This window comes from Pseudoalteromonas ostreae (assembly GCF_018069805.1).
Taxonomy (GTDB): domain Bacteria; phylum Pseudomonadota; class Gammaproteobacteria; order Enterobacterales; family Alteromonadaceae; genus Pseudoalteromonas; species Pseudoalteromonas ostreae.
In genome coordinates this window covers 115,344-173,014 of sequence record NZ_JAGPYN010000010.1, presented here as the reverse complement: position 1 = coordinate 173,014, position 57,671 = coordinate 115,344, and the positions used below count along the sequence as shown (strand labels likewise).

Genomic DNA, 57,671 nt, shown 5'->3' with positions numbered 1-57,671 from the left:
GAAGACTTCTTCGGTAAAGAAGCATTCCTTACGGTATCAGGTCAGTTAAATGGTGAGACTTATGCCTCAGCGATGTCAAAAATTTATACTTTTGGCCCGACTTTCCGTGCAGAGAATTCAAATACCTCACGCCACTTGGCAGAGTTTTGGATGGTCGAACCAGAAGTTGCTTTTGCTGATTTAGAAGATATCGCCAAATTGGCTGAAAACATGCTTAAGTATGTGTTCAAAGCGGTACTTGAAGAACGTCGTGATGATATGGAATTTTTTGCGCAACGTGTTGAGAAAACAGCTATCACGCGCCTAGAAGAATTTGTTGAAAAAGATTTTGCACAAGTTGATTACACTGATGCAGTAGAAATTCTTAAAAGCTGCGGCAAGAAATTTGAATACGCCGTTGAATGGGGTGTTGACTTACAATCTGAGCACGAGCGTTACTTAGCAGAAGAGCACTTTAAAGCACCAGTGGTTATTAAAAACTACCCACGTGATATTAAAGCATTCTACATGCGCCAAAATGAAGACGGTAAAACCGTTGCTGCAATGGACGTTGTAGCACCAGGTATTGGCGAGATCATTGGTGGTTCACAACGTGAAGAACGCCTTGATGTACTTGATGCACGTTTAGAAGAAATGGGCTTAAACAAAGAAGACTACAGCTGGTATCGCGACCTACGTAAATACGGCACTGTACCGCACTCAGGTTTTGGCCTAGGTTTTGAACGTTTAGTTGCCTATGTAACTGGTATGGGCAACGTACGTGACGTAATCGCCTTCCCACGTACAAAAGGCAGTGCAACTTACTAAAATGAGTTGCTGCTCATTACTGCAATAGATTACTGCAAAAAGCCAACCTTAGGGTTGGCTTTTTTAATGGTAAATTTGTGCCCATATAAGACCTTTTAATAATTGATTTAGATACCGATGAAATTTTACATGACCTATCAGTACCATTTATGTAAATGGCAAACACTGGAGCGGTTTTAGAATTGGTTTTAAAAGTAGTTGAAATTAAGCCGTAAGTAATCAGCTGTAAACGATAAGTCATTATTAACCGCCGTTTTAAGGCAAAATAACAAGCCTTAAATTTTAGCTATTTTAATTACTTGTTTACAAAAGTAATTATTGGTGGAATTATCAGAGTATGTAATATATGTCATTTTGGTGTTATAAACCACCAAAATGGGGTTCAATGAGCTGTTAGGCGTAAATGGAGGAAACATGGAAAATCAGGGAAAGCTGTTCTTCTTCTGTGGCAAGATGGGAGCAGGCAAATCGACTAAATCTAAGGTTGTCGCTACTAAAAACAAAGCAGTCCTAATTTCAGAAGACGATTGGTTGTCAGCTCATTATCCTTCTCAAATTCAAACATTTGACGACTATATTAAGTACTCAAATCTCATTAAACCTTTCATTAAAAGCCATGTTCAAAGTTTATTGAATATCGGGGTTAACGTTGTCATGGATTTTCCCGCTAATACTGTTAAGCAAAGAGCTTGGTTCGTATCACTGTGCGTCGAAGTAGGTAGTGAGCATGAGCTTTGGTATTTAGACTTAACAGATGAGCAATGTTTATCCCAAATTGCTAAACGCCGAGTTGAACAACCTGAAAGAGCTATGTTTGACACAGAGGCTGTATTTCATCATGTTACTCAGTATTTTGAAGCTCCAGCAGCGAGTGAAAAGCTCAGTTTGGTACGTGTGGGAGAATACGCATAATCGGGTAGCCGTAGGTCTATAACCTCCAGCCCCCACACCACCCATCATGCACATTTTATTAACAGGAAGTGCGATGGGCGGGTCATCTCCCGTAATGAATATGTATCCAATTATCTCTCAATGACACTAAACCTTGTGAAGCTAGTCATTGCCTAGCGCAATGTTAATTTATTTGAGCCCTTTCCAACTCACATAAGCCACTCAAAAGTACAGTAACCCCTGCGAAACGCCAATTAAAGCAACAGCAAATCCTTTTTTATATTTTACGTACCATCAAAGTAACTGATTGAATCAAAATAGGAACTCAGCTATGGTTCATGCATAAATAAAAATAAATTAAAAAACGAGTAATTCTACAGGCTCGTTTGGCCTTTAGGAGTTACTAGTTATGGATAACACTAAGTTATTAGCTTTGGGAGCACTCATTGTTGTATTGCACACTTTGGTGAACGCGCATATATCTAAAGAAATTCATCAATGGGTGCCTTCATCGCAAAAGCGTTTAGCCTTGTTACTTTGTGTTTGGTTTATACCTTTTCTTGGGATCGCTATTGCTTACAAAACTCTTAATTTGGATTGGTTCAGGCAAAAGAGTAAAAAACCTTCATCAGGGCAAAGTACAATGGGTGGTGCTTTTCTCGAGGTAGATGCTATTTTCAATCCTGGGAAAAAATATATGATTGAAGCGCAACAAAAAGAAACTATCGAAAAAAGAGAAGACGGCGACATGTATAAAAAAGACAAACCATACTTAAATAAATTCAAATGATAGCATGTAACGCTCGGCTCACAGATCAAATTTCCCCCCAGTGTAGCCGCTTGATATAATAAACTATGTTCACCATTTTGAGTAATCAGTGTGTATGAACGAAGGGACTACATTAGCCGCCATTTTGACAAGTTTTTCACCGCAATATGGACAAAATGAAACATTTACCGCTATATGCTCAATAGTTTGCCCAACCTCTTCTAAGTAATGATTGTCTTCTAAATCTTGTTCGGTTGCGATATGATTTATATTTAATAGCCACTCATCTTGATTGTTTTGTATCCAAACCTCTTCGGTATTCATACTTTTGCATTTATGAACTTCAGCCAATGAATGCTCCTTTATTTCTAATAACGCGCAGCCCACAGCGGCGAGCGTAGCAGCTCAGGCTTTTTGATAGCGCTGCTCAATCATAAAACGCCAGATTAAATGCTTTGTTATATTTGTAACTTATTGAGTAATTTGCGGCTAATTAAACTTGCCGCTACACTGTAAAACGCACAAATCGCATACTTTTGATTGAGTAATGGTTGAGCACTTGGTAACACCATTGATCGGCTAATACCCGCTTGCATATATTTCGCCGCTTGAGTTTTGATAAACGTATTTAACTCTTGCTCATCACAATCAAATGAGTTGCGATCATGCTTCGATTTACTCAGTTCAATAGTGCCTAAATCGCTTTACTAACATTGGCACTAAACAATGACTGAGGCGAAAGCTAAGAACCTTAATTAACCATAAATAATGCTTAATGTAGTTATGATAAATTGTTTAAAAAATCAATAACGTCCTCTTGTAAGTCACAATACTCATCATCATTCAAATGCAGTACATCTAATACTTTTGATTCTATTATACCCCACTGTGGTATAGGTGAGCCTCGTCTGACCATCGTCACTAAGTTTTCAGACATTTTCAAAATAGCAAAGCAGATTTGTTCATCCGTATCTGTCACCTCAGCAAGAATAGCTACGTCGTGGTGATTAAGAATTAATTGACATATCTCTTTTGGTAAATGCCAACTATTAGCAAGATAATAGCCAATTACTGCATGGTTTGTTTTATATAAACGTTCTTCAATCTCAATAATTGTTTCTTTATCTGTTTGATTAGCGCAGTGCAAAGCGGTTAGGTAATTATCATATTTTATTGCCATAGGTGGAACACCACAATCATGAAAAAGACCTAGCGTATACAAAGATTCTATTGCTATTTGTTTTTTAAAGCGTTGACCTATAATCATGTTTACATTAGCAATTTCGGTTGATGTATCCCAAAATCTTTCTAAGCTAATACAGCTGTTCTCAGTTGCAAACATTTCTTTTAATTTCAACCCCTGTACAAGCGCATTGACTCCGTCCCAGCCAAGAAACATCACTGCTTGCTTTATATCAGCCACAGTACGAGACAAGCCATAAGCAGGAGAATTTATTATTTTTAGTATTGCTGATGAAATCGCTAAATCCTTTACCACTAACTTAGCTGCATCGGCAAGAGGCGCATCGCCAGTTGCTGTTAAATTTTGTAACTCAGTTAATATTTCAGGTTTGGGAGGAATAATAAAATTTCTATTTATATCCTTCAATATCTGTTCATTTATCTCAATCATATATGTTTGATCCCAGAAGCTGCTTATCGTTATAAGAACAAATAGATAATTAATAGTAGAAGTTCATCGCAACTATGACAACTAAAACAGGAAGCGCTAGATGAATTACAGCTCAATTCGTTAAGCTATTACTGATAAATAAAAAACACTGTATATGCATACAGCCCCATTTAAAATGCTACTTTATTAATCAATTAAGCTAGAAAACAAAAACGGCAAGCCGAGGCTTGCCGTTTTATTACACTTAAAAAAGGTTTACTTACAAACGAATACCGCCGTCAATCTCAACCACGCGACCGGTGAAGAAGTCGTTTTCGATAATGTACTGCGCTGTGTGCGCAATTTCATCCGCTTCACCAAAACGCCCTACGGGTGTTACTGCTAGCATACGCTGTTTGGCTTCTGGTTTCATAGCGTCAGTCATATTGGTACGAATAACGCCCGGTGCAATGGCACCTACACGAATACCAAAACGGCCAAGCTCTTTTGCCCAACCAGTGGTCATCGCTACCACACCCGCTTTTGACGCAGCGTAGTTAGTTTGACCAATGTTACCCGCACGAGCAACACTCGACATATTAACTATCACGCCGCCTTTACCCGATTCAATCATATGGCACGCAGCTTCACGCCCCGCTAAAAATACGCCGGTTAAGTTTACATCAATCACTGACTTAAATTGATCAAGCGCCATTTTAGCAACCACTTTGCCTTCTTTGGCTTTGATAAACATACCATCGCGTAAAATACCGGCATTATTTATCAAAACACCAATATGACCAAAATCTGTATTGATGGTATTAAAGGTATTTACTACAGCATCTTCATCAGTCACATTAGCAACATAGGCTTTTACAGTTACACCATGTTGGCTAAGCTCAGCAACTGCATCATCTAGCAGCGCTTGTTGCATATCAATTAACGCAATATTAGCACCAAGCTCAGCCAATTTATGCGCCATTGCAAATCCTAAGCCTTGCGCGCCACCGGTGATCACCACGGTATTATTTTTAATTTCCACCTGTTACTCCTTCGAGAATAATTTAAATATGGCGCTAAAGTCTTCGCTGCCCGCACCTTGGTGTTGCAACATGGTGTAAAGGTTTTTAGCCATTGACCCCATCGGGGTTACTGAATTACTTTGCTGCGCGGCTTCCATCGCAAGACCTAGGTCTTTAGCCATTAAATCAACCATAAAGCCTGGTTTATAATCATTACTAGCCGGGGCTGTGGGCATCACACCTGGGCAAGGATTGTAAAGCTCAAGGGTCCAGTTACGACCAGAGCTGGCGGTCATAATGTCGCTCAGCACGTTTGCGTCGAGGCCATTATTTATACCCATTTGAATTGCTTCACTGGTTCCCGCCATTAAAATACTCAATAGCATGTTATTACAAATTTTTGCGACTTGTCCTGCGCCAATATCACCTGCATGAAAGATATTTTTACCCATATCAGCAAGCACCGGTTGGGCCTTAGCAAATTGCTCATCGCCACCACCGACGATAAAGGTCAGTGTACCTGCCGTTGCACCGGCAACACCACCGGATACCGGCGCGTCAACAAAGTCGATACCATGTTCACTAAGCTCAGCGCCTACGTCGCGTGCTGATGTAGCATCAATCGTTGAACAATCAATTACTAACGTTGACTTTGCTAAAATATGTACAAGTCCGGTATCACCTAAATAAAGTGACTTAACGTGCTTACTGGCCGGTAGCATGCTGATCAATACATCAACATCCGTTGCGCAATGTTTAGCATCATTCGCGGCGATCGCGCCATTATCAGCAAGTAGATTTACGACCGATCGGTTTAAATCAAATACTTTAACCTGATGACCCGCTTTAACTAAGTTGGCAGCCATTGGGCCACCCATGTTACCTAAACCAATAAAACCAATAGAAAGTGACATAACATTATCCTTGTGTAAGTTGTTTTAGTGGATGTGAGTCGTGATCCCAACGTTGAACAAAAAAACTCTCGACTAATTCATCTGGGATCTGTTCAAGCGTTTTAAACTGCCAATTAGGCGCGCCGTCTTTATCAATCAGTAACGCACGAATACCTTCTTGAAACTCGCCGACTTCACCACAGCGAACCGACATACCCAGTTCCATTTGAAAACATTCGCCTAAACTTTTACCTTTTGAACTGGCAAGTTGACGCTCAACTAAGGCGCAACTGAGCGGGCAACCGTGCTTTAATGCTTTTTGCGCTCGGGTAAGCCACGTAGCGTCAGTTTCTAGATTTAAGATATAATTTACTTTATCGCGTAGTTCAGTAAATTCACCCAATTTTTGAATGGTGGCTAAATGCGCCTTTACATTGCCTTTTGGCATTCGCCCAGAGACATTATCAAGTTCGGTAAGTAAACTGGTCAGCTTCTCGTGATTCAATGAAGCCGTTTTACCCCACTTAATGCTGCACAATTGCTCAATCAGAGTGTCGTATTTATCCGCCTTAAGGTAGTGATCAGCCAATGCCACATACATTGCATCGTCACAATTAATAGACGCTGCAGTTAACCCCAAAAATAAGCCCACATGTTCAGGCATTTTATGTAGAAAATAACTGCCGCCTACATCTGGGTATAAACCAATTGTTAGCTCAGGCATAGCAATACGTGAGTTCTCAGTTACCACACGATGACTTGCTCCGGCCATTAAGCCTAAACCGCCGCCCATCACAATGCCATTACCCCAAACAAGGATCGGTTTATCATAACAATGAATGAGGTGGTCAAGGCGATACTCGTGAGCAAAGTAATCTTCTATTAGATTTGCCGGTTCACCGCTGTTCATAGCATTATGCAGGCTGACTACATCACCACCGGCACAAAATGCTTTATCCCCTGCCCCTTTAAGTATCACCATCGCAACATTACTGTCAGCCGCCCATGCGTTAAGTTGCGGCGCTAATAATTTGATCATCTCAAAATTAAGTGCATTTAACGATTTAGGGGAGTTGAGCGTGGCAAAACCAATGAGTGAGCCGTTTACAGCGCTCGCAGTTTCAAACACCACCGGCGCATCTGGCGGATTTAATTGCGTTAACTCAATCATTAGCCATTCACCCAATTTGCTTTGCGTTTTTCTAGGAAAGCATTTACCCCTTCTTGTTGATCTTGTGTATCAAACAAACCAACAAATAACTCACGCTCAAGCGGTAATACATGCGCCATTGGCTGAGTGCGGCCCTTTTGGATCAGGGTTTTACAGGCACTAACAGCAACAGGACTTTGATCTGCCACTTGAGTAGCTAATTTAAGTGCCACAGCAAGGCTGTCACCTTGCGGGACCACTTCTTCAACTAAGCCGATTTGCAGGGCTTTATCGGCTTTTAAGCGCTCGCCGCATAAAATCATTCGTTTTGCCCAACCTTCACCAACTAACCAAGCCAGATTTTGCGTGCCACCCGCACACGGTAGTAAACCTACTTTGGCTTCTGGTAGTGCCATTTGTGCTTGCTCTTCTGCAATGCGAATATCACATGCTAACGCCACTTCTAGACCACCACCCATGGCATAGCCATTGATCGCGGCAATGGATACACCTCTAAATGCAGTTAATGCTTCAAATGCGTCACCAAATACTTGCGACATAGTCGCTGCTACGCCTTTATCACCACCAGCAAATACATTTAAATCAGCACCAGCACTGAAGAACTTTTCACCTTCACCGGTGATCACTAAAGAGTAAACATTTTTATTGTCATTTAGCTCATTTACCATATTTTTTAAGGCAATCAACGTGTCTTTAGTCCAGGTATTCGCTGGCGGATTAGACATGGTTAAAATCGCTACATGACCTTCAATGGTTAATTCAATATTTGGGTTTGACATTTCGCGCTCCTTATAGAATATCGGCTGCTGATTCAGCTAAAATACGGCGTGCAATAATCACCCGCATGATCTCGTTAGTACCTTCAAGAATTTGATGAACGCGCACATCACGTACGTGGCGCTCCAGTGGGTATTCTTTGATATAACCATAACCACCATGAATTTGTAGTGCGTCATTACACACAGTAAAACCTACATCAGTGGCAAAACGCTTTGCCATGGCGCAATAAGTGGTTTTTTCGCTGTCATTATTATCAAGTTTAAAAGCCGCTAAACGCACCATTTGACGTGCCGCAACAAGTTCGGTGTTCATATCGGCAATTTTAAATTGCAGCGCTTGAAAAGCAGCCAACGGTTTACCAAATTGTGTGCGTTCTTTTAAGTATTCACGGGCTGTTTCAAGTGCCGCTTGGGCAGTGCCAATTGAACAAGTTGCAATATTAATACGTCCGCCATCAAGGCCTTGCATTGCAAACTTAAAGCCTTCACCTTCTTGACCTAATAAATTATGAGCAGGTATGCGTACATCTTCAAAACTAATTAGTCGTGTTGGCTGCGCATTCCAGCCCATTTTTTCTTCTGCTTTACCGTATGCAACGCCTTTGGCATCAGCTGGTACTACAAACGCAGAAATACCCGCCGCACCTTCGCCGCCAGTACGCGCCATAACCACTAACACGTCGGTTTCACCAGCACCTGAAATAAACATTTTTGAGCCGTTGATCACGTACTCATCACCGTCAAGCACAGCTTTGGTTTTTAGTGATGCAGCATCAGATCCTGAGCCTGGCTCTGTCAAACAATAAGAAGCGAGTAGCTCACCCATTACAAGTTGATCACAATATTGAGCTTTTGTTTGCTCAGTGCCAAAACTTGCAATCATCCAAGTAGCCATATTGTGAATGGTCAACATTGCGGTAGTCGCTGTACAGCCCATCGCCAGTTGTTCAAAAATAATGCTCGAATCAAGACGAGATAAACCCAAACCACCGGCTTCCTCTGGAGTGTATAAACCGCAAAAGCCAAGCTCGCCGGCGGCTTTTATTGTGTCTTTTGGAAAGATATGTTCGCGGTCCCACTTGGCTGCATGGGGTGCAAGCTCTGACTGCGCAAATTGGCGCGCCGTATCAGCAAATGCTTGTTGATCTTCAGTTAAGTTAAAGTCCATTGGCGACCTCTTTAAAAATGTGTGTTGTCAAAATCAAGATGAGTGAAGGGTAACGAAGACTCAATAAAATAGAGTGCCTTCGTTACCCTTCTTTTTTATTATGATAAACGTGTTATTTAAGATTTATGCTCATGTTTGGACCAGAGGCAATCTCGTCTTCAAACCAACGTGAAGTAATTGTTTTGGTCTCAGTATAAAAACGAATACCCTGCTTACCATATGTGTGAGTGTCGCCGTAGAATGACCCTTTCCAACCGGTGAACGAAAAGAATGGCAATGGCACAGGAATTGGTACGTTAATACCCACTTGACCGACTTCAATCTCATGTTGGAACTTACGCGCAACCGCACCGCTTGAGGTAAATAATGACGTACCATTACCAAATGGTGATTCATTAATAAGGGCAATTGCTTCATCAAGCGAATCAACAAACATACACGCCAGTACTGGGCCAAAAATTTCTTCTTTGTATAAATCCATCTCAGTGGTGACGTCAGTAAATAAGGTAGGTCCTACCCAGTTACCTTTTTCATGGCCTTCGACAGTAAAATCAGAGCCATCAATTAAACACGTTGCACCTTGCTCTTTACCTTGTGCAATCAGTGACAAAATACGCGCTTTGGCTGCGGTCGATGTTTGCGGACCATAGGCTGCATCTTTGTCATCCCACACACCCGGGCGCACATTGGCAAAACCGGCTTTGATGTCTTCAACCCAGTCTTTCGCTTGGCCAACAAACACCGCCACTGAAATACCCATACAACGCTGACCCGCAGCACCAACAGAGGCACCAACAAGGTTATTAACTACATGTGAGCGACTTGCATCAGGCATGATCACCATGTGGTTTTTAGCACCGACACAGGCTTGTACACGTTTTAAATTAGCCGTGCCTTTAGAATAAATGTATTCACCTACGCCACACGAGCCAACAAACGAAATGGCGCGTACTGCGGGATCTTCTAATAAGCGGTCAACTTGTACTTTAGTGCCATGAACAACTTGTAATACACCTGCTGGTGCGCCGGCTTCAATGAACAGTTCAGCGAGTCGCATTGGCGTCAGCGGATCTTGCTCAGAGGGTTTTAAAATAAAGGTGTTACCGCACACAATCGCAAGTGGGAACATCCATAGTGGGATCATCGCTGGGAAGTTAAACGGCGTAATACCCGCGCACACACCCAGTGGTTGCATGTATGAGTAAGTATCGATTTTACGGGCCACGTTTTCCATGGTTTCGCCCATCATTAAAGATGGCGCATTAGCTGCTTGCTCAACCACTTCAATACCACGCCAAACATCGCCTTTGGCATCTTCAAAGGTTTTGCCTAATTCATGGCAAATAATGGTGGCTAGTTCATCGTGGTGCTCTTTTAAAAGTGCTGCATACTTCATCATAATGCGCGCACGTTCAGTAATTGGCACATCTTTCCAGCTTTTAAAGGTGTCTTTGGCTGATGCGATAGCCGCATCCATTTCAGCGTCGGTAGCACACGGTACTTGTGCTAACACTTCTTGGTTTGCTGGATTAATAACGTCAATCAGTTGATCTGATGTTGATTGAACAAATTCGCCGTTGATCAGTAATGGTACTTGGTGCATAACGCACTCCTCCCCAGAGGGTAATAAATTAAGCCGCAGTAGTTATTGTTAAAAGAGCCTACGGCTGTAAGAGTTTAAATTTAACTAATTTATAGTGCTTCAACTGCCAGTGCGACCGCCTCGCCACCGCCAATACATAAAGACGCTACGCCTTTTTTCAGGCCACGATTTTTAAGAGCATGAATAAGTGTTACTAAAATACGTGCGCCGCTAGCACCAATTGGGTGGCCAAGTGCACAAGCACCACCATTAACATTCACTTTGCTGGCATCAAGTTTTAATTCATTAATCGCCAACATTGTTACCATGGCGAATGCTTCGTTAATTTCCCATAAGTCAACGTCGTCAGTTGTCCAGCCTGCTTTTGCGAGCAAAGTATTCATTGCGCCAACGGGAGCAAGAGTAAACTCACTTGGTTTTTGAGAATGGGTACTGTGCGCAACAATACGACACAGTGGCGTAAGCCCTTGTGCTTTGGCGTGGGATTCACTCATTAAAATAAGGGCTGCGCCACCGTCTGAAATTGACGATGAATTAGCAGCAGTGATGGTGCCGTCTTTTTTAAACGCAGCACGCAAACCGGGAATTTTTTCTGGGCGCGCATTACCTGGTTGCTCGTCAATGCTGATGATTACATCGCCCTTGCGAGAGCTAATAGTGTGCGGCGCAATTTCATTTACAAAATCGCCATTTGCAATCGCTGCATTTGCTTTGGTCAATGAATTAAGTGCAAATTCATCCATTTGCTCGCGGCCAATACCGTATTCATCAGCCGTATCTTGAGCAAAACAGCCCATCGCTTTATTATCGTATGCGTCTTCTAGGCCATCACTCATCATGTGATCTTTAATTTCGCCATGGCCCATACGCATACCGCCACGCGCTTTAGGAATAAAATATGGCGAGTTGGTCATGCTTTCCATGCCACCTGCAACCGCGCTGTTAATTGAACCGGCTTTAATTAAATCATGTGCAAGCATGGCGGCCTTTAAACCTGAACCACATACTTTGTTGATAGTCGTAGCGCCAGTACTGCGCGCAAGACCTGCTTTTAACATTGCTTGACGTGCTGGCGCTTGACCTAAACCTGCCGGTAATACACAGCCCATGATCACTTCATCAATAGCTGTATCGCTTAATCCGGTGTCAGCAAGCGCACTGGCAATGGCTGTTGCACCTAACTCAGTGGCGGCTGCATCACTAAGGGCTCCCATAAAACCACCCATTGGGGTGCGTTTTGCTGCTACAATAACAACGGCTTCGGTAGTCATAAAAAAGGCTCCATTTTATAATTGGCTATATTCATATGCAGAGATTAGCCAAACACTGTAATTTATAATCTGCTTATGAGCATACATAATATTTACGTTTACGCCAACGTAAATCTAAAATCAAGGTTTTTGCGCCCAACGAAAGTGTAAACATATCTTTATTTTGCTGTAGCCTAATACAAACAGCGCCCCTGCAAGCTGCATTAATACAGGTTACACCTGCTATTTATGGCTTTAGGTTATTAGTCTAAAGTATAAGTTCTACAATCCACTTTACCTTTACGTAAACTTCACTTATATTGGGGTTATTCGAATGAGGTAAAAACACTATGAATCAAGATAATCAAACAAACTTTGCAAGTTCAGCCGCCGAACCGGCAAGCAATGAACAAACCTTTAGTATCAGTGAACTGGCTAAAGAGTTTGATATAACCACCCGCTCAATTCGCTTTTACGAAGATCAGGGCTTAATTTCACCTGAGCGTAATGGTCAAACCCGTATTTATTCAAAACGCGATAAAGTGCGTTTAAAACTTATTTTACGTGGCAAGCGGTTAGGTTTTACCTTAGCTGAAACAGGCCGTTTGTTTGAACTTTATGATGCCGATAAATCCAGCGCTAAACAGTTAGTGACGATGCTTGACTTAATTTCAGATAAAAAAGCGGATCTAAGCCAACAAATGGATGACATTAAAGTTGTCTTGATGGAATTAGTAACCGCAGAGCGTCGTTGTCGCGACACCTTAAATCAATTAGATGAATAACTAGTTTTAAACAATAACGATTAAATGACTATTCATTAACAGTCTCTCACACAGGAATGAATCATGAGCACTATTTCACTATATAAAGAAATGAACTTTGGCCTTGGCGAAACCGCAGATATGATCCGCGATCATGTAAACAGTTTTGCTAGCCAAGAAATTGCCCCTTTAGCTGAAAAAACCGATCTTGATAATGCGTTTCCTAATCAGCTTTGGCCACAACTTGGCGAAATGGGCTTGCTAGGTATGACCGTACCCGAAGAGCTCGGTGGTGCCGGTCTTGGTTACCTTGAACACGTAATCGCAATGGAAGAAATTAGCCGAGCGAGTGCCTCTATCGGTCTAAGTTACGGTGCTCATTCTAACCTGTGTGTTAATCAAATTAATCGTAATGGCACGCAAGCACAAAAAGAAAAATACTTACCTAAATTAATTAGTGGTGAGCACATTGGCGCCCTTGCCATGAGTGAGCCAAACGCAGGTTCTGACGTTGTATCAATGAAACTTAAAGCCGAGAAAAAAGGCGATAAGTACATTTTAAACGGTAATAAAATGTGGATCACCAATGGTCCAGATGCGCATACTTTAGTGATCTATGCTAAAACTGATTTAACCGCTGGCGCTAAAGGCATCACCGCATTTATTGTTGAGAGTAATTTCCCTGGTTTTTCTACCGCCCAAAAACTCGACAAACTCGGGATGCGCGGCTCAAATACCTGTGAATTAGTGTTCGAAAACTGTGAAGTACCAGAAGAGAATATTCTTGGCAATTTAAACGAAGGCGTTAAGGTACTAATGAGTGGCCTTGATTATGAACGTGTTGTGCTAGCGGCAGGCCCGCTGGGTATCATGCAAGCCTGTATGGATATTGTTGTACCGTATATTCATGAACGTAAGCAGTTTGATACACCGATTGGTCAATTTCAGCTGATACAAGGCAAAGTAGCCGACATGTATACACAAATGAATGCAGCCCGCTCTTATGTATACACTGTTGCGCGTTCATGTGATCGCGGTGAAACGACCCGTAAAGATGCAGCAGGCGCAATTCTATATGCGGCAGAGCTGGCAACTAAAATGGCACTTGATGCTATTCAAATTCTCGGTGGCAACGGTTATATCAACGAATACGCCACTGGCCGCCTACTGCGTGACGCTAAGCTTTATGAAATTGGTGCCGGCACCTCGGAAATTCGCCGTATGCTCATTGGTCGCGAATTATTTACTGAAAGCCGTTAAGGATAAGCGCTATGACTATTTTAAAATCAAGCGTCAACCCTCATGACCCGCAGTTTTTACAAAATCATAAAAATATGGCAGCACTGGTTGATGACTTACACGATAAAGTAAGCGAGATCAGCCAAGGTGGTGGTGCAGCGTTAATAGAACGCCATGAAAGCCGTGGTAAAATGTTCGTGCGTGAACGCATTAGTACCTTACTTGACGAAGGTTCGCCGTTTTTAGAAATTTCGCAATTTGCTGCGTATGGCGTGTACGAACAAGCAATTCCATGCGCCGGTGTGGTTGCTGGTATTGGTCGTGTCAAAGGCGTTGAATGTATGATCATCGCCAATGATGCGACAGTTAAGGGCGGCACCTATTTTCCGCTAACCGTTAAAAAACATTTACGCGCACAAGATATTGCCGAGCGGTGTCATTTACCGTGTATATATTTGGTTGATTCAGGTGGTGCCAACCTACCTGAGCAAGATGATGTGTTTCCTGACAAACTGCACTTTGGTCGTATTTTTTATAACCAAGCGCGTATGTCAGGTAAAGGGATTCCACAAATTGCTGTTGTTATGGGTTTATGTACCGCAGGTGGCGCATACGTGCCTGCAATGGCCGACGAAAGCATCATTGTAAAAGAGCAAGGCACAATCTTTTTAGCTGGCCCACCGCTGGTAAAAGCGGCTACAGGTGAAGAGGTAACCGCAGAAGAACTTGGCGGCGCTGATGTCCACTGTAAAACATCAGGGGTTGCCGATCATTACGCTGAAAATGACGCTCATGCGTTATCAATTGCTCGCCAATGTATTGAACGAATTAATTATCAACGCCCTACTTCGCCAATATTAGAGCAAGTAAAAGCACCGCGTTATGACATTAACGAATTATACGGCATTGTTGGCACCGATCTTAAAAAACCGTTTGATGTGCGTGAAGTAATAGCACGTACCGTGGATGACTCTTCGTTTGATGAGTTTAAACGTTACTTTGGCGATACCTTAGTGACTGGGTTTGCAAAAATCTATGATCACCCAGTTGGGATTGTTGCTAACAATGGCATTTTGTTTAGTGAGTCAGCTCAAAAAGGCGCGCACTTTATACAGCTGTGCGCACAACGAAATATTCCACTGGTGTTTTTACAAAATATTACCGGCTTTATGGTAGGTAAAAAATACGAAGCCGAAGGCATTGCTAAACACGGCGCTAAAATGGTGATGGCTGTTTCGTGCGCTGATGTTCCAAAATTTACCGTATTAATTGGCGGCTCTTATGGCGCAGGTAACTATGGCATGTGTGGTCGTGCGTTTGAACCGACTATGATGTGGATGTGGCCTAATGCGCGTATTTCTGTGATGGGCGGCGAACAAGCAGCAGGCGTTATGGCGCAAGTTAAGCAAGATGGTTTAGCCCGTAAAGGCCAAAGCATGACTGATGAGCAAATCAGCGAATTTAAAAAGCCAATCATTGATCAATACGAGCAACAAGGTCATCCATACTATGCCAGCGCCCGTTTATGGGATGACGGCATAATCGACCCTGCTGATACCCGTAATGTACTTGGTTTGGCATTAAGCGCAGCAGCAAACGCACCAAAACAAGATTCACAATTCGGTGTATTTAGAATGTAAGGACGTGAGTATGTCAGTAACACTACAAATAACTAAATCAAATGTGGCTGTACTCGTTTTAAGTCGCCCAGAAAAGCGTAATGCTTTTAACGAGCAAGTAATTCAAGAGCTTATTCAATGTATTGAACATGCCAATACGCTTGATGTTCGCGCATTGGTATTAAAAACCGAAGGCGAACATTTCTCAGCGGGTGCTGACCTTAATTGGATGAAATCGATGGCGGGCAATGATTTTAGCGAAAACCTCGCTGATTCAAAGCAACTTGCCAAGCTGATGCATGTATTAGCCACGAGCCCATTACCTACAATTTGTGCAGTACAAGGTGCCGCATTTGGCGGCGCACTGGGCTTAATTGCCTGTTGTGACATAGCCATATGCCAAGACAACGCACAATTTTGTTTAAGCGAGGTCAAACTCGGCCTCATTCCTGCGGTGATCAGCCCGTATGTGATCAAAGCAATTGGCGAACGGGCCGCACGTCGTTATTTTTTAACCGCTGAGATTTTTGATGCTCACACCGCCAAGCAATTAGGCTTAATTCATCAAATAACTGGGAAACTGGACTGCGCACTTGATCAACTACTTGAAACACTGATCAACAACGGCCCTGTCGCGGTTCGCGCAGCAAAACAATTGATCAACGATGTGGCAGGTCATGATATTAATGGTCAAATCATTAATTTAACCGCTGAGCGGATTGCAGAAATTCGCGTATCAAAAGAAGGCCAAGAAGGCTTAACTGCATTTTTTGAAAAGCGCCCACCAAATTGGCAAAAATAGGGATCACCATGAGCACACAATCATTACAAAAAATTCTTATTGCTAATCGCGGCGAAATTGCCTGTCGGGTAATGCGTACCGCAAAGCAAATGGGCTTAACCACTGTGGCGGTTTACTCTGATGCAGATAAAAATTCACAACATGTAAAACTCGCCGATGAAGCCTACCATATTGGCGCAGCGCCGAGTAAAGACTCCTATTTGGTGGCTGATAAAATTATCCAAGTAGCCCTGGATGCAGGTGCTGATTGCATTCACCCAGGTTACGGCTTTTTATCTGAGAACAGTGAATTTGCAAAGGCGTGTGAAGCCAATAATATTGCGTTTATAGGCCCACCAGCGAGCAGTATCGAAGCCATGGGCTCAAAAACCCGCGCCAAAGAAATAATGGCAGCCGCGAATGTACCATTAGTACCTGGTTATTATGGTGACAAACAAGATCCTGCGTTTTTACAAGCTGAAGCGGAAAAAATTGGTTACCCAGTACTTATCAAAGCAGCCTTTGGTGGCGGTGGTAAAGGCATGCGCGTGGTTGAACATGCAAAAGACTTTATCAGTGCTCTACAAGGTGCACAGCGTGAGGCAATCGCCGGTTTTGGTAACGACTTAGTACTACTTGAGCGCTATGTTAATAAACCACGCCATGTTGAAGTGCAAGTGTTTGCTGATAATCACGGTAACTGTGTGTACTTAGGTGATCGTGATTGTTCATTACAACGCCGCCATCAAAAGGTGATTGAAGAAGCCCCCGCGCCTGGTTTATCTGACCAACTACGTAAAGAAATGGGCGAAGCCGCAGTACGCTGCGCACTTGCGATCAATTACCGAGGTGCAGGCACGGTGGAGTTTTTACTGTGTGGCGATGAATTCTTCTTTATGGAAATGAACACCCGGCTGCAAGTTGAGCACCCTGTTACTGAAATGGTGACTGGTGTCGATTTAGTTAATTGGCAAATTAACGTCGCCGCAGGTAACCCATTACCCATGCAACAAAGTGATATCCAATTACAGGGCCACAGCTTTGAAGCGCGTATTTACGCCGAAGATCCAAGCAATGACTTTATTCCTTGCTCTGGTACCATCAATGGCTTGTATATACCAGTTCAATCTGAGTATGTACGCATTGATACTGGGATCATGCAAGGGGATGAGATCAGTCCATTTTACGATCCTATGATCGCTAAATTGATCGTTCATGATGACTCGCGCGAGCAAGCTTTAGCGCGCTTAAGCACAGCCCTTGAGCAGTTTCATTTAGCGGGCTTTAGTTGCAATGTGAGTTTTTTACACACCCTTGCTAACCATGCAACCTTTAAGCAAGGCGCGCCTGATACTCACTTTATTGAAGAGCAAGGTGAAGCCTTACTAAACGAGGATCAAAAACACCATGGTATTAGTCAAATTATTGCCGCATTTAGCTATTTAACCAGCCTAAATCAACAGAGTAAATGCTCGCCTTGGGATAATTTAGCCGGTTTTAAACTCAACAGTGCAACTACCATTACAGTCCCATTTGTTGAACAGCAGATCACGGCAACAGCAACAACTGATGGTTATATTATTCACGTGAATGAAGTTGACTATACAACCTCTGGCAGCATTGATAATACCCACTGTAGTGTCTTTATTAATGGTGATAAACACAGCGCACATATAGATACTGATGATAACACCATCACAGTGATGTATAAGGCACTTCAAAGCCGCTATGAGATTGTTGATAAGCATTATGTAAGCGAGCATGAAAGCGATGCGCTCCCGCTTGCAGCTCCGCTCAATGGTACGGTTGTTAAACATTTAGTGAATGTGGGTAGTAAAATCACTAAAGGTGATGAAGTCGTCATTATCGAAGCGATGAAAATGGAATATACGCTCACCGCCCCCCATGATGGTGTATTGCAAAGCTATTGTTTTGCAGAAGGCGCACTGGTGAGTCATGGTGCCCTATTAGCCATTGTCAGCGATGAGAGCGCAGCAGATGAATAGTACACTACCAAGTCATGTTCGCATTGTTGAAGTGGGCGCCCGTGATGGCTTACAAAACGAGCGCGCAGTAACTACCCGGGATAAAGTAACCTTAATTGAGTCCCTTGCTGGTGCAGGTATTAAAGACATTGAAGCAGGTGCATTTGTATCACCGAAATGGGTGCCGCAAATGGCCGATTCAAGCAATGTGATCAGAGCGCTTGATTTACCTACCACTAATTTAATGGCACTTACGCCTAACTTAAAAGGTGCAGAAGCAGCGCATGCTGTAGGTATTAAAGAATTTGCTATTTTTACCGCTGCCAGTGAAGCCTTTTGTCAAAAGAATATTAACTGCTCAATTGACCAAAGCATAGCCCGCTTTACTGATGTAATGGCCTTTGCTAAATCACATAATATTCGTGTTCGTGGTTATGTTAGTTGTGTGCTTGGCTGCCCATACGAAGGCGATATCGATCCGCAGCGCGTACTACAAGTATGTCAAAAGTTATTAGACCTTGGTTGTTACGAAGTAAGCCTTGGCGACACTATTGGCGTAGGTACCGCAAAAAAGGTCGATGAGCTGTTGGACGTGCTACTAGCTGAAATTGATAAGTCATTGTTAGCTGTTCATTTTCACGACACTTATGGTCAAGCGCTCACAAATATTTACACTGCCCTAAAACGAGGTATAGCAACGGTTGACAGTGCGGTTGCAGGCCTTGGTGGCTGCCCTTATGCAAAGGGTGCGTCAGGAAATGTTGCCACTGAAGATGTAGTTTACTTACTACAAGGACTTGGCATAGAGCATGGAATTGATTTAGAAAGACTGGCTAAAGCTGGTTGGGCAATTTGCACGGCATTAAATAAACAACCTGTGAGCAAGGTATCCTTGGCACTTAAAAATCAAACTACTGAGCAATAGTCTATATTTAGCCTTGAGTTAGTAGTCATATAATTATAAATAAGGAGTGGGCCCATGGCCGGTTTCGATAAAGTGGTTTCAAGTTATGAAGCTGCAATGGAAGGCTTAAAAGACGGCGATACTATTATCGCTGGTGGTTTTGGTTTATGTGGTATCCCTGAAGGATTGATCAGCGAAATCAAACGTAAACAAACCAAAGAACTTACTGTGGTCTCGAATAACTGCGGTGTGGATGATTTTGGCTTAGGTATTTTATTGCACGACAAGCAAATTAAAAAAATCATTGCCTCCTACGTGGGTGAAAATGCCCTATTCGAACAGCAATTGTTGAGCGGCGAAATTGACGTAGAGCTTACTCCGCAAGGTACGCTGGCTGAAAAAATGCGTGCCGGTGGTGCTGGCATCCCTGCTTTTTATACAGCGACAGGTTACGGTACGCCTGTGGCAGAAGGTAAAGATGTAAAAGAATTTAACGGTCGTCCTTATATCTTAGAAGAATCAATCACTGGTGAGTTTGCCATTGTAAAAGCATGGAAAGCGGACCGTTATGGTAATTTAGTATTTCGCCATACCGCCATGAACTTTAATCCAATGGCCGCAACAGCTGGTAAAATTACCGTTGCTGAAGTAGAAGAAATTGTTGAACCGGGTGAATTAGAACCAAGCCAAATTCACACCCCTGGTATTTTTGTTAATCGCGTGATCAAAGGTAACTTTGAAAAACGCATTGAACGTGTAACCACTCGCGATTAAGGAGCAATAATTATGGCATTATCACGTGAACAAGTCGCAATGCGCGTTGCACAAGAACTACAAGACGGCTATTACGTTAACCTCGGTATCGGTATTCCTACATTAGTGGCAAACTACGTGCCTGATAACATTGAGGTGATGTTACAGTCTGAAAATGGCTTACTAGGCATGGGGCAATACCCTACCAAAGCAGAACTTGATGCTGATATGATCAACGCGGGTAAAGAAACCGTGACAGCAGCCACAGGTGCAGCCATATTTAATAGCGCAGATAGTTTTGCAATGATCCGTGGAGGTCATGTAGACTTAACTGTTCTAGGTGCATTTGAAGTTGACCAAAACGGTAGTATCGCATCGTGGATGATCCCTAAAAAGCTTATAAAAGGCATGGGCGGCGCGATGGACCTTGTCGCTGGCGCAAAAAATATTATCGTTACTATGACCCATGCAAGTAAACATGGTGATTCGAAACTGCTAGAAAGTTGCTCTTTACCGTTAACTGGTGTTAATTGTGTAAAGAAAATAGTAACGGATTTAGCCGTGTTAGAAGTCAAAGACGGCGCATTTCATCTGCTAGAGCGCGCACCGGGCGTGTCTGTTGATGAAATTATTAGTAAGACAGCAGGTAAATTACTTGTTGATGGTGAAATTCCTGAGATGGTGTTTTAATTTAACGCTCAGATCCACCTGTACCGACCTCATTCCCAGTGCCAATGGCGCTGAGTTACCCAAAATCCCTCGCAAGAGGGATTTTTTTATGTGCACCAATTTATCACATAAATAGCGTATAATGCCTCAAGATTGTGAAACTTTTAAGATCGCTTAAACATATAGTTTATTAAATGGCAGGGATAATTAAATAAACCAGCCATTTTTAGTAGATTAAACAATAAAAAAGTCTATTTATTCTGTATTTTAGCAAATATTACCTCTCCTCATATTTTAACAGAGTTTTTTTGCAAACTGGGATAATTATTGCTCTACTAACGTTATTGGTAATTACTAACTTCGATTATGCAAACACCTATTAGAGGATTACGTTCATTTTGTTTTGCGGCAAGAACGTTAAGCTTTAAAAAAGCCGCTAATCTACTTTATCTCACGCCTTCTGCTGTTAGTCATCAAATCAAGCAACTAGAAGAGCAGTTAGGTATTGAGCTATTCGAACGTCAAACACGCTCGATCAATTTAACGGCTGCTGGCAAAAACTTTTATGACTCGGTGTCACCGCTGATCAAGGCGCTTGAAAAGACCATCACTGAATTTAGCCAGTTACAAGAAAATGTCACTATCAGTATTACTTTACCTGAGTTTTTTGCCAGTGAATTATTGATGCCAAAACTCAGTGAGTGGACCACAGAGCACCCGAAAACCAATTTACAACTTAATACCATGAAAACCCGTAAAGAATCAGCTATAAACAGCGACTTATCAATTGTGTTGTCGTCGTCAAAACTTATCGAAGGGGTCGTACATGAGCTGTTCTCCTTACAATATTCACCGGCGTGTAATAAAGAAAACTGGCAACAATGGCACAATAAGCCACTTGAAGCCTTACAACAAGTTCCACTGATTTTACATAAAGCACGTCCTTGGGCTTGGCATCAATGGGCAGAACATGCAGGCCTTGATGACTTTTCACCAAAACAAATCATTCAGATAGACAGTATGTTTGGTGTCGCCCGCGCAGCCCAACAGGGCATGGGGATAGCACTAATTCCCCTCCCTATTAGTCAAACTTGGTTTGATGAAGGTTGGCTATTTAACTTTACTGAGGAGCCGTTAGTGACTAAAGACAAATATTATTTAGTCCAACACGAGCCAAGCGAAACCAACGCCTCACTTGAACTATTTATAAAGTGGTTACTCGATACCTTTAAACATCTTAAGTAATACTTACAAAGTAAAACCCAGTGCCTAGCTGGGTTTTACTTTAGATAAACTAGCCATACGTTAGCTTTGTTTGCGAGCGACAAACTCTAACACAGTTGCATTTATACAATACCGATCTTGTCCTTTAGGGCCTTCACCGGGAAACAAATGTCCTAAATGAATACCAGAAGATTTTGATTTTATTTCAATACGCTGCATGCCATAACTGTCATCGTCATGTAGTGTTACTGTGTCTTTGACAGGATGTGTGAATGACAACCAGCCAGTGCCCGATTTAAACCTGTCACGAGTATCAAATAACGCCACTCCACTGAGTTTATCTATAAAAATGCCATCGGGAGTATTTTTGAATATATCGTATTGCTTACAGAATGGACTATCAGTACGGGCATTAAATGCTACCGAATACGCCTCACTATCTCCTAATTTAAAAGCACCCAGTGCTTTATAAAATTCAGTTGCTGGGACATAACCTTGGCGACCATACACCTCTTTGCCATCTTCTAAAAACAAGATGGTGGGTGTTGCCCATGTTGGCGTTTTAATTGTTAAGCCATCAAGTTGATCAGCCTTTCGATACGTTAATGCAATACTGCCTTTGTAGTCATTACTGACATCTTTTTTAAACTTTTCACAGTACGGGCAATAACCACGCGAATCAATTACGACTATTTGCTTCCCTGCTAATAATGCCGTGTTGTCTACTGAACCTTCACTGACTTTTTCAAATACCACGCCGGTTGAGTGATCGGGGCAATAGCCATTTGGATTTTTAACTAAATAGTCTTGATGGTATTCCTCCGCCGGAAAAAACTCAGTGAGCGGTTTTACGGTCGTTTTGATAGCCCCAAACCCAGCAGCGGTAAGTTTACTTTGATATTGCGTTCGTAACTGTGCAGCCACCTGACCTTGCTCGGCCGTTGTAGTTAAAATAATTGAACGATACTGAGTACCAATATCATTACCTTGGCGATTCTTTTGGGTTGGATCATGACTTTCAAAGTAATTTTTCAGTAATGTTTTGGCGCTTATGATATTACTATTGTAAGTAACTTGTACGACTTCAGCATAATTGTTCTCATCGAAGCGGCGTGATTGCTTAGTAATACTGCGATAAGTAGCTTTGAACCCTTTGCCATCAGCATAACCTGATTCAGCATCGAGCACACCATCTAATGCTTCATAGCGTTTTTCAGCGCCCCAAAAGCAGCCAGAGCCGAGCACAATAGTTTCTAAATGCATTGTGGCTTGCACATCATCGCCTTTTTCATTTTCAATCGACAGCGCATGACTTGCCGCACTAAACAAAACGCTACAAGAGGCTAATTTAAGCCAACTCTTTGATGTCATCATTCATTCTTCCTCCACACTCTATTAATTGCTACATTTTAGTAGACCTTATCGCTGACACTATTATTTCATTTGTTTCTTTATTTTATCGCGCTATATCGCAGCTTTAAAATGACACACCTATTTCGCTCGTCGGTAAAGGAAAGATGAAATATCAGCCAGCAGCACTGGTTATGGCGTTCGTCTATTAAGTGGTGAGTTGCTGTTAAGCAACTAAGCTGCATCATTACGCATAAGCAAGTACCTCTTTGTGCTTATGCGTAGCCACCAACAATGTACAAACAATACTTCCTTATTAAATTCCATAAATCTAATCGTATTGCTGTAAACATTTAATACTGAGTGTGCTAATTTGGAAAGATTAAGAATTAATAAAAAATCATCCATGAACTCACAAGCAACCGTATCTGTTGTAATACTCAGTAGCAACAGCGTATTTTTAGATGCGACACACTTGGGCGAAGACAGCTTAACTACCCAAAAAAAGATCTGGGCATTGGTGAAGCAATGCAAAGAGAGTAACGCCTTTATTGATATCGTACCGGCAATGAACTCACTCACCGTTTATTTGCTCAACACTGAAGAGCTCAGCAAATGGCAAACCACCTTAGTAAGCTGGTGGGACGAAGTAGACGCACAACAACATCAAGGTGCGCACCATAAAATACTCACTCACTATGGCGGTGAATACGGTCCTGATCTAGATTTTGTCGCTGATGCACATGCTCTCTCACCAAAACAAGTGATTGAATTACATAGTGGTGCACATTACCAAGTACTGTTTCTAGGATTTCAACCTGGCTTTGTCTACCTGCATGGTTTAACTGCACAATTACATACGCCCCGCAGAGCAACCCCACGTACGCACGTTGCCAAAGGCTCTGTTGCTATCGGTGCAGATCAAACCGGTATCTACCCTGCTGATTCTCCTGGCGGTTGGCATATTATTGGCCACACTGATTTCACTTTATTTAACTGTCACGCAAATCCACCCAGTGTTATTCAACCTGGTGATACACTGCAATTTGTTTGTCTGGAGTCTGCATCATGATCACCGTCCTAAAACCCGGCTTATTAATGACTATACAAGATAAAGGCCGGACTGGCTTTCGTCATTTAGGGGTTGCTCAATCAGGGGCAATTGATAGCTACGCCATGACCATAGCAAACCGCTTGCTCGATAACGATGATAACGACGCCGTTATTGAAATAACATTAGGGCTGGCACAACTGCAATTTAATTGCGACACACTCATTGCCCTTATTGGCACAGACATGAAAGCTAAATTGGATGACACGCCAGTTTATCCCGGTTGGACATACACAGTTAAACAAGGCCAAACTCTTACATTTGCTGCAGCTAGAAATGGCTTTAGAGCCTATTTAGCTGTTAAAGGTGGCATTAATTGTGAGCGCGTTATGAATTCACGGGCGACCGATTTAACCGCCGGATTTGGTGGTACAACTGGCGCAGCGCTAAAAGAAAACGATACCATCCCAATTACACCCAGCTCACAAAACTGGCCAAAACTGGGGGCACTATCGCCACCTAAACGACGCCTAATTCGTATACATCCTAGTATTCATACGCAGCTGCTAGGCCAATCTACGCTTGATGATTTTTGTGCCAAAACCTGGCAAGTTACCCCTCAAAGTAACCGCATGGGGGTCAGACTACAAACATCGAGTAATCAATTAGCACATTCTCATTCATTGCCCTCGTTAGCTGTGATCCCAGGCTCGATTCAATTACCACCTAGCGGTGAACCAATTGTTTTGCTTAATGATGGCCAAACGACCGGTGGCTACCCATTACTTGGTGGCATAATTAGTGCCGACCTTTATCATTTTGCGCAGCTAAAGCCAGGTGACAGTATTAACTTTAGCTATGTTGATTTAGCAGCGGCGAATGCAGCACAAGCTAAGCTAGATGCTCATTTGCAACAACTTACTATTGCACTTAGAAATAAGCATTGATGGATATATTGTAACTTAAATAACCATAATTTATTTTAAACTGCATTTACAATGTTATAAAGGGTCAAGTGCAACCACCTTCATCCTGTTGGCGGTTGATTGTATTTTAATCTACATGGTGATTTTTAATGACTAAACTGACATCAAGCATGCCCTGCGTATTGATAACTGGGTTTGCACCATTTGGCGGCGAATCGCTCAATCCGTCGTGGCAAGCGGTAAGTAAACTCGACGAACATTTAATCGCTAAGCACCGAGTAATAGCCCTTGAGCTACCGTGTGAGTTTAATACCTCATTAGAGGTGCTTTATAAAGCCATAGAGCAGCATCATCCGGTTCTAGTATTATGTATCGGCCAAGCCGGTGGCCGCAGTGAAATAAGCATAGAGCGTATCGCAATTAATATTGATGATGCCCGAATTAAAGACAACGCAGGTAAGCAACCCATTGATCACCCCGTCGTCAAAAATGCTCCTGCCGCTTATTTTGCACAATTACCTATCAAACGCATGTTATTAGCACTGCAACAAAGTGAGATCCCAGCCGCCATTTCTAATACAGCGGGTACATATGTGTGTAATCACGTTATGTATGGTCTATTACATCATATCAATGAGCATGAACCACACATCAAAGGGGGCTTTGTGCATATCCCTTATTTACCAAGCCAAGCTGTGCACCATAATGGCGCAGCGAGTATGAGCGAAGAAACCGTGCTAAGCGCGTTAAAAGTAATGATCAACGAAGCTATTGTTGCAAAACAAGATGTAAAAGTCGCAGCTGGCACCACCCACTGACCAATTTGGTGCATTTGTAGCCATGCTGGTGCATAAATTATTCTGGAAATAGTGTAAAAGCTATGTGACTTAATTAAATATTTCTGTTAAAACAAACCTGAATGGTTAGGTATTATGGCCTAACTAACGCACATGATAGGAATGAGGAGTTACTATGTGTTCAATTTTTGGTGTATTAGATATAAAGTCTGATCCCGCTCCATTGCGTACGCAAGCAATTGAAATGTCAAAATTATTACGTCACCGCGGGCCTGATTGGTCTGGTGTATATTCATCTGAGAAAGCGATTTTAGTGCATGAACGTTTAGCCATTGTTGGTGTATCTAGCGGTGCACAGCCTTTATATAATCCTGAGAAAACTCATATTCTAGCGGTTAATGGCGAAATTTATAATCACAAAGAACTTGCCGCTAACCTTAAAACCAATTTCACTTTTCAAACTCAATCAGATTGTGAAGTTATCTTAGCGTTATACAAACAGAAAGGGCCTGAATTTTTAGATGATCTGAACGGTATTTTTGCTTTTTGTTTATATGACGAAGAACAAGACGCTTATTTAATTGGCCGTGATCATATTGGTATCATTCCACTTTATACTGGCCACGATGAGCACGGTAACTTTTATGTTGCCTCAGAGCTAAAAGCACTTTCACCCATCTGTAAGCATATTGAAGAATTTCCTCCTGGACATTTTTTATGGAGTAAAGATGGTCAATTACGCCCATATTATGCCCGTGATTGGCAAAGCTTCGATGCAGTTAAAGATAACAGCGCAAAAGCCGAAGACGTCAAAGATGCACTTGAAGCCGCAGTTAAACGTCAGCTAATGTGTGACGTACCTTATGGCGTGTTGTTGTCAGGTGGTTTAGATTCATCGGTTATTTCAGCTATTACCCAACGTTTTGCAGCAAAACGTATTGAAGATAATGATGAAAGCGATGCATGGTGGCCTAAACTGCACTCTTTCTCGGTTGGCCTTGAGGGCTCCCCAGATCTAGCGGCTGCACAAAAAGTAGCTGATATGATAGGGACTGTTCATCACCCAATTATATTTACGATCCAAGAAGGGATTGATGCCCTACGTGAAGTTATTTATCACATTGAAACCTACGATGTAACCACCATTCGTGCCTCGACGCCAATGTACTTAATGGCTCGCCAAATCAAAGCGATGGGTATTAAAATGGTGCTCTCTGGTGAAGGCGCTGATGAGCTATTTGGTGGTTACTTGTACTTTCATAAAGCACCAAATGCACAAGAGTTTCATGAAGAATTAAATCGTAAAGTATCTAAACTACACATGTTTGATTGCTTACGCGCAAATAAATCAATGGCGGCATGGGGTGTAGAAGCCCGCGTTCCCTTCCTTGATAAAGAGTTTGTTGATGTTGCTATGCGTATCAACCCTGAAGCTAAAATGTGTAAAAATGGTAAAATTGAAAAGCATATTTTACGTGAAGGCTTTGACGGCTACTTACCTGATGAAGTGTTATGGCGTCAAAAAGAGCAGTTTTCGGATGGCGTAGGCTACAGCTGGATTGATACATTAAAAGAGTTTGTAAACGAGCAAGTAACTGATCAAGAGCTTGAAAACGCAAAATTTAAATACCCTATTAATACACCTGATTCAAAAGAAGCGTATTACTACCGTACTATTTTTGAATCTCACTTCCCAGGTGATGCAGCCGCCAAATGCGTACCACATGGTAAGTCAGTCGCTTGTTCAACACCTGAAGCGTTATTATGGGATGCATCATTTCAAAATAATGCCGATCCATCAGGTCGTGCCGCAGGTATTCATAACGACGCCTATGCACAAAAGAAATAATAAGCCTAGTCGCTTATTAAATCTGGCATTAACTCACAGACTGCACAAAGCCCCGCGCTTTGTGCAGTCTTTTGCTATTGAGCAAGTTTTTAACGATACAGCGAGACGCTGTAAAGGCTCGTCTGCGTTAATTGTTATTTATAAAACTGGGTTAACAACTCGACTAATGCAATGTATTGCAAAAAACACCGCTCAGCCCGCCACCGTATTTTTAAATCAAGCCAATATCAAAAAAAATCGATGCCCTATTCGTTGGTTTAATCACAGCCATGAGATCAGCCGCTGTGGTCATGGGACACTCGCCGCTGCACTGTTTTTACAAAAATGGCAAGGGTGTAGCCCAAACGCATTTTTTACAAATACAGGGGAAGTATTTAAAACCAGAATATATCAACGCGCACTGCAACTAGAATTAGCCACCATTGATAGCGCCGAGGTACAAACAGAGATTCTGCTGCAACAAGCCATTCCAGCCTCAATAGTGCAAAGCTATAAAACAGCAGAAATTAACGGCTACAGTACTGTGATGATCAACAGTGATCAGCCTTTAAAAACACTCGCGATAAATACAGCACAATTACAATACTACCCAAATGCAGTGATTGTATTGCAACAACGCCAAACAGCTAATCAAACCACACTGTGGCATTTTCGATATTTTGCTCCTTATTATGGCGTGGATGAAGATAGCGCTACAGGTTCAGCCATCAGCATTATTGCCCCGATAATCAAACAATACACTGAACAAACCCATGGCCAGCTTTTCCAAGATTCTGTTGCAGGAGCAACCATTAATTACCGTTTAATAAACAGTAATGTTATTATCAGTTAGATAATAAAGGATGGAGTGCGCCTTGTTTAAAATGGCCTCAATAAACACAATGCAAAATATCCCTGCTCGTCTTGCCACGTTTGCTCTAAACGTAATTCGGCTTGAGCGCTAAGTTGAGTAAATGCCTGTAGTGCGTATTTATGGGAGTTTTCTGTATGGATACTCTCACCTTGAGAAAAGCTAAATGATTCGCCATTGACGGTGACTGTTTGCTCACAGTTACTGATCAAATGCATTTCAATACGGCTTAGTTTTTCATTAAATAGTGATTGGTGATGAAACTGGCTAAGATCAAAATCAGCATTTAACTCAGCATTAATGCGCTGCAGCAAATTTTTATTAAATGCTGCGGTGACGCCTTGTTTATCGTCATAAGCATTAAGCAATACTTGGCGGTCTTTGAGCAAATCAATGCCAATCAGTACATACCCGTTAATACCACATAACCGATGGAAATTTTTCATGATCTCAATGGCTTTTAGCGGTGAAAAATTGCCTATTGTTGAGCCTGGAAAATACACGAGATTCGTTTGGCTATCCAATTGTGTTTCACGGCTTAACTGCTTTACCATTTGGCTATGAGTAAAATCCCCCAACAACGGCGAAATAGCTAACTCTGGAAATAATGGAGATAAATGGGCCAGTGAGTAATTAAGCATTTCATTAGAGATCTCAAATGGCACAAAACTTTTCACATTCACTAAGTGCGCTAACAAATAAGCAATTTTTTTACCCGATCCACAACCCGGCTCTATGATTGATAAGTTATCAGGAAGCAACTTGGCAATCGCTTGGCTGTGCTTGGTTAAAATGCTTAGCTCTGTGCGTGTCACATAGTACTCATCAAGCTCAGTGATCTGCTCAAACAAAGCGGCCCCGTTATCATCGTAAAAATATTTACAGGGTAGATTCTTTTGCTGCTGTGACAGCCCTGCAATAACATCGTTTAAAAAAAGGCTATCAATGTCGGTTGTCATTAATGTTGTTACTTGGCTCATGCTCAATCCTTAGCGAGTCTAATACCACTGCGCATCCACGCTTGATGTGGATAATAGAAATTGCGATAAGTTAGTCTTAAATGATTTTGCGGGGTAAGTTTACAGCCACCGCGCAGTACCATTTGGTTCGCCATAAATTTACCATTGTATTCCCCTGCCACGCCTGCTATTGGCTTAAAGCCTGGATACGGTAAATAGGCACTGTTTGTCCACTGCCAACAGTTGTCGGTCAGCTGGATGATAGTTTGCGCCGCATTACTGTTAGCCACGCTTTCCCATTCAAATTCGGTTGGGAGGCGCGCTTGTGAGTAATGTGCAAAAGCGTTTGCTTCGTAAAAGGAAACATGGCTTAGCGGCTCATTTAGCGCCAAAGGCTGTAAGCCAGCTAATGTAAATTCAAACCACTCATTATTTATTTTATGCCAATAGAGCGGCGCAGTTTGCCGAGCATTATTTATCTGCGCCCAACCGTCACTGAGCCAATGCTCTGGATTTTGATAACCACCGTCTTGTATAAACGCTAAATACTCAGCATTGGTAGTTAGCCGGTTAGCAAATCTAAATGGCTGAATAAGCACTTGATGAGTTGGCCGTTCATTGTCGTAGCTAAACGTTTGCTCAGTTGCACCAATATTTGCAGTATGCTTTGAAAATGCCACAAAGCTAAGAGGACTAGCTTGCGTAACAGGATTTTCTATACGGTTGTTGTTAGGGTCACAATAAGCAGGAAACAACGGATTAACTGAAAAGTTATATTGAATGTCCATCAGCATTAATTCTTGGTGCTGTTGTTCATGGTTAAGTCCTAATTCAATAACTTGCTTTATTGACTCGCTGCACTGTGCACTCAGTAATGCAACTACCGCCTTGTCTACATAGTCTCTATAGGCAATCACGTCATCTAAACTAGGCCGCGATAAACTCCCTCTACAGGTGCGCTTAAATTGTTCACCTATACCGTTATAATAGGAGTTAAATAAAGTTTTAAAGTTAGGATTAAATACTGTGTAGTGAGAGCTATGTGCAATTAGCAAAAAAGTTTCAAAAAACCATGTCGTATGCGCAAGATGCCATTTACTTGGGCTTACATCAGCCATAGCTTGTAATTGACAGTCTTCTGCTGATAACGAGCCTATTAACGTCACGCTGTGCTGTCGAACGCGCTGGTAATGCTGAGCTAATTGATGCTCATCAGCCGTGTTTTTAGTATTCTCTTTGCTATAGTTACTCATAGTAATGATTAAATTCCTTCTCGCTACTGATTAGATATTGCTAACCTTAATGTTAAATCATATTTATATTACGCTTTCATTACTGCGACTATAAAACGTCAATCTCGTTTAATTGTCTTTTAAAACTACAAAATAATAGTTCAATTAACCACAAAAAACAGCCGCGATTACTTTAACAATCAAACTAATTATTGATCTTTACAAAATTTTTTACCTTTATATAAAAACATAAAAATGCTAACAATAACCATATAAACCGCTCTTTAACAACAAAATCATTTACATTTGGTATTTAACTCATACACTAGTAGCTGTATGATCATAAGTTAAATTAGTTAGTCTTCAAACGAATTAGATATGCTGCAGGTCACAAGCAGCTTGTTAGGACAACAAAAGAGGTATTGCATGAGCGAAAATCATGACAAATATAGTATCGACAATACGGATTACACCGTAGGTCAGGATAACGTACAAAAATGGGGATTTGATATACACAACCCAGTTTTTGGCATCAGTGCGGGCCTGATTGTCATCTTTTTAATCGCCATTCTCGCTACCGATCCACAAACTGCAAAAGCAGCACTTGATGGTGTGAAACTCGATATAATTAATAATTTTGATGCCTTGTTTATGTGGGCTGCAAACTTCTTCGTTATTTTTTGTTTAGCACTGATTGTTTCTCCTTACGGAAAGATCCGTTTAGGAGGCAGTGATGCTAAGCCTTCATATACTCGTGTTTCATGGCTCGCTATGTTATTCGCCGCAGGCATGGGTATTGGCTTAATGTTTTGGGGAGTAGCTGAACCGGTTGCATATTTTACTGGTTGGTATGAAACACCACTGAATGTAACCCCCAACACCCCAGAAGCGGCAAAACTGGCTATGGGGGCGACTATGTTCCATTGGGGCCTGCATCCTTGGGCTATTTATGCTGTAGTTGGCTTATCACTATCGTTCTTTACATATAACAAAGGTTTACCACTGTCTATCCGGTCAATTTTTTACCCTATATTGGGCGATAAAGCATGGGGCTGGCCTGGTCACGTCATTGATATTTTAGCGGTACTGGCGACTTTATTTGGCTTGGCAACATCATTGGGGTTAGGCGCTCAGCAAGCATCTGCTGGGATAAACCACGTGTTTGGTCTCGAAGGTGGCATTGGCTCACAAATACTCGTTATTGTTGGCGTTACCCTACTGGCTATTATTTCCGTTGTGCGCGGCATTGATGGTGGTGTAAAACTCCTTAGTAATATCAACATGCTCATTGCATTTGCCTTATTAGTATTTGTTTGTTTAGTTGGTTTTGCTGTTGCTATGGGTAATATTCCTACCACCTTTATGGGTTATGTAGAAAATATCATTCCATTAAGTAATCCACATGGTCGTGAAGACGAAACATGGATGCATGGCTGGACTGTATTTTACTGGGCTTGGTGGATTTCGTGGTCACCGTTTGTAGGTATGTTTATCGCTCGCGTATCACGTGGTCGTACTATTCGTGAATTTTTGATTGCGGTATTACTTATTCCAACATTGATTACAGTATTATGGATGTCAATTTACGGCGGTATTGCCATTGATCAAGTAATTAATGGCATTGGCGCTCTTGGTCTAAATGGGTTAACCGATGTCCCTATGGCTATGTTTCAAATGCTAGATGAATTACCTATGTCTAATATTTTGTCTGTTATTGCGGTGCTATTAGTTTTAGTGTTTTTTATCACTTCATCTGATTCAGGGTCATTAGTAATAGACTCTATCACTGCTGGCGGGAAAATCGATGCGCCAGTACCACAACGCATATTTTGGGCATCTATTGAAGGTGCTATCGCAGCCGCGCTACTGTGGATTGGTGGTACAGAAGCAATCGAAGCACTGCAAGCAGGTGCGGTCTCTACTGGCTTACCATTTACAATCGTCTTGCTGTTTATGTGTTTAAGCCTTATTTTAGGTCTGAGAACTGAGCCGTTACCGGCTAAATAAATGCTATTTAAAAACAACAAACGCCGCACATTTGCGGCGTTTTTTATTTAATTTTGTTAGCCAAAGTTTAGGTTAAGAGATTTTTAACTCCATAACTGCGAGATCGGTGTATCTTCTCGGTAATGGTGACTCAATTGTGCTTGTAACAGTTCAGCCGTTGCTAAAGCGTCAGTTAAAGCGTTATGGTTTTTATACACAGGTAACGAATAGCGCTGGCGACAATCACCTAATCTAAGCGATCCTAACTTAGAATTAAATAACCAACCTAGCAAACCCTGCCTGGCTTTTAGGGCTTTGCGTTCAATTTCCATGGTATCGACCAAGGCAAAATTGATCCCCTCGTTAAGCCTAAGTAACAGTGCAGTATTTAAGAAGTGGCGCTCAATCGCAGCATAATGTACAACAACAACTTTACCACTGAGTGCTTGCAATAATGGTTCAATAATATGCTTAAAATCCGGTGCGTCGTCAATTTCTGAATGCGTTATGCCATGTATTACAATGGATCCCTCATTAAAATTTCGCCTAGGGCGCACAACCCAATGACGACTATCTTTGCAATATATACGCTGTAAATTAAAAGGAATTAATCCAACACTGACAATATCATCACTGGTGCTATCTAAACCAGTTGTTTCAAAGTCCATTGCAACAAATGGCACATCTTTAATTGCTGCGAATTTATCGCTAAAAGCAGCTCCATAAAAGCGTTTGATTGTGTCATTTTGAGTACCACTTAATAAACGTTTATAACGTGCTGCCCAGTCAATCATTGCTTGCTTTTTGAAAGCCATAAATTACTTCACCCCAGAGTTTGCTGAGTAACTAAATTTCAAATAGCTTTGCGCTTTTTCTAAAATTGCAAAAGCTTCTTTTAAGTTACGCTGCTCAAAAGGCGATAATAGGTGAGGGTCTAAATCGTTGTCGGGTTCTTCCCCCTGTTCAATTTGCCATGCTTGATGACGGATCCGCATCAGTGCAATATATTCCAGCGCATCTCGCAAATCTTGTGCTTTGCCCTGTGGTAAGAGCTTGGCTTCAATAATATCTTCTAAGCGTTCGAACGAGTTTTGCTTACGCGATCCAACCGCCAATGCATGAACCCGAATAACATCTGAAAGCGGCGCTGTGCCTCTGCGCTTTAAATTCATAGAACGTTTATGCTGACCATTATGCTCCATTACAAAGCCTTTAAAAAACCCCAATGGCGGGGTTCTGTTGCGGGCATTTGCAGCCATATTAGCTAAAAATACGCGATTAACTTTGCTTTGTTTGGCAATAAATATTTTAAGCTCATCGGCCCATTTGGTTTTACCCCACACACCGTCTAAATCAAAAAATATGGAGCTATTTAGTAAGGCTTGCGGTTTAGGTTGCTCAATCCACTGAGCAAATTGCTCAAACCATTGTGCACGTGTTTTTCGCCATTTTTTATACGACGCCATAATTTCACCGTCACAATAGGTATAACCACATTGGGCTAAACCATCACAAACAAAATTGGCAATATTTTGAAAATACGTATCATGAAGTTCATCGTCATAATCATCATCTAGAATGAGTGCATTATCTTGATCAGTAACAATGAGTTGCTCATCCCGCGCCATTGAACCTAATGCGATAAAACAGTATGCAACCGGAGGCGGCCCATACTTTTCTTCAGCTAATACCAATAACCTTTGTTTAAAAGTACGGCCAATCACAGCCATTGCCGTGCCAATCATATGCGAGTTTGCATCTTCATTTACCATGCGTACAAACACATTCGGCAGTTGCCGTGCATAGTGTGTTAAATCTTCAATAGATTGCTGCGCAAGTATTCCGCGTACTAATAGCAAACTGCTTTGTGATTCATAGCGCAAAATATCAGAAAGAGAAATAACCCCAATTGGACGGCGTTTTTGGACCACCGGTAAGTGATGTAAGCTATCACGTAGCATTGCAAGTACAGCTTCGAAAACATAGGCATTGGCATCTAATAAAACCAAGTTTGTAGACATTATTGTATGCGCGGGTGTGTCAAATGCGAGTCCATGGGCAATAACTTTGGTACGTAAATCTTTATCTGTGATAATACCAACAACTTGACCATCATCTTCCTCTGGGTCGTCGTTAATTGGTTTGGTACTATCAGTAACTAAAACTGATGACACCGATTCATCAGTCATAAGCTGGGCAACTTGTTGTACCGTTGAATCAGTATTAACTGTCACCACATCACGGTGGATCAGCGATTTTACTTTTGCTGTGGTTAAATCATTACCATCGGCTTGTTCAACAATTGCCTGGTGTAAACGAACATTACCATCTGTTTCAAAATAGTCAGCAAATGAATCAAATTCGTCGCAATAGCGGTTAAATAGTTCAACATTAATGCAATACACTAACGTATCTTCAAGTGCTTTGGCTGGAAAGCGAACCTTGTGATTCATCAGTAAACCCATCTGCCCAAATATACCTGCAGTGGTTAAACGATTATCCAGTTCCCCATTACGTCGATACATTTCAACAGAGCCGCTTCTGATCACATAAAGATCGGCAATATCTTGACCGAATAATAGAATATCGGTGTGCGCCCTAAAATAGGCGACTTCAACCTGTTGCGCGAGCTCATTGATTGCTTTGCTCGGTAGGCTGTCAAAAGGTGGATGTTGTGCTAAAAACTGCGCGATTTCTACTTGTTCGGCTTGCATAAAAAAACCTGTTGAGGATAGCTTTCCCAAGTGTGAGCCTAATTAACTTATTTTTCAAAGATAAATAGTTAATTAGGCTATTTTAATTGTGATTTACTCTATCTTATCAAGCTCCTGTGCAAGTTGTTTACTTTCATCACCTCGCGGGCTAGTAAAGCGCGCTAAACCCAAGTAAATCACCGGTGTTAAGTACAAAGTAAACAGCACCGCTAAAGACAAACCACCAAATACGACCCAACCAATCGCATTACGTGCCTCAGCCCCGGCTCCGGTTGATAATATCAGCGGCAGTGCTCCTAGTAAGGTTGATATCAAGGTCATGGTAATTGGTCTTAAACGCACTAATGCTGCTTGCTCTACTGCTTTACGCACGGTTAAACCTTGGTCGCGCAATTGGTCAGCAAATTCAACTAACAAAATCGCGTTTTTCGCGATTAAACCAATTAACATCACCAAACCTATTTGCGAGTAAATATTTAACGAAGTACCGGTTAAATACAGCGCTAAGATTGCTGATGTAATACCAAACGGCACAGTTACCATCACCACCACGGCACTATTAACATTTTCAAACTGTGCGGCTAATACTAAAAATACGATTAAAAATGCCAGTATATAAGTGATAAATACTTCGTTAGAAGTTTCTTCAAAGGTTAAAGCTTCACCTTTAAATGCCAAGCTAATGCCACTTGGTAGCGTTTGCTCTGAAATATCACGTAATTTCGATACCAGCTGTGCAATACTCATGTCCGCTGGCAATTCCATATCAAGCTCGATGGCACGACGCTGTGCATGGCGTTCAAGCTCGGCGGCAACACCTTCTTCTGTAATGGTTGCAACGCTACTCAGTGGTACTAACTGACCGTTATTTGCACTGATATATAAATTAGCGAGATCACTGGGATCTTTAATGGTTTGATTTTGTGCTTGCAGTATAATGGGTACAGATTGGTCACCAATATTTAAATCTGCAATATCATCGCCATTTATCGCCGCACGCAAGGTGATTGCTATATCGCTCAGCGATACCCCTAACTCCTCTGCACGGCGTCTATCAATATTAATGCGCAATTGCGGCTGTGATGGCTGATATGAAATACGCACATTGTCAATCGACGGGATAGTCCGCTCAACCTGTGCGGCAAAATCTTGTGCGGCCTTATAAATCTGTAGGTAATCTTGTCCTAATAGTGCCAACTCAATACCGCCACCTTGACCGCGTAAATTTAAACTATTTGACCCAGACGGATAACCTGCCGCCCCAGGAATATTACCCAGCGGACCTCGAATTTTATTAATGATCTCTTGCTGTGAAAAATGACGCTCATCCCAGTGTTTTAAAGGCACGGTAATAAACACAATATTTGGATCCCACTGTCCTACAACGGTATAAATAGATTCAATTTCGCCGCTTTGCACATACGGCAGCAAAATATCTTCCATTTGCATTGCTTGACGGTCCATAAAGTTCAAACCAACACCATCAGGACCCCGAGCAAAGATACGTATTTTTCCGCGGTCTTCTGAAGGCAGTAATTCATTATCTAAATTGAGATACAAAGCACCCGAACCCGCAGCGATTAATATACTAGCTATAAACGTAAGCCATGCATGATCAAGCACCCAATGAATGGTTTTGGTATAAATATGAGCAAGCCAATGACCTATTTTAGCAAATGGGTGTTTACCACCTTGTTTGAGTTTTAGTTTTGAGGTGAGCGCTGGCACTAATGAAAGCGCTACAAAACTTGAAATGATCACCGCTCCCGCAAGTACCCCACCAAACTCCCTAAATAATCGTCCTGCTGTTGAGGGTAAAAACGCGATAGGAACAAATACCGCCGCTAACACCGCTGTCGTTGCGACAACGGCAAAAAACACTTCTCGCGTGCCAATTACCGCTGCAGCACGACGGCCAAGGCCTAAACCGCGTTGACGTTGAATGTTTTCGCTGACCACAATCGCATCATCAACAATCAGCCCCGTTGCTAACACTAATGCCAGCAAAGTAAGTATATTGATTGAAAAACCCAGTGCCCATATCAACGCTAATGAACCAACCAAGGCAACAGGAATTGCAAATGCAGGCACTAAAGTCGCGCGCCAAGAGCCGATAAATACCCACAATGTAATGATCACCAGCAGCACAGTTAACACCAGTGAGTAAATCACCTCATCAACTGAGCTCCTGATAAATTGTGCATCATCGGAAGTTAAAGTAAATTTTAGTTCCGGAAAACGCGTTTGCATTTTTGCTAATAAACTTAATACTTCGTCAGATATTTCAATGGTATTTGACTGTGCTTGACGTATAACTTCCATGCCAATCACTGCCTGGCCGTTTAAGCGCACCATAGAGCGAGGATCCGCAGGACCAAAATACACCGCCGCAATATCACCAATACGCGTACCATCACGAATAATAATATCGGCCACTTGCTCAGCGGTAACTGAGGTTGCATCTGCGCGCACTATAATTTGTTGATCCGTCGATTTCAAACTACCGGCCGGTACGTCAAATGGCGCTTGGCGCAGTACTTGAGCTACATCAGGAACGGTTAAATTAAAACTGGTTAATTTAAGTGGATCAATTCGCACCCGTAAAACACGTTTTCGGTCACCATTTAAACGTACATCGGCCACACCTGGAATCGTTAAAAATTGCGGTGCTAAATCAACCTCAACCAGTTCAGTCAGCGCTTCAAGGGCTATGGTATCGCTTGATACGGTCAGAGATACAACCGCCTCTGCATCATTATCAGCCTTGATAATAGAAACGCGCTCAACTTCTTCAGGTAACTCACGCTGTACACGAGCTACCGACTCACGAGTTTCGTTTGCCGCATCATCAAGATCAACACCAGCACGAAACTCAACAACAATCCGTGCGTTGCCTTCTTCACTTTGTGCGCGAATGGTTTTTACACCACTTACGCGGGCTACCGCCCCTTCAAGTTTACTGGTTACTTCGGTATCAACAGTCTCTGGAGAGCCCCCAGGAAATGAAGCCGACACCGTGATCCTTGGCGTATCAACATCAGGCAGTTCACGAACTTCAACCCCGGCAATGGCCGCAATACCCGCAATAATGATCAGTAAATTAAGTACTACTATAAGCACTGGGCGGCGAATGGCCATTGAAGGGAGATCTTGCATCATAGGTTGTTGTTTCATACCTACTCCTGCGCTACTGCAAGCGGCTTGATATAATTAAGCTCTTGCGCTGGGCGTAAACGTTGTACACCTTCAACGACCAAGATATCGCCTTCGTTTAAAGGCCCAGATACAAGCAAACGACCCGCTAAACGTTGCTGAATTTTAACATCAACGCGCGTTGCCTTTTGCTCAACGCTTTTCCATACATAGGGGCCGGTTGCCCCCCATAAAAGCGCAGCTTCAGGCACTGCAACTAAACTCTGCCCTAATACCTCAATATGTACTCTAAAACTCATACCCGGTAAAAATTGTGCTTGTGCATTATCCAGTTTTGCTTTGACACGCAGCGTACGTGTTTGTGGATCAATGCGTGAGTCAAGATAAGCGACTTGCGCATTTATCGCATCGCTTCCTTGCCACGGCATCACAGTCACATTACCGCTTGTTCTAAGCATTGTAATAGCCGACTCTGGTGCATTAAAATTAATGTATAACGAACGAGTATCATCAATACTGGCGATGGCTGTTTGAGTGGTAATTCGATCGCCAACTTCGACATCCGTTAACCCCATGGTGCCACTAAAAGGCGCTCGCACTTGGCGATCTTCTAATTCGGTTTCGGCTTTAGTCACCGCAACCTTAGCTAACTCATACACAGTTTTTGCATCATCTAGATCACTTTTTGGCACCGCGCCTTTAGCATGACTTTGCTGTAAACGTGTTTGTATTCGTTCACTATCTGCAAGCTTTATTTTCGCTTCATTAAGCGCCGCTTTTTGTCTGCGTGAATCGAGCTCTAATAAAATAGCTCCTGCGGTTACCTGATCACCGGGTTTAAAATGCACAGCCGTGACTTTATCCCCCACTGCTGAGTAGAGGATAACAGAGCGAATAGCTTCTGCATTACCAACCACTTGAACTTGCTCTTTTGCACGTTCCATCACAACAGGTTCAACAATTACATTAGCAGCAAATGCCGAGGGCATTACCGCTGAACAAGTAATAAAAACACTGACTAAAAGAACTCGTAATTTCAAAAAGATCACCTAATTAATTATTATTTCCATTATGGCACGCAGTGTAACAGTGTTTTGATCAATAAAAAGTCTAGTTCGATTAACTGTCAAAACAATACGTTGAAATACCCTAATAGGGGAAGTAACTGGTGAATAACTATAGCAGTGTAATTAATGCTAAGTACTTTTGAGTAAGTGATCAAACAGGTATAGTATGCAGCAATAATTTTTATTAGAGTCTATCCTGCTAGTTTATATTTAATAGGACAATTATGTTTAAGCAAAAATTTACCGATATACATGGTATTACACACCAAGAAGCCGTATTTTTGGTTAACCTGATCAACATTAGTGAACAGCTTTCTAAGCAACTACAATTCGATAACAATGGAGAAGTTAACGTTGAGTCTTACGAACATGGCAATGTTGAATTTTCAGCCGTCTATTGGACATCAGCAAAAGCTAAAGAAGAAGGGTGTGAGCCGCTGAATTTTTTGTATAAAAAAGATACGTATACATTAGAGCAATGTACTATTGCTGTAGATAACGCTAAAGACATGACTCCTGAACAGCTCACCAATGCCGCCGAAGCGCATTTAATAACTTTAATCTAAAGTTGGCATGTTTACATGGTGATTTAATAAAAACATCACCGTGTTAACACGCTTATCTACTAGTATAAAAATTTATATTATTGAAGCCTGATTTCAATTAAGGCGTTAAATAACATCTCTTTGTCTGCGCGTGTTAAATATCGAGAATTTAGTGTGCGTTCAAAAACGTTAAATTCTTGCTGTGAAAAAACGCCTCCATTACGTAAATACTGTGTAAGTTCAATATTGATATCTTTCCCTAGCTTTATCAGTGCAGGGCGAATCACAGTATCTAAATTTCTAGGCTCTTTATCCGTTGGCTTACTAAGCAAGTCAGCGCGGTATCTATATTGTATAGCTTTAGCTGCCGATATTTGGGCACGAAAAAACGCGATGACACTTTCTTTGTTTAGGCCTTGTTTTTCAGCTGACAAACTTGCATTGTTAATAACAATTAACTCACGTTCTTTATCTTCAATAGCTTGGTTATTGTTACTCTTATAAAGCGCAACATCTTCCATGTAACTCAAGCGCAAATTTATTGTTGAAAAAAGTTCTTGCGCTGTACTTGCAGCAAAAGAATTAGATGAGAGCAGCATAGCTGCAAAGATTAAGATGATTCGAAACATTATGCATTACCTAGTGAATTGGGACTGTTATCGTGTAATAAAAACGTGATGATTTAAAAATAACTTCAGATCTGTTGACCTGTAAGGATTAAAGTTTATTCAATCTAGTTTGCCTTTAAAAAAGCCCCAAGCAATACTGAGGCTTTATAAGAGGATAGATAGTATTCGCTCGACTAAATTACTTGTTACGTTGTGCGTCTTTTTGCGCTTTTTTAGCCTCTTTACGCTTTTGTAAAACGGCTTGGGCTTCGTTGCCAATATGGCCTTCACCGCGAGCTTGCGCTAATTCAATTTGCTTTTGACGTTCAGCAAATCGTGCTCTTTGTTCGTCGGTCACATCATCAATACAGTGATGGCACGAAACGCCTTCCATGTATTCGGCTTTTAACTTTTCGTCTTCAGTGATTGGCATACGACACGCATGACACTGATCGTATGAACCCTTTTGCAAGTCGTGATCTACCGCTACGCGGTTATCAAATACAAAGCACTCACCTTCCCACATGGTTTCTTCTTTAGGCACTTCTTCTAAGTATTTTAAAATACCGCCTTCAAGATGGTACACATCTTCAAAACCTTGCTCTTTCATGTAAGCTGTTGATTTTTCACAGCGAATACCACCAGTACAAAACATAGCTACTTTTTTGTGTTTGCTCGGATCGAGGTTTTCTTTTGCCCACTGCGGAAACTCGCGGAATGTTTTAGTATTTGGGTCTACTGCGTTTTGAAAAGTACCAATTTCGATTTCATAATCGTTACGGGTATCAACTAAAATAACCTCTGGATCTGAGATCAATGCATTCCAATCTTGTGGTTTTACATAACTGCCAACCACTTTTAATGGGTCTACACCTTCAACACCCATTGTAACGATTTCTTTTTTTAGTTTTACCTTAGTACGGTAAAACGGGCATTCATCATCAAATGATTCTTTGCTAACAATGTTATCAAGGCTTGGTTGGCTGTCTAACCAGCTTAAAAGGTTGTCAATGCCTTCACGCTTGGCAGAAACTGTGCCGTTGATACCTTCTGCGGCAATTAATAAAGTACCACGTACTTCATTGGCCTCCATCACATCTAACAATGGTTGGCGTAGAGCTTCGTATTCAGGTAAAGAAACAAACTTATAAAGTGCACATACAACAAAGTGCTCGCTGGTTACATTGTCTTTATGGACAGCAGTCATGGTGATTCCTATTTTGCTTTAGCCGTTATTGGCGGTAACCGAATCGTAAATCCGGCGCATAATACATATTGAGGGCGCGTATTTTACGCTTTTTCTAATTAAATGCAAAAAAAGCAGTGATAATTGGCTTTTTACTGTTAGCCGCACTCGGGACTGCGCTATAATAGCGAAATTATTTATACCCAAACAAATTGCTCATTTTGGAGAAACACACTTTGCATTTTACTGATCTTGGGATTGATACTCGCCTTGAAACACAATTAGCGCATCAAGGGATCACCCAGCCCACTGATATTCAGGCCCATGCAGTGCCCACCGCACTGGCAGGCCATGACATTTTCGCCCAGTCTAAAACTGGGTCGGGCAAAACCTTGGCATTTTTATTACCTGCTGTTCAACGGGTTATGAAACAAAAGGCGCTCAGTAAACGTGATCCTCGTGTGCTTATTGTGGCGCCTACTCGTGAACTGGCGACCCAAGTATTTACCCAACTTCGCCTGCTAATTGCAGGTACTAATATTAAAGCGGTGAAAATATTAGGCGGTGAGAACTTTAATGATCAAATTAAAGCACTGCGTAACGACCCGCAATTTGTTATTGCTACACCAGGGCGATTAGCCGATCACTTAACTCAGCGTTCATTACAATTAAGTGGCCTTGAGTTACTTATTTTTGATGAAGCTGACCGTATTTTAGATTTAGGTTTTACTGCACAGTTAAAGATGATCAACGAGCAAGCAGATCATCGCCTGCGCCAAACATTATTGTTTTCAGCGACACTGGATCATGCACAAGTCGATGCGTTATCACGTAATTTACTGAAAAAGCCAAAACAAATTACCCTTAGTGCGGCTAACGAACAACATTCAGATATTAAACAAAGCTTATATTTAGCAGATCACCTTGATCATAAAGAAGCGCTGCTTGAGCATTTTTTAAAGCAAGATGAGGTCGGGCAATGCATTATATTTACAGCGACTCGAACAGATACCAGCCGTTTAAGCAAATCACTTAATGCTAAAGGTTTTAAAGCCCAAGCATTAGCAGGTGATTTAGCACAAAATAAACGTTTAGATATCATGGACGGCTTTAGCCGTGAAAACTTTAAAATTTTAATAACCACCGATGTTGCCTCTCGTGGTCTTGATTTACTAAGCGTAACTCATGTAATCAATTTTGATTTACCTAAACACGCTGAAGAGTATGTGCATCGTATTGGTCGTACTGGTCGAGCTGGCTTTAAAGGTACCGCTATTTCACTGGTCGGTCCTAAAGATTGGTTAAGCTATAAAGCAATTAAATCATTCTTAAATGATGAACTTGAGTTTCATACCGTTGCAGGGTTAAAAGGTAAGTTTAAAGGTTTACGCGAACCAAAACCTGATGCAACATGGGCTAAAGCACAAGAAAATGTAAAGCCTAAAGTAAAAGCTGTGACTAAACGCAAAGCAAAACCTAAAAAGCCACAAGCGCCAATCAAAGCCCCTCTTAATATTGATGGTGATGCACCAATGCGCCGTCGTAAAAAGCCAGAACAGGAATAATTATGAGTTACCTTGGAACCACCCAAACCCTATTCGTTAACGAAGTAAGTAACGAAGGCGCGTACCTTGATGGTCATGATCTGGGTGAAGTTTTTTTACCAAGCAGTGAAATTAAACATGAGCTAGAAGCTGGCGACAGTGTCAGCGTATTTATCTTTTTAGATAACGCTAATCTCGCCACTGCAACAACTAAAAAGCCGTTAGCTCAAGTAGGTGAATACGCCCTACTACGCGTTAAAGAAATCAACAGCATTGGCGCTTTTTTAGATTGGGGGCTTGATAAAGATGTACTGGCACCGTTCAACGAACAAAAGCCAAGAATGCAAGAAGGCTATTCTTATTTAGTACGTTTGTATTTAGATAACGCCAGTGGCCGTATTTGTGCATCAAATAACTTTAATCGTTTTATCAATAAAACGGAGCCTGAGTACGCGCCGCTGCAAGAAGTACAATTAATAGTCGCTGGCAAAACCGATATTGGCTATAAAGTATTAATAGAAGAAGCACATTACGGCGTTATATTTTACAACATGGTGTTTAAAAACATGTTTGTTGGCCAACGCTTAACTGGATTTATTCAAAAAGTACGTGAAGACGGAAAAATTGACGTTATTCTTGAAAAACCAGGTATGGCTAAAGTAAGTGACTTGGGTGAGAAAATAATGGATAGATTAAAATCCGAAGGCGGTGTTATTGCTTTAGGTGATAAATCGGATCCTGAGACAATTAAAAAAGTTTTCTCAACCAGTAAAGCGAATTATAAAAAAGCCATTGGCGGTTTGTTTAAGCAAGGCTTAATTGATATTGAAGCTAAGGCTATTAGGCTTAAGTAAGCGGTCAGCGGTCAGCGGTCAGCGGTCAGCGGTCAGCGGTCAGCGGTCAGCGGTCAGCGGTCAATTTAAAATGATATAGAAAAGAGTAAAGTGAAAGCTTTGCTCTTTTTTGTTTTTATAAGCTTCAATGGCAACTATGAGCGATAATCGGTCATTGATACTGGCTAAATATCGTCGTTAATAGATTGGTTAAACTGCTCTTTGCGCATATATTCATGAAAATGAGCGCCGAGCGCATATTGTTCTATTTAACTTTTCTTTAAAGTTTTAGAAAACTTAGTGATAGTAATACCTTAGGTTATTTGTTAAAACTATATAATGTAGAAAAATGAGCGTAGCGTCGGCAGAAATATGCGCGATGAGCGCACTATTAAATTGTTAGGTGCGCGCAATGGAAGCAGAGAATGGAAATATGCCAACTATAAATATCCCTCTTTTCGTTAAAAACATGGGCCATAAAATCCTTCATTTTATCCTGAATCTTGAGGAAGATCAGGCCATCGAAGTGTGCGAAGGTCGATATGAATTGGATGCTGATAGAGCTGAAATACTTAATAGTTTTATTGGGATATGTCGGCAATTACGAATGCAAGGGATTGACCAAGGTGATGTGGATTTTTCTGTTTTCCATACACTTCCACAAATATTACAAGATGAAAGGCATATATTTAATGTCTGGCATGAGAACTTAGGCGGGGGAAAGGCCGAACCTTTAAGTGAAGATCCACTGGTTAAATCAGCCTCAAAAATTGCTTTAGAAATTTACCCTCTATTCTTAATAAAGCTTCCATCAAATAGCCATTTATTTATAAACACATTTTCACATTTAAGCTCATTAACTTATAAGTTGGAAGAGCGTGGCGTTTTAATTGACGCCATCATGAATGATGTTTCCATGTCGAAACTTTTCACTAACGTTGGTGAAAATGATATGGATACACATTGCCAGTATATGGCTTCTTCAGGTAGAGGGGGAGGTATTCAACTAGCTGTTTTTCCAGACACACTTGTCGCGAACGCTTATGAGCTGATGAAACTCCGAGGCGAGATTTCACAGCAGGCTCTTCTTTCGGCTGTCGAGGAAACAATTCAAATGCTTCGAGAGATTGGCGAGGGAAATCAAATTGAAGTTCCTGCTTTCGTAGGTTTCCATAATGTCGGCTTTGATGATTTTTCTGAAATGGACATCGAAAGCGGAAAGCTACGAGCATACAACGATGAGATATTGTCATTACTACCTAATGAGGCCAGGCCATCTACGTTAGGGGGTGAAAACAAAGTGTTGGGGTTGTTATTGGAGTATAAATATCCCTATAAAGTAAAATTGGGTCCGCAAGATGATAATAACCGATGGCCTCCTGAGCTAGAACAGGCAAGAAAGCAACTAGAGAAAGCGAAAGAAAACCTATCTTTCACACTTGCACTAGCTATCGATAGAAGTCCTCCAATAGGAATAACACAAGCGTGGACGTTGGTTTTTGATCCTCTCAGCCAAGGTACAAGTATGTCCTGGAGCCACAGAGCCCGTTCACCAATGCCTCATTACTTGCTAAAACATAACGAGATGGAAGCGGTAATCTATTGGTCAAAACTGGTAAATGAAAGTAATGATGAAAAAATTCGATTAGCAATAAGACGAATCCTTTCATCTATTAATGAAAGAATGAATCCAATTGATGGCTTTATTGATGCAATCATAGCTTGGGAAAACCTATTCGGAGGAAATGCTGAGCTAAGCTATAGGATATCGGTTTCCATTGCGAAACTACTTGCGGAAGCTCAGGAAGAACGATTGGAAATCCAAAGTAAGATAGTTAAGTTCTATACAGAAAGAAGCAAAATCGTTCATGGTGTTAAGGAAATAACTCATGATGTTGCCATTCAAAAAAGGGATGAGTGTTTAAAAATAGCATTAGAGGTTGTGAAAAAGCTCTATGAAGACCACCATGAGCTTTTGATAGATGCTGACAGATCAAAGAAGTTGGCACTACTGTAATGGCACCTAATCGGGTAGCCGGAGGTCTCTAACCTCCAGCCCCCACACCACCCATCATGGGCTTTTTATTAGCAGGTAGTGCAGTGGGCGGTTCATCTCCCGTAGTGAATATTGATCCAAATATCCCTCAATGACACTAAACCTTGTGAAGCTAAGTAGTTATTGCCTAATGCAATGTTAATTCCTTTTGTTTTTGAGCTTCTACAAGGGCCTTCGCTTCCAAGCGCCTACTTTTGGTACTGGTGATACCACAGGCTATGGCGAGTCGTTCGCTAACACCCAATTTCATCAAACTGCGTACTTTGGTGCGTGCTATACCTTTATAAAGAGGGTCATTGTCGCCAGTAGCACATCCTTATCCTACGGCAGATCCAATGGTCTAAATCCACAGTTAAGCTGATAAGCGTTGGCTATTAGGTAGTAGTATCCCAGCTGATACGACCCCAAAAAGGTGGCCGTTAGATCACATGACTTCGCTATCTTGTGCTAGCTCGTCTCCAGCCTACGCCTCATATGATGTTTTTTTTCATCAGCTCACACATTTGCTAGCGGCTTCCTTCAGACTATCTCTCGCGATTTAGCCCTTGCCATTCGCGAGTAGTTATCGTTTAATAACAGTATGTTATTTAAACGGTGATCTTCCTACAGAGGACTTTCACCTCATAAGACAATGCCCATGTCGGGCATACTGGAACTTAAACAGTTGGTTAGGTTCCGCTTAATGCGGCGATACGTAAATATGGAGTACGTGTGAAACATCTACTATTTTTATCTTTATCACTAATCTTAGCTGGTTGCGGAGTTACAGGTACAGCAAGTAAAACTGAGTTTCCATTGTTAACAAACGCTCCTGTATTTAGTGCTAACGTCAATTCAGTTTCAATCATAACAGATGAAAATACAGCTGATAACGAATCATATGGGGCTTTTAATTGGGGAAGTTTTGATACAGCTGACAAAAATACAATTCAGCAATCAATCTTAAATACTCTAAACCAAAATACTTCAAACGTATTAACAAAAGCTAAAGTGCACGCCAAAATTCACCGTTATTCGCAAGTTATTACAAATGCCAGTTATGCAAGCTTTGTTATTGTTGATTGGTGTTTAGAAGTAAACGGTGAAATTATTCGCGACGAAGTATTTTATGCTGGCCACAGCGATGAACTTAATATATTTACTGGAAAAACGTTAGGCTGGGCAAAAGGTCAAACCCACAAAGCAATTTCAAGCCGTATCATCAACCAGTCTATACAATCTTTATCTGATCCGTCTCTTAAAAGCGCTTACCCTGAAAATAATGTATTTTTAAATGCTAAAGATGCAGTGGCTGCTTTACCCACACAGCTTACTTCGGTTGTTGGTGCAGGTTTCTCAGGTGGTATGTATTATTATGTTGGCCCGACTACTGGTAATACTAACTTCAATCAAAAATCAGTTTACCAAAAGGTTAATTGGCAGCAAGAAATTCAGTAAGCGCAGCTTGCGTATAATCGGGTAGCCGGAGGTCTCTAACCTCCAGCCCCCGCACCACCCATCATGCGCTTTTTATTAGCAGGTAGTGCAATGGGCGGTTCACCTCCCGTAATGAATATTGATCTAAAAACTGCGTACTTTGGTGCGGGCTATTGCGCCATTGCCATATAAACACTCCGTGGGTCTATCATCTGTATTACTCTTAAGCGCAGCGTCTCTTAACCTCTTTGTGAATAATTTACTAAGTTTTTTTTGCACAAAGAGAAGGGAATGAGAAGTAAATGAGGGGAAACTTAGCGCTTAGTATTGGCATGGTTAAACCGCCAATAAAAATAAATTAAAATCGAGTTGTTCTACAGGCTCGTGCCGACCATCTGCAACTGCCAAATTCCAAATTCTAGCCTATTCATCGCCAACTTATTAAGTTTGTATACCCAGAAACAAAAAGAGCAAAGTAAATACTTTGCTCTTAGAAGTAATAGTAAAAATAACGCTTGTTTATTTTAACGAGTCATTAATTTCTTTTAGTGTCGCAACAGGGTCTGCGGCTTGCGTAATTGGGCGGCCAACAACTAAATAATCGCTGCCATCTTCAATTGCTTGCTTTGGTGTCATGATACGTTTTTGATCTCCTGCATCACTTCCCGCAGGGCGAATACCTGGCGTTACCAATTTAAAATCGTTACCGAGTAGCGATTTTAATTGCTTGGCTTCTTGCGCTGAGCACACTACCCCGTCAAGGCCTGATTCTTTGGCAAGTTTAGCCAAGTAAATAACTTGCTGTTCTGGTGTTTTATCTACCCCTAAGCGGCTAAGCTCTGCGGCATCCATACTGGTTAAAACGGTAACGGCAATTAATAATGGCGCTTTATCACCAAATTGCTCAAGCGCTTGTTTGGCTTTAGTCATCATTTCAACACCGCCACTGGCGTGAACATTAACCATCCAAACACCCATTTTAGCCGCTGCGGTAACCGCTTTGGCAACCGTATTTGGAATATCATGAAACTTTAAATCTAAGAATACGTCAAAGCCAAGGTCAATTAATTCTTTTACAAAAGCAGGTCCAAAATAGGTAAACATTTCTTTGCCTACTTTTAAACGACATGTATCAGGCGATAATTGCTTTACAAAGTTTAAAGCGGTTTGCTGATCATCGTAATCGAGGGCGATAAGAACTTTTTTTGAATGTTCGAGAGACATAACTTTCCTAAAACTGATTGTAGAAGTAAGTGAATATTTTTATAGAAAACTAAAAACCGTCTAAACCACGGCTCGGTACTATGGTTTCCCAATGTTTGCACGACGGGCAAACCCAATAAATTGTATGACTGGTAAAGCCACAGTGTTGGCACTGAAAATCTGGCTTTGTTGCAATATAAGAGGTTACCAATTTATCTATTTGGTCTAACACTTCTTTGATGTCATTGTTCTGTTTTGCTAATAACTGAAGTAAAAAACTAAAGCCACGAATCGTCGGCTGACGTTTTAAACTATCAGTTAAAAACTTGATTGCTTGCTCGGTATGCCCTTGCTCAAGTAATGCTTGGCAATGTTTTATTTTTATTAGCACCCCGCCTTTATTAAGCAATTGCAGCAATAATTCATGAAATTGGTGGGTTAGATTTAATTGCTCATAACTGTGAGCTAAATCATCTATAAACAAAGGAGCAAAGAAAGTGAAGCTACAGATCAGCTCACGCCAATAATAAATTGCTTTTACGTAATCTTCTTTTGCAAATGCTGATTTACCTAATTCATATAATGGGCGGATCGCTTTATGATTTAGGCTAATGGCTTTGCGCATAATTTGCGGATCATTGTTAAGCAACGCAGCTTCACAATAAAAGTTAGCAATGGCTTTGAAATGTTGCGGCTTTGAAAATAAATCACTGTGTGCTTCGAACATATTGATCCCCTTTTCCCATTCGCGTGTTTGCGAATACAAATTAAGTATCGGCTCTAATGCATCACTGTGGTTGGCTTTGACTAACCACACTAAATGTTCTTCGGCGCCATCAAGCAAACCCGCCATGATATAATCTTCAGCAAGTTCAAGGCGACTAGCAGCAGCTTGTTGTTCATTAAGGCTTGGGTGTTTGAGCAGTAATTCGTGGATTTTTATTGCACGATCTAATTCACCTCGGCGGCGAAACATCGTTGCGAGTGTAGAATAATGTTCAACAGAGTCAGCGGCGACTTCAAGCAAGTTGATTAAGTGCTCAAGGCCTTGATCTTCCTCTCTGTCGAGTAAAAACTTTAAGCCTTTACTGTATTCAGAGGTGATCTGACGATTAAGTTGATGAGCTTGGTTTTTAGCACTATTTTTACCCATGATCCAGCCATAACCAGCCGCAACAGGTAAAAGTAAAAACAAAAGCTCAATCATAGTTAGGTGTCTTTATTAGCAACAAGCTTATTATTATCTTTTTCAGGCGCTAATTTTTTTTTCAAACGATAGTTTTGCCACTTTAATTGCGAAAACAATTTAAAGCTAATAAAACAACCAATTGCGACACCTAAAGCAAAGCAGATACTTATTATCATTGCGAGGGGTAAAGTATTACTGGCAATAATATAATTTACTTGCACTAACTGTGGATTTTGCGAACCAAGTACAAATGCAAAAATTAAGCATATTGCTACCAAGATAATTTTTAATACCCTAAACAAGTAACTACTCCAACTAAGTAACTAGGCAATGCTCGCGTTTACGCGATCTCGTAACTCTTTGCCTGGTTTAAAATGTGGTACGTGCTTACCTTCTAACTCAACCGTATCGCCAGTCTTAGGGTTACGACCTGTGCGAGGTGAGCGAAAGTGTAATGAGAAACTACCAAAGCCACGGATCTCAATGCGATCAGAGCCTGATAATGAGCCGGCCATTTGTTCAAGAATTTCTTTAACAGCATTTTCAACATCTTTCACAGGTACATGTGCGTGTTGCTCGGCTAATTGTTCTATCAATTCTGACTTAGTCATAACGTTTCCTTAAAAAAGAGATAAAGGAAGGGCAACACTGCCCTTCCAATTAAGACTGATTAATTAGTCTTTTTGTGCATTTGCGAATGCAGCTGCCATTGCGTTTTCGAACACTGGCTCTTCTTTCTTAAGCTTTTCTAGTACTTCTTTCTCTTCTGCTTCGAAAAGAGCTTTAACAGAAAGGCTTAAAGTGCGGTTCTTACGATCAACACCAACATATTTCACTTCAATTTCGTCGCCTACAGAAACAACAGTAGTTGCATCTTCAACGCGCTCTTGAGCGATATCTGCTACACGGATGTAACCTTCAACGCCTTCGATAAGTTCAACAGTTGCGCCTTTCGCATCAACTTCAGTCACTTTACCTTTAACAATAGCACCTTTTTTGTTTGCATCAAGGTAGTTATTGAATGGGTCAGCTTCGATTTGCTTAACGCCTAGAGAGATACGTTCACGCTCTGGGTCAACTTGCAATACGATAGCAGTGATTTCGTCGCCTTTCTTGAATTCACGTACAGCGTCTTCGCCTGGCGTGTTCCAAGAAATGTCTGAAAGGTGTACAAGACCGTCAATACCACCGTCAAGACCGATAAAGATACCGAAGTCAGTGATTGATTTGATCTTACCAGTAACTTGGTCGCCTTTGTTTTGTAGACGAGCAAATTCTTGCCAAGGATTAGCAATACATTGCTTAAGACCAAGTGAAATACGACGACGTTCTTCGTCGATTTCAAGAACCATAACTTCAACAGTGTCACCTAGTGAAACAACTTTTGAAGGGTGGATGTTCTTGTTAGTCCAATCCATTTCAGAAACGTGTACTAGACCTTCAACGCCTTCTTCGATTTCTACGAAGCAACCGTAATCAGTAAGGTTAGTTACACGACCAGAAAGTTTAGAACCTTCTGGGTAACGACCAGCGATAGCTGCCCATGGATCTTCGCCAAGCTGTTTAAGGCCTAGAGATACACGAGTTTTATCTTTGTCGAATTTAAGAACTTTAACTGCGATTTCGTCGCCAACATTAACGATTTCTGAAGGGTGCTTAACACGCTTCCACGCCATATCAGTAATGTGTAGTAGACCATCAACACCACCAAGGTCAACGAACGCACCGTAGTCAGTAAGGTTCTTAACGATACCTTTAACTTCTTGACCTTCAACAAGGTTAGCAAGAAGCTCTTCACGTTCTTGTGAGTTTTCTGATTCGATAACTGCACGACGTGAAACAACAACGTTGTTACGTTTTTGATCAAGCTTGATTACTTTAAATTCAAGCTCTTTGCCTTCAAGGTGAGTTGTGTCACGTACTGGACGAACATCAACAAGTGAACCAGGTAGGAAAGCACGGATTGAATCAACTTCAACAGTGAAACCGCCTTTAACTTTACCGTTGATAACACCAGTAACAGTCTCTTGCTCTTCACATGCTTTCTCAAGACGGATCCACGCTTCGTGACGCTTCGCTTTCTCACGAGAAAGGATAGTTTCACCGAAACCGTCTTCAATTGCATCTAGTGCAACATCTACTTCGTCGCCTACAGCAACTTCAAGTTCACCAGCAGCATTTTTGAACTGCTCTGCAGGGATAGCACTTTCTGATTTAAGACCAGCATCTACAAGTACAATGTTGTTCTCGATTGAGATAACTGTACCTTTAACAATAGAGCCTTGCTCTGCTTCAAAACCCTTTAAGCTTTCTTCAAATAACTGCGCAAAATTTTCTGACATACGAATATACGTCTCATATATTATTACCAATTAGCAACCATGCTGCATGGGGTTGTTAAAATAGCACTGGCATCCTGCTGGCGCATAAATAGTTTATCGTCGCTTTGGAAGTTTACCTTCGACAATTGCTGCATCTAATAAAGTCATAACTTTATCAAACACTTGCTGTGCATTAAGCTCGCTAGTATCGAGTTCAATAGCATCATCAGCAGGAACAAGCGGCGCAACAGCACGATTCGTATCGCGCTCATCACGTGCTTGAATATCTTCTAATAGACCACTTAGTGTAACATCAAGACCGCGTTCATTCAACTCAACAAATCGTCTACGCGCACGTTCATCAGCGCTGGCGGTCAAATAAATTTTTAACGGTGCATCTGGGAATACCACAGTGCCCATATCACGGCCATCGGCGATTAAGCCATTTTCAGTACGAAATGCACGCTGGCGGCGTAATAATGCTTCTCTAACACGTGGTAAGGCAGCAACTTTTGAGGCGGCAGCACCAACTTCTTCATTGCGAATTGTTGTTGATACATCTTCACCTTCCAGAATAACTTTACCGGCGTTTGCTTGACTATCTACTAAAAACTGCACATCTAAGTTAGCAGCTAAAGGCACCAGTGCCTCTTCGTTGTCTAGTGCAATTTGGTGATGAAGTGCTGCCAGCGCTAATACGCGATAAATCGCGCCACTATCCAGTACATCCCACCCTAATTTATTGGCTAACAAGCGACAAACAGTTCCTTTACCTGAACCACTTGGGCCATCAACGGTGATCACGGGCATTAATAACGCCTGCATTTAAACCTCCTGCAATGCACACCAAAATTAAACTGCAGTATTATACGTCAGATAATAAAATAGATCCGCTTTTTGTATGTAAGTTTTTATTTTTATCCTCAAATATCTAGTTGCTTATAGATGCTAGTACGTTGAAAAATGTTGGAAATGTCTTGTATGTACATTTAGGATCATTGATAGTTATTGGCTTGCCGCCTATAGCTACCATGGCAAAACACATTGCAATGCGGTGGTCGTCATAGGTATCAATTGCCACATCGTTAAAGTGTTTTGGCGGTGTTATTTCGATGAAATCTTCACCTTCAACTACCTCAGCGCCCACTTTACGAAGCTCGGTGGCCATAGCATGTAAGCGATCAGTTTCTTTTACGCGCCAGTTGTAAATATTGCGAATAGCCGTTGGGCCATCGGCGAATAACGCGACTGTCGCAAGGGTCATCGCCGCATCAGGAATAGCGTTGGCATCGATATCAACGCCTTTCAATTGGCCTTTACGAACCACTAAGCGCTCGTCATACCAATCTATTTTAGCACCGACCTGCTCCATTACTTTGGCAAATCCAATATCACCTTGCACAGATTTTGCACCAACGCCTTTTATTTCTATTTCACCGCCGGCAATTGCAGCAGCTGCAACAAAATAGGAAGCCGATGACGCATCCCCTTCAACCATAATGCGCTCAACAGCTTGGTATTGCTGCGCGCCTGTCACAGTAAAAGTTTTATAGTCATCGTGTGTGACTACTATGCCAAAGCGCGCCATGACATCTAGTGTGATATCAATGTAAGGCTTTGAAACTAAAGTACCTTTAATGGTGATATTGGTATCGCCATTAAATAACGGCGCTGCCATTAATAATGCTGTGAGAAATTGGCTCGAGATACTGCCATCAATTGCAACGCTGCCGCCATTAATTTGCCCACCAACAATTTTAAGTGGCGGATAGTCTTTATTTTTTAAATAACGAACATCCCCCCCGAGTGCTTGTAATGCATCAACTAGGTGACCAATTGGACGTTCTTCCATACGTGGCTCACCAATTAGTTCATAGTTCCCCTTCACAGCAGCTAAAACCGCAGTCAGTGGGCGATACGCAGTGCCTGCATTACCTAAAAATAGTGGCTCAGCTGGCGTTAAAAACTGCCCGCCAACACCTTTTACAGTGGCTACAGTTTTATCATCATTAAGACTGACATCAACGCCCAATAATTTTAATGCGCCAAGCATATGGCGAATATCATCACTGTCTAATAAGTTTTCTACAACCGTTGTGCCTTTAGCAAGTGCCGCTAACAATAAAATACGATTTGATAAACTTTTGGAGCCTGGTAAGGTAATACTGCCATTGACTTGATTGATTGGCTCTAACCGTAACTGCTCCATTAGCTGTGCTCCTGGGCAAATTTCGCCATAAAATCAACTAACGCTTGTACACCGGCAAGTGGCATGGCGTTATAAATGCTCGCACGCATACCGCCAACAATACGGTGACCTGCAAGTGCTAGTAAGCCTGCTTCTTTTGCTTGGGCTAAAAACTGTGTATTTAAGCTTTCATCATTAAGCCAAAAAGGCACATTCATACGTGAACGACAATGCTTAGCCACTTTATTACTATAAAATGGCGATTCATCAATAAAGCCGTACAGCAGTTCGGCTTTTGCTATATTTTGCTGCTCCATGGCTTTTACGCCACCATTTTGCTCAAGCCAGTCAAATACTTCTGCCGCTAAATACCAAGCAAACGTAGGTGGCGTGTTATACATGCTGCCTTGTTTTACTTCGAGTGCATAATCAAATATACCTGGCTTTGCGACCCCTTCACGTTCAAGCAAGGTTTTACGAATGATCACAATGGCAAGTCCTGATGGACCAATATTCTTTTGTGCACCCGCATAAATTAAATCAAACTGATCAACATCAAATTCACGTGATAAAATCGTAGATGACATATCTGCAACAATTGGCGCTGTTGGGTGACTTGGTACATCAAATACTTCTATGCCATCTATGGTTTCATTTGGGCAATAATGGATGTATGAAGGATCAACTGGAAATTGCCACTCACTAGCCGGTTTGATAGAAAATTGCTCATTTGTGTCATTACGTACATCAAGCTCAGTGACTGTGGTAAATTTAACTGCTTCGTCTACTGCGCCTTTTGACCACACACCGTTTTCACAATACACGGCAGCTTTATCATTTACATGCAGATTTAACGGTATAGCAGCAAACTGCCCGCGACCACCTCCGTGCATAAATAACACTTCAAATTCATCGCTGATATTCATTAGCCGACGTAAGCTTGCTTCGCATTTCTCTGTGAGCGCTAAAAACTCTTTACTGCGGTGACTAATTTCCATCACCGATACACCTAGATTTTGCCAATCAAGAAATTCTTTTTGTGCTTTTTCCATCACAGCTGGCGGCAACATTGCAGGACCCGCACAAAAATTATATATACTCATTACCATTCCTCATTCCAGTAATTTAACAATTGTTTTTTGATTGCTAATATTAATAATTAATTTATTGATTTTTACAGTAAAAAAAAGCGGCCGAAGCCGCTTTAATGATTAATGTTATACTTCTGGAGGATTATCCCCAGCGTCATCATTAACAGTGTCGACTACTTCAACGCTTTCACCTTCGATAATAGCGTTAAGCTCATCGATTTCAATTTCTTCGATACGTTGTAAACCAACTACTTGCTCTTCGTCAATAGTTCTTATCAAAATAACACCTTGGGTATTACGCCCAACAGTAGAAACTTCATTAACGCGAGTTCGTACCAAAGTACCTCGATTAGAGATAATCATAATTTCATCGTTATCATCAACTTGTACAGCACCAACAACTGCGCCGTTACGCTCAGACACTTTAATTGATACCACACCTTGAGTCGCACGACTTTTAGATGGATAGTCCTCAAGTAATGTACGTTTACCGTAACCGTTTTCAGTAACCGTTAAGATAGCCCCATCTGTCTTAGGCACAATTAATGACACAACACGTTGCTCGTCAGCCATCTTAATACCACGAACACCCGTTGCGGTACGACCCATTGGACGTACGCCTTTGAACTTGATTTCCGGGTTACCGTTTTCATCAAGTACTGGGTTGCCATTTTCATCTAAAACAGGTGATTCTTCAGCTTCTTTAAAGCGAACAACTTTACCAGCATCAGTAAACAACATGATTTCGTTGCTACCATCAGTGATATCGACACCAATTAAGCTATCACCGTCGTTTAAGTTAACGGCAATAATACCGCTAGCACGTTGACGGCTATACGCAGTAAGCGGGGTTTTCTTCACTGTACCAAATGCAGTAGCCATAAAGATGTATTTATTTTCTTCATACTCACGTACTGGCAAGATAGCCGTAATACGTTCGTCAGCTTCAAGCGGCAATAAGTTTACAATTGGCTTACCACGGGCTGCACGACTGGCAAGTGGTAATTGATACACTTTAAGCCAATATAAGCGACCCGCCGTTGAGAAACAAAGAATCGTGTCGTGAGTATTAGCAACTAGTAAACGTTCGATGAAATCTTCATCTTTCATCTTGGTTGCTGATTTACCTTTACCACCACGACGCTGTGCTTCGTAATCAGACAATGGCTGATACTTCACATACCCTTCGTGAGAAAGCGTTACTACCACGTCTTCTTCAGTGATCAAGTCTTCAAGACTAATATCATGAGCCGCGGCGTTGATTTCAGTACGACGTTCGTCGCCGTATTGCTCTTTAATTTCAACTAACTCATCGCGAATAACTTCCATTAAACGCTCAGGACTAGCAAGAATATATAAAAGCTCGGCAATTAAATCTAATAACGTTTGGTATTCGCTTAGAATCTTTTCATGTTCAAGACCAGTAAGCTTGTGTAAACGTAAATCTAGAATTGCTTGGGCTTGTTGCTCAGAAATATAATACTGACCATCACGGATACCTAAATCATCGGCTAACCAATCAGGGCGTGCTACGTTTGCTTCACCGGCTTTTTCAAGCATGGCTTTCACATTACCTAATTCCCACGGGCGGCTAGCAAGTGCTACTTTAGCTTCAGCTGGTGTTGGTGAGTTACGAATAAGTTCGATAATTGGG

General features: G+C 41.6%; 50 protein-coding genes and 1 pseudogene (2 of these 51 cut by a window edge). 23 read left to right on the top strand and 28 right to left on the bottom strand.

Features of this window, described 5'->3' with window-relative positions:
• From asnS to J7338_RS10200, 3 genes are all read left to right on the top strand, one after another.
• A protein-coding gene (asnS, locus tag J7338_RS10210) for an asparagine--tRNA ligase (RefSeq protein WP_064666209.1) crosses the window boundary here: on the top strand, window positions 1-807 show its 3' portion. The gene continues 591 nt to the left of window position 1, outside the view; the window shows 807 of its 1,398 coding nt (coding positions 592-1,398); its start codon lies off the left edge, out of view; the stop codon is at window positions 805-807.
• A gap of 414 nt (window positions 808-1,221) precedes the next feature.
• Complete coding sequence (locus J7338_RS10205; protein ID WP_210796961.1) at window positions 1,222-1,719, top strand: P-loop nucleotide/nucleoside kinase family protein; 498 nt, start codon at window positions 1,222-1,224, stop codon at window positions 1,717-1,719.
• 388 nt (window positions 1,720-2,107) lie between these two features.
• The gene (locus tag J7338_RS10200; protein WP_210796960.1) at window positions 2,108-2,488 is read left to right on the top strand and encodes a hypothetical protein; all 381 of its coding nucleotides are present in this window, start codon (window positions 2,108-2,110) and stop codon (window positions 2,486-2,488) included.
• A gap of 69 nt (window positions 2,489-2,557) precedes the next feature.
• Here the strand turns inward: J7338_RS10200 and J7338_RS10195 are convergent, their stop codons facing one another.
• The 9 genes from J7338_RS10195 to J7338_RS10155 all read right to left on the bottom strand — a co-directional run bounded on the left by J7338_RS10195 (window position 2,558) and on the right by J7338_RS10155 (window position 11,986).
• Window positions 2,558-2,818 carry a hypothetical protein gene (locus J7338_RS10195; RefSeq protein WP_210796959.1) on the bottom strand — a complete coding sequence of 87 codons (261 nt, stop codon included), beginning with the start codon at window positions 2,816-2,818 and terminating at the stop codon, window positions 2,558-2,560.
• Window positions 2,819-3,248: 430 nt separating this feature from the next.
• Window positions 3,249-4,100, bottom strand: a complete 852-nt coding sequence (locus tag J7338_RS10190) for an HDOD domain-containing protein (protein WP_210796958.1) — start codon at window positions 4,098-4,100, stop codon at window positions 3,249-3,251.
• A 259-nt stretch (window positions 4,101-4,359) separates the two neighbouring features.
• Window positions 4,360-5,121, bottom strand: coding sequence for an SDR family oxidoreductase (locus J7338_RS10185; RefSeq protein ID WP_210796957.1), 762 nt, complete (start codon window positions 5,119-5,121; stop codon window positions 4,360-4,362).
• Between the two features lie 3 nt (window positions 5,122-5,124).
• Window positions 5,125-6,015: a 3-hydroxyisobutyrate dehydrogenase gene (gene mmsB, locus J7338_RS10180; RefSeq protein ID WP_210796956.1), complete on the bottom strand. Its 891-nt coding sequence runs from the start codon at window positions 6,013-6,015 to the stop codon at window positions 5,125-5,127.
• Window positions 6,016-6,019: 4 nt separating this feature from the next.
• Entirely contained in the window at window positions 6,020-7,165 is a 1,146-nt protein-coding gene (locus J7338_RS10175; RefSeq protein ID WP_210796955.1) for an enoyl-CoA hydratase/isomerase family protein, read from the bottom strand.
• Entirely contained in the window at window positions 7,165-7,944 is a 780-nt protein-coding gene (locus J7338_RS10170; protein ID WP_210796954.1) for an enoyl-CoA hydratase, read from the bottom strand. Before J7338_RS10170 ends, J7338_RS10175 begins: the two co-directional genes overlap by 1 nt.
• Before the next feature lie 10 nt (window positions 7,945-7,954).
• On the bottom strand, window positions 7,955-9,112 hold the full coding sequence (locus J7338_RS10165) for an acyl-CoA dehydrogenase family protein (RefSeq protein WP_210796953.1): 1,158 nt from the start codon (window positions 9,110-9,112) through the stop codon (window positions 7,955-7,957).
• A 112-nt stretch (window positions 9,113-9,224) separates the two neighbouring features.
• The gene (locus J7338_RS10160; RefSeq protein WP_210796952.1) at window positions 9,225-10,715 is read right to left on the bottom strand and encodes a CoA-acylating methylmalonate-semialdehyde dehydrogenase; all 1,491 of its coding nucleotides are present in this window, start codon (window positions 10,713-10,715) and stop codon (window positions 9,225-9,227) included.
• Between the two features lie 89 nt (window positions 10,716-10,804).
• Window positions 10,805-11,986, bottom strand: a complete 1,182-nt coding sequence (locus J7338_RS10155) for a thiolase family protein (protein WP_210796951.1) — start codon at window positions 11,984-11,986, stop codon at window positions 10,805-10,807.
• Window positions 11,987-12,315: 329 nt separating this feature from the next.
• On the opposite strand from J7338_RS10155, the gene J7338_RS10150 reads away from it, so the two are divergent.
• The 9 genes from J7338_RS10150 to J7338_RS10110 all read left to right on the top strand — a co-directional run bounded on the left by J7338_RS10150 (window position 12,316) and on the right by J7338_RS10110 (window position 21,924).
• Window positions 12,316-12,750 carry a MerR family transcriptional regulator gene (locus J7338_RS10150; RefSeq protein ID WP_145233276.1) on the top strand — a complete coding sequence of 145 codons (435 nt, stop codon included), beginning with the start codon at window positions 12,316-12,318 and terminating at the stop codon, window positions 12,748-12,750.
• Window positions 12,751-12,813: 63 nt separating this feature from the next.
• Window positions 12,814-13,989: an isovaleryl-CoA dehydrogenase gene (locus J7338_RS10145; protein WP_145233275.1), complete on the top strand. Its 1,176-nt coding sequence runs from the start codon at window positions 12,814-12,816 to the stop codon at window positions 13,987-13,989.
• Between the two features lie 11 nt (window positions 13,990-14,000).
• A complete protein-coding gene (locus J7338_RS10140) occupies window positions 14,001-15,608 on the top strand; it encodes a carboxyl transferase domain-containing protein (RefSeq protein ID WP_210796950.1) in 1,608 nt (535 codons plus the stop codon).
• A gap of 10 nt (window positions 15,609-15,618) precedes the next feature.
• Complete coding sequence (locus J7338_RS10135; protein WP_210796949.1) at window positions 15,619-16,389, top strand: enoyl-CoA hydratase/isomerase family protein; 771 nt, start codon at window positions 15,619-15,621, stop codon at window positions 16,387-16,389.
• A gap of 8 nt (window positions 16,390-16,397) precedes the next feature.
• Entirely contained in the window at window positions 16,398-18,374 is a 1,977-nt protein-coding gene (locus J7338_RS10130; RefSeq protein ID WP_210796948.1) for an acetyl/propionyl/methylcrotonyl-CoA carboxylase subunit alpha, read from the top strand.
• Entirely contained in the window at window positions 18,367-19,278 is a 912-nt protein-coding gene (locus tag J7338_RS10125; RefSeq protein WP_210796947.1) for a hydroxymethylglutaryl-CoA lyase, read from the top strand. The genes J7338_RS10130 and J7338_RS10125 overlap by 8 nt, the downstream gene beginning before the upstream one ends.
• Before the next feature lie 54 nt (window positions 19,279-19,332).
• Window positions 19,333-20,031, top strand: a complete 699-nt coding sequence (locus J7338_RS10120; protein WP_145233270.1) for a CoA transferase subunit A — start codon at window positions 19,333-19,335, stop codon at window positions 20,029-20,031.
• Between the two features lie 12 nt (window positions 20,032-20,043).
• Window positions 20,044-20,700 (top strand): 3-oxoacid CoA-transferase subunit B, encoded by a 657-nt coding sequence (locus J7338_RS10115; RefSeq protein ID WP_169020931.1) that lies wholly within the window; start codon window positions 20,044-20,046, stop codon window positions 20,698-20,700.
• Window positions 20,701-21,045: 345 nt separating this feature from the next.
• A complete protein-coding gene (locus tag J7338_RS10110; RefSeq protein WP_210796946.1) occupies window positions 21,046-21,924 on the top strand; it encodes a LysR family transcriptional regulator in 879 nt (292 codons plus the stop codon).
• A gap of 60 nt (window positions 21,925-21,984) precedes the next feature.
• Here the strand turns inward: J7338_RS10110 and msrA are convergent, their stop codons facing one another.
• Window positions 21,985-23,277 (bottom strand): peptide-methionine (S)-S-oxide reductase MsrA, encoded by a 1,293-nt coding sequence (gene msrA / locus J7338_RS10105; RefSeq protein WP_210796945.1) that lies wholly within the window; start codon window positions 23,275-23,277, stop codon window positions 21,985-21,987.
• 382 nt (window positions 23,278-23,659) lie between these two features.
• Here msrA and pxpB point away from each other — a divergent pair, with 382 nt between their 5' ends.
• The 5 genes from pxpB to J7338_RS10080 all read left to right on the top strand — a co-directional run bounded on the left by pxpB (window position 23,660) and on the right by J7338_RS10080 (window position 28,708).
• Window positions 23,660-24,325, top strand: coding sequence for a 5-oxoprolinase subunit PxpB (pxpB, locus tag J7338_RS10100; protein ID WP_210796944.1), 666 nt, complete (start codon window positions 23,660-23,662; stop codon window positions 24,323-24,325).
• Window positions 24,322-25,251 carry a 5-oxoprolinase subunit C family protein gene (locus J7338_RS10095; protein ID WP_210796943.1) on the top strand — a complete coding sequence of 310 codons (930 nt, stop codon included), beginning with the start codon at window positions 24,322-24,324 and terminating at the stop codon, window positions 25,249-25,251. Before pxpB ends, J7338_RS10095 begins: the two co-directional genes overlap by 4 nt.
• 128 nt (window positions 25,252-25,379) lie before the next feature.
• On the top strand, window positions 25,380-26,048 hold the full coding sequence (gene pcp / locus J7338_RS10090) for a pyroglutamyl-peptidase I (RefSeq protein ID WP_210796942.1): 669 nt from the start codon (window positions 25,380-25,382) through the stop codon (window positions 26,046-26,048).
• Between the two features lie 154 nt (window positions 26,049-26,202).
• Window positions 26,203-27,876, top strand: a complete 1,674-nt coding sequence (gene asnB / locus J7338_RS10085; protein WP_210796941.1) for an asparagine synthase B — start codon at window positions 26,203-26,205, stop codon at window positions 27,874-27,876.
• On the top strand, window positions 27,860-28,708 hold the full coding sequence (locus tag J7338_RS10080; RefSeq protein ID WP_210796940.1) for a PhzF family phenazine biosynthesis protein: 849 nt from the start codon (window positions 27,860-27,862) through the stop codon (window positions 28,706-28,708). The genes asnB and J7338_RS10080 overlap by 17 nt, the downstream gene beginning before the upstream one ends.
• 26 nt (window positions 28,709-28,734) lie before the next feature.
• On the opposite strand, the gene egtD is transcribed toward J7338_RS10080, so the two are convergent.
• Complete coding sequence (egtD, locus tag J7338_RS10075; RefSeq protein ID WP_210796939.1) at window positions 28,735-29,706, bottom strand: L-histidine N(alpha)-methyltransferase; 972 nt, start codon at window positions 29,704-29,706, stop codon at window positions 28,735-28,737.
• 2 nt (window positions 29,707-29,708) lie between these two features.
• Window positions 29,709-30,938, bottom strand: coding sequence for an ergothioneine biosynthesis protein EgtB (egtB, locus tag J7338_RS10070; protein WP_210796938.1), 1,230 nt, complete (start codon window positions 30,936-30,938; stop codon window positions 29,709-29,711).
• Window positions 30,939-31,343: 405 nt separating this feature from the next.
• Between egtB and J7338_RS10065 the strand changes: the two genes are divergently transcribed.
• Window positions 31,344-32,924 carry a BCCT family transporter gene (locus J7338_RS10065; RefSeq protein ID WP_210796937.1) on the top strand — a complete coding sequence of 527 codons (1,581 nt, stop codon included), beginning with the start codon at window positions 31,344-31,346 and terminating at the stop codon, window positions 32,922-32,924.
• Between the two features lie 83 nt (window positions 32,925-33,007).
• Here J7338_RS10065 and J7338_RS10060 read toward each other — a convergent pair whose 3' ends face one another.
• The 4 genes from J7338_RS10060 to J7338_RS10045 form a co-directional block, all read right to left on the bottom strand.
• Window positions 33,008-33,718, bottom strand: a complete 711-nt coding sequence (locus J7338_RS10060) for a 3'-5' exonuclease (protein WP_210796936.1) — start codon at window positions 33,716-33,718, stop codon at window positions 33,008-33,010.
• A 3-nt stretch (window positions 33,719-33,721) separates the two neighbouring features.
• Complete coding sequence (locus tag J7338_RS10055; protein WP_210796935.1) at window positions 33,722-35,617, bottom strand: DUF294 nucleotidyltransferase-like domain-containing protein; 1,896 nt, start codon at window positions 35,615-35,617, stop codon at window positions 33,722-33,724.
• 93 nt (window positions 35,618-35,710) lie between these two features.
• On the bottom strand, window positions 35,711-38,791 hold the full coding sequence (locus J7338_RS10050) for an efflux RND transporter permease subunit (RefSeq protein WP_210796934.1): 3,081 nt from the start codon (window positions 38,789-38,791) through the stop codon (window positions 35,711-35,713).
• Window positions 38,792-38,793: 2 nt separating this feature from the next.
• Window positions 38,794-39,810 carry an efflux RND transporter periplasmic adaptor subunit gene (locus J7338_RS10045; protein WP_210796933.1) on the bottom strand — a complete coding sequence of 339 codons (1,017 nt, stop codon included), beginning with the start codon at window positions 39,808-39,810 and terminating at the stop codon, window positions 38,794-38,796.
• Window positions 39,811-40,061: 251 nt separating this feature from the next.
• On the opposite strand from J7338_RS10045, the gene J7338_RS10040 reads away from it, so the two are divergent.
• Window positions 40,062-40,403 carry a hypothetical protein gene (locus J7338_RS10040; RefSeq protein ID WP_210796932.1) on the top strand — a complete coding sequence of 114 codons (342 nt, stop codon included), beginning with the start codon at window positions 40,062-40,064 and terminating at the stop codon, window positions 40,401-40,403.
• 77 nt (window positions 40,404-40,480) lie between these two features.
• Here J7338_RS10040 and aroQ read toward each other — a convergent pair whose 3' ends face one another.
• Window positions 40,481-41,011: a gamma subclass chorismate mutase AroQ gene (aroQ, locus tag J7338_RS10035; protein WP_210796931.1), complete on the bottom strand. Its 531-nt coding sequence runs from the start codon at window positions 41,009-41,011 to the stop codon at window positions 40,481-40,483.
• 178 nt (window positions 41,012-41,189) lie between these two features.
• Window positions 41,190-42,197 carry an oxygen-dependent tRNA uridine(34) hydroxylase TrhO gene (trhO, locus tag J7338_RS10030; RefSeq protein WP_210796930.1) on the bottom strand — a complete coding sequence of 336 codons (1,008 nt, stop codon included), beginning with the start codon at window positions 42,195-42,197 and terminating at the stop codon, window positions 41,190-41,192.
• 215 nt (window positions 42,198-42,412) lie between these two features.
• Between trhO and J7338_RS10025 the strand changes: the two genes are divergently transcribed.
• From J7338_RS10025 to J7338_RS10015, 3 genes are all read left to right on the top strand, one after another.
• Window positions 42,413-43,741 (top strand): DEAD/DEAH box helicase, encoded by a 1,329-nt coding sequence (locus J7338_RS10025; RefSeq protein ID WP_210796929.1) that lies wholly within the window; start codon window positions 42,413-42,415, stop codon window positions 43,739-43,741.
• A gap of 2 nt (window positions 43,742-43,743) precedes the next feature.
• Entirely contained in the window at window positions 43,744-44,574 is an 831-nt protein-coding gene (locus J7338_RS10020; protein ID WP_182719011.1) for a CvfB family protein, read from the top strand.
• Between the two features lie 391 nt (window positions 44,575-44,965).
• Window positions 44,966-46,570, top strand: coding sequence for a HEPN domain-containing protein (locus J7338_RS10015; RefSeq protein ID WP_210796928.1), 1,605 nt, complete (start codon window positions 44,966-44,968; stop codon window positions 46,568-46,570).
• 92 nt (window positions 46,571-46,662) lie between these two features.
• Here J7338_RS10015 and J7338_RS20805 read toward each other — a convergent pair.
• Window positions 46,663-46,999, bottom strand: a pseudogene (locus J7338_RS20805) (hypothetical protein); the annotation flags it as partial.
• A 321-nt stretch (window positions 47,000-47,320) separates the two neighbouring features.
• Here J7338_RS20805 and J7338_RS10010 point away from each other — a divergent pair.
• Window positions 47,321-48,046, top strand: a complete 726-nt coding sequence (locus tag J7338_RS10010) for a hypothetical protein (protein ID WP_182740119.1) — start codon at window positions 47,321-47,323, stop codon at window positions 48,044-48,046.
• A 498-nt stretch (window positions 48,047-48,544) separates the two neighbouring features.
• Here the strand turns inward: J7338_RS10010 and pyrF are convergent, their stop codons facing one another.
• From pyrF to gyrA, 9 genes are all read right to left on the bottom strand, one after another.
• Complete coding sequence (gene pyrF / locus J7338_RS10005; protein ID WP_210796927.1) at window positions 48,545-49,249, bottom strand: orotidine-5'-phosphate decarboxylase; 705 nt, start codon at window positions 49,247-49,249, stop codon at window positions 48,545-48,547.
• A 49-nt stretch (window positions 49,250-49,298) separates the two neighbouring features.
• The gene (lapB, locus tag J7338_RS10000; protein ID WP_210796926.1) at window positions 49,299-50,435 is read right to left on the bottom strand and encodes a lipopolysaccharide assembly protein LapB; all 1,137 of its coding nucleotides are present in this window, start codon (window positions 50,433-50,435) and stop codon (window positions 49,299-49,301) included.
• Window positions 50,436-50,437: 2 nt separating this feature from the next.
• On the bottom strand, window positions 50,438-50,719 hold the full coding sequence (locus J7338_RS09995; protein WP_169021153.1) for a lipopolysaccharide assembly protein LapA domain-containing protein: 282 nt from the start codon (window positions 50,717-50,719) through the stop codon (window positions 50,438-50,440).
• Between the two features lie 21 nt (window positions 50,720-50,740).
• The gene (gene ihfB / locus J7338_RS09990; protein WP_210796925.1) at window positions 50,741-51,028 is read right to left on the bottom strand and encodes an integration host factor subunit beta; all 288 of its coding nucleotides are present in this window, start codon (window positions 51,026-51,028) and stop codon (window positions 50,741-50,743) included.
• 63 nt (window positions 51,029-51,091) lie between these two features.
• Window positions 51,092-52,759 carry a 30S ribosomal protein S1 gene (gene rpsA, locus J7338_RS09985; protein ID WP_029216020.1) on the bottom strand — a complete coding sequence of 556 codons (1,668 nt, stop codon included), beginning with the start codon at window positions 52,757-52,759 and terminating at the stop codon, window positions 51,092-51,094.
• A 93-nt stretch (window positions 52,760-52,852) separates the two neighbouring features.
• Window positions 52,853-53,563, bottom strand: a complete 711-nt coding sequence (cmk, locus tag J7338_RS09980) for a (d)CMP kinase (protein ID WP_210796924.1) — start codon at window positions 53,561-53,563, stop codon at window positions 52,853-52,855.
• 106 nt (window positions 53,564-53,669) lie between these two features.
• A complete protein-coding gene (gene aroA, locus J7338_RS09975; RefSeq protein WP_210796923.1) occupies window positions 53,670-54,947 on the bottom strand; it encodes a 3-phosphoshikimate 1-carboxyvinyltransferase in 1,278 nt (425 codons plus the stop codon).
• Window positions 54,947-56,029 (bottom strand): 3-phosphoserine/phosphohydroxythreonine transaminase, encoded by a 1,083-nt coding sequence (gene serC, locus J7338_RS09970; protein ID WP_210796922.1) that lies wholly within the window; start codon window positions 56,027-56,029, stop codon window positions 54,947-54,949. The genes aroA and serC overlap by 1 nt, the downstream gene beginning before the upstream one ends.
• Window positions 56,030-56,143: 114 nt before the next feature.
• Window positions 56,144-57,671, bottom strand: partial view of a DNA topoisomerase (ATP-hydrolyzing) subunit A gene (gyrA, locus tag J7338_RS09965; protein ID WP_210796921.1) — the 3' portion only. The gene runs 1,172 nt beyond the window's last position; 1,528 of the gene's 2,700 nt are visible here — the last part of the coding sequence; the start codon falls outside the window, past its right edge; it ends in the stop codon at window positions 56,144-56,146.

What these genes read in the sequence shown, in the direction of transcription:
- J7338_RS10205 (WP_210796961.1), top strand. Translation starts at nt 1,222, where the DNA reads ATGGAAAATCAGGGAAAGCTGTTCTTCTTCTGTGGCAAGATGGGAGCA.
- J7338_RS10200 (WP_210796960.1), top strand. Translation starts at nt 2,108, where the DNA reads ATGGATAACACTAAGTTATTAGCTTTGGGAGCACTCATTGTTGTATTG.
- J7338_RS10190 (WP_210796958.1), bottom strand. Translation starts at nt 4,100, where the DNA reads ATGATTGAGATAAATGAACAGATATTGAAGGATATAAATAGAAATTTT.
- mmsB (WP_210796956.1), bottom strand. Translation starts at nt 6,015, where the DNA reads ATGTCACTTTCTATTGGTTTTATTGGTTTAGGTAACATGGGTGGCCCA.
- J7338_RS10175 (WP_210796955.1), bottom strand. Translation starts at nt 7,165, where the DNA reads ATGATTGAGTTAACGCAATTAAATCCGCCAGATGCGCCGGTGGTGTTT.
- J7338_RS10170 (WP_210796954.1), bottom strand. Translation starts at nt 7,944, where the DNA reads ATGTCAAACCCAAATATTGAATTAACCATTGAAGGTCATGTAGCGATT.
- J7338_RS10165 (WP_210796953.1), bottom strand. Translation starts at nt 9,112, where the DNA reads ATGGACTTTAACTTAACTGAAGATCAACAAGCATTTGCTGATACGGCG.
- J7338_RS10160 (WP_210796952.1), bottom strand. Translation starts at nt 10,715, where the DNA reads ATGCACCAAGTACCATTACTGATCAACGGCGAATTTGTTCAATCAACA.
- J7338_RS10155 (WP_210796951.1), bottom strand. Translation starts at nt 11,986, where the DNA reads ATGACTACCGAAGCCGTTGTTATTGTAGCAGCAAAACGCACCCCAATG.
- J7338_RS10150 (WP_145233276.1), top strand. Translation starts at nt 12,316, where the DNA reads ATGAATCAAGATAATCAAACAAACTTTGCAAGTTCAGCCGCCGAACCG.
- J7338_RS10145 (WP_145233275.1), top strand. Translation starts at nt 12,814, where the DNA reads ATGAGCACTATTTCACTATATAAAGAAATGAACTTTGGCCTTGGCGAA.
- J7338_RS10140 (WP_210796950.1), top strand. Translation starts at nt 14,001, where the DNA reads ATGACTATTTTAAAATCAAGCGTCAACCCTCATGACCCGCAGTTTTTA.
- J7338_RS10135 (WP_210796949.1), top strand. Translation starts at nt 15,619, where the DNA reads ATGTCAGTAACACTACAAATAACTAAATCAAATGTGGCTGTACTCGTT.
- J7338_RS10130 (WP_210796948.1), top strand. Translation starts at nt 16,398, where the DNA reads ATGAGCACACAATCATTACAAAAAATTCTTATTGCTAATCGCGGCGAA.
- J7338_RS10125 (WP_210796947.1), top strand. Translation starts at nt 18,367, where the DNA reads ATGAATAGTACACTACCAAGTCATGTTCGCATTGTTGAAGTGGGCGCC.
- J7338_RS10120 (WP_145233270.1), top strand. Translation starts at nt 19,333, where the DNA reads ATGGCCGGTTTCGATAAAGTGGTTTCAAGTTATGAAGCTGCAATGGAA.
- J7338_RS10115 (WP_169020931.1), top strand. Translation starts at nt 20,044, where the DNA reads ATGGCATTATCACGTGAACAAGTCGCAATGCGCGTTGCACAAGAACTA.
- J7338_RS10110 (WP_210796946.1), top strand. Translation starts at nt 21,046, where the DNA reads ATGCAAACACCTATTAGAGGATTACGTTCATTTTGTTTTGCGGCAAGA.
- msrA (WP_210796945.1), bottom strand. Translation starts at nt 23,277, where the DNA reads ATGATGACATCAAAGAGTTGGCTTAAATTAGCCTCTTGTAGCGTTTTG.
- pxpB (WP_210796944.1), top strand. Translation starts at nt 23,660, where the DNA reads ATGAACTCACAAGCAACCGTATCTGTTGTAATACTCAGTAGCAACAGC.
- J7338_RS10095 (WP_210796943.1), top strand. Translation starts at nt 24,322, where the DNA reads ATGATCACCGTCCTAAAACCCGGCTTATTAATGACTATACAAGATAAA.
- pcp (WP_210796942.1), top strand. Translation starts at nt 25,380, where the DNA reads ATGACTAAACTGACATCAAGCATGCCCTGCGTATTGATAACTGGGTTT.
- asnB (WP_210796941.1), top strand. Translation starts at nt 26,203, where the DNA reads ATGTGTTCAATTTTTGGTGTATTAGATATAAAGTCTGATCCCGCTCCA.
- J7338_RS10080 (WP_210796940.1), top strand. Translation starts at nt 27,860, where the DNA reads ATGCACAAAAGAAATAATAAGCCTAGTCGCTTATTAAATCTGGCATTA.
- egtD (WP_210796939.1), bottom strand. Translation starts at nt 29,706, where the DNA reads ATGAGCCAAGTAACAACATTAATGACAACCGACATTGATAGCCTTTTT.
- egtB (WP_210796938.1), bottom strand. Translation starts at nt 30,938, where the DNA reads ATGAGTAACTATAGCAAAGAGAATACTAAAAACACGGCTGATGAGCAT.
- J7338_RS10065 (WP_210796937.1), top strand. Translation starts at nt 31,344, where the DNA reads ATGAGCGAAAATCATGACAAATATAGTATCGACAATACGGATTACACC.
- J7338_RS10060 (WP_210796936.1), bottom strand. Translation starts at nt 33,718, where the DNA reads ATGGCTTTCAAAAAGCAAGCAATGATTGACTGGGCAGCACGTTATAAA.
- J7338_RS10055 (WP_210796935.1), bottom strand. Translation starts at nt 35,617, where the DNA reads ATGCAAGCCGAACAAGTAGAAATCGCGCAGTTTTTAGCACAACATCCA.
- J7338_RS10050 (WP_210796934.1), bottom strand. Translation starts at nt 38,791, where the DNA reads ATGAAACAACAACCTATGATGCAAGATCTCCCTTCAATGGCCATTCGC.
- J7338_RS10040 (WP_210796932.1), top strand. Translation starts at nt 40,062, where the DNA reads ATGTTTAAGCAAAAATTTACCGATATACATGGTATTACACACCAAGAA.
- aroQ (WP_210796931.1), bottom strand. Translation starts at nt 41,011, where the DNA reads ATGTTTCGAATCATCTTAATCTTTGCAGCTATGCTGCTCTCATCTAAT.
- trhO (WP_210796930.1), bottom strand. Translation starts at nt 42,197, where the DNA reads ATGACTGCTGTCCATAAAGACAATGTAACCAGCGAGCACTTTGTTGTA.
- J7338_RS10020 (WP_182719011.1), top strand. Translation starts at nt 43,744, where the DNA reads ATGAGTTACCTTGGAACCACCCAAACCCTATTCGTTAACGAAGTAAGT.
- J7338_RS10015 (WP_210796928.1), top strand. Translation starts at nt 44,966, where the DNA reads ATGGAAGCAGAGAATGGAAATATGCCAACTATAAATATCCCTCTTTTC.
- pyrF (WP_210796927.1), bottom strand. Translation starts at nt 49,249, where the DNA reads ATGTCTCTCGAACATTCAAAAAAAGTTCTTATCGCCCTCGATTACGAT.
- lapB (WP_210796926.1), bottom strand. Translation starts at nt 50,435, where the DNA reads ATGATTGAGCTTTTGTTTTTACTTTTACCTGTTGCGGCTGGTTATGGC.
- ihfB (WP_210796925.1), bottom strand. Translation starts at nt 51,028, where the DNA reads ATGACTAAGTCAGAATTGATAGAACAATTAGCCGAGCAACACGCACAT.
- rpsA (WP_029216020.1), bottom strand. Translation starts at nt 52,759, where the DNA reads ATGTCAGAAAATTTTGCGCAGTTATTTGAAGAAAGCTTAAAGGGTTTT.
- cmk (WP_210796924.1), bottom strand. Translation starts at nt 53,563, where the DNA reads ATGCAGGCGTTATTAATGCCCGTGATCACCGTTGATGGCCCAAGTGGT.
- aroA (WP_210796923.1), bottom strand. Translation starts at nt 54,947, where the DNA reads ATGGAGCAGTTACGGTTAGAGCCAATCAATCAAGTCAATGGCAGTATT.
- serC (WP_210796922.1), bottom strand. Translation starts at nt 56,029, where the DNA reads ATGAGTATATATAATTTTTGTGCGGGTCCTGCAATGTTGCCGCCAGCT.